The sequence below is a fragment of the Streptomyces inhibens genome (assembly GCF_022221585.1).
Classification (GTDB): Bacteria; Actinomycetota; Actinomycetes; order Streptomycetales; family Streptomycetaceae; genus Streptomyces; species Streptomyces inhibens.
In genome coordinates this window covers 1,088,543-1,146,213 of record NZ_CP084681.1, presented here as the reverse complement: position 1 = coordinate 1,146,213, position 57,671 = coordinate 1,088,543, and the positions used below count along the sequence as shown (strand labels likewise).

Below are 57,671 nucleotides of genomic sequence, written 5' to 3'. Positions count from 1 at the left end.
GAATCCGCCAGCCTCCGCCGCGCCGCCCGAGCTGCCGGCAGGGCTGAGACCGCCCCGGCGACCAGCACCGCGACCGTCACGACCAGCAGCAGGATGCCCAGGCCGGGGCGTTGGGCGATGCCGGTTCCCCAGCCGCTGGTGTGGCCCTGGAGGTTGATGAGCCACTGGGAGGCGAGGACGCCGAGAGCCGTGCCGGTCAGGGCGGCGGTCAGGGTGATGAAGGCGGTGGCCGACACGATGACGGCGGTGATTTGGCGGGGGGTGAGGCCGACGGCCCTCAGGGCGAGCAGGTCGCGGCTGCGGTCGCGTACACCGGCGCTGACCGTTGTGGACAGTTCCGCGAGGCCGATGAGGATCAGTACGGCGATCAGGCCGACGCTGACGGCGCGGACCGCCGACAGCTGGTCGGCCGGGTTGGGGATCTCGCGTACTTCGAGACGGCCGGCGGACGCCTTGGTGAGGGTGTCGCGTACGGCGGTGGGGTCGGCGCCGTGGTGCAGGACCAGTTGATAGAAGTCCGGGCGGGGCGCGGAGAGCGTGGTGTCGTCGTCGCGCAGGGTGTCCAGGGCGGTGGAGATCACCCGGCCGCCGTCGGCCGTTTCTATGCTGCGGCCGACGATGTGCAGGACGTGCGGGTGGCCGGCGACGGTCATCCGGACCCAGTCGCCGACGTGGGCGTCCAGGAGGTCCAGCAGTCCTTGTCCGGCGATCGCTTCGTCGGGGCCGTGCGCGGGGCGTCCCTCCACGATGGAGAAGGGGTAGGGGTGCGCTTCCGTGCCGAGGCCGCGCAGGGTGATCGTTCCGGTCTGGCCCGGTACGAGCGCCTGCACCTCGGCGCCCGGGTAGGCGGTCAACTGCGGCTGGGCGGTGAGGAGTTGGCGTAGGGCGGGGTCGCCCAGGGTGTCGGAGCGCGCGGTGAGGGCGGCGGGCAGGCCGGCGTTCTCGGGGTGGGTGGTGAAGCGGTCCAGGGTGGCCCAGGCTCCCAGCGCGATGGTGATGAGCAGCAGCGGAACGGCGAGTCGTGCCACGGCCGCCGAGGAGCGCAGCGGGTGGTGGAAGGCGGCTCGCCAGCCGAGGACCAGGGCCGGTGGGATGCGGAGGCCGAGCGCCCGGCGGGTCGTGCCGGACAGCCGGCGGCCGGTGGCCACGGCGGCGCGCGCGACGGGCACCGGCGGTACGCGTCCGGCGCGCCAGGCGGCCAGACAGGTCGCCGAGCCGATGAAGACCACCACGCCGCCGGAGATGGCCAGGGGCAGCCAGGCATGCTCGGGGAGCTGATGCCACAGCGTCATCGCTTCCCCGATGCGGCCGGGGATCAGGGTGCCCAGCGTCTGGGTGAGCAGCGCCCCGAGCGCGACACCCAACAGCGCGAAGCCGAGGTGCAGGGCGAGGAACATCCGGACCACCTGGCTGGGCGTGAAGCCGATGGCCTTGAGGATGGAGATGTCCCGTAGGTGACCGCGGATGCGGGTGCTGATGGCGCCGCCGACCGCGAGGGCCGCGGCGAGCAGCGCACCGAGTCCGAAGACGCCGAGCAGCCGGGCGAGGAGCTGGTTGTCGCCCTCGGCCTCGGCCTTGGCCTGCCGCCAGGTGGAGACATCGCTGATCTGATCGGCGCCGAGCTGGGTTACCGCCCGCTGTACGACGTAGTCGGTGTCCGCGGGATCGGTGAGCTGGAGGCCGATGGTCCGGCCGCGCTGGTCGCGGCCCGCGTCCGAGGCGGCGAGCGTCGCGGGCAGCACCCAGGCCACGCCGGGGGTCTCGCCGGCCCGGAACGTGACCTCGGCGGTGTCTGCGACGCCCACCACCCGCAGCGGTGCCGCGAACCCGCTCAGCACGAGGGAGTCTCCCGGCTTGGCCCACATCGCACGGGCCACCGAGCTGTCCAGCACGATGCCCTTGGCGGCGCCGGCGTCGGTGCTCGCGTCGAGCCAGCGGCCCGCGGTGATCTGGGGGGCGGCGGTGGCGGGGCGGTGCGGTGTGCCGCGCAGCTCCAGCGTCGCCTTGGAGCCGCCGGGCTGGAGGCCTGCGGTGGCGCGGACCGTACGGAAGGGACCGGAGGCGGCCCGTACCTCGTCCAGCTCGGCCAGCGATCCTGCCGGGGCGCCGTCCTGGGTGTGAATCCATACGTGGGCGCCGGAGGACTGGGTGAAGGCTCGCTGCCAGGGGTCGGTCGCGTAGGCGAACAGGGCGGTCGCCAACAGCAGTGAAATGGTGATCCCGGCCGTCGCCAGCACGATCAGTACGGCCGCCGACCGGTGTGCTCTGAGGTGCGCGGATGCCCAGCGCGCCGCTGCTCGCACGCCGGTCAGCCCTTGAGCTTGAGCACGTCGGCGACACCGGCCTCGGGGCGGCTGCGGCCGCCGCCGAGGTGCGCGTCGTCGACCACCTGGCCGTCGAAGAAGCTGATCACGCGGTCCGCGGCGCTGGCCATCCGGGCGTCATGGGTGACCAGCAGGATGGTCTGGCCGCGCTGGTGGAAGCGGGCGAGCAGCCGCAGCACCTCTCTGGTGCCCTTGCTGTCCAGGCTGCCGGCGGGTTCGTCGGCGAGCAGCAGGCTGGGGGAGTTGACCAGGGCGCGGGCCAGGGCGACGCGCTGCTGCTCGCCGCCGGAGAGCTCGCCCGGCGTGGCGTTCTCCTTGCCCGCCAGGCCCAGCTCTTCGAGCAGCTCGGCGCGGTCGGTGCGGGCCTGCCGGGGCGATCTTCCCGCCAGCAGCGCGGGCAGCTCGACGTTGTCGGCGACGCTGAGGTTGGAGACCAGGTTGAAGAACTGGAAGACGATGCCGATGTGGTTGCGGCGCAGCACCGCCCAGCGCGCCTCGCTGAAGGAGTCGACCTGGCGTCCGTCGATCCAGAGGGAACCGCTGTCGGGACGGTCGAGGCCGCCGAGGAGGTGCAGCAGGGTGGATTTGCCGGCGCCCGAGGGTCCGGTGACGGCGACGAATTCACCACGCTCGATGCGCAGGTCGACGCCGCGGACCGCGTGGACGGGGGCGCCGCCTTCCGGCCGGTGGGTCTTGACCAGGCCGGCTGCCCGCAATATCGGTCCGGACGGCTCGTCCCGGTTCATTCCAACTCCTCTTGACAGCGCTCCAACCAATCGAGATCCGCCTGCAGATGCAGCATCGCGCCCTCGATCAGCAGTTGCGCGACCCGGTTGCCGCGGTCCTCGACCGCCGCGAGCTTCGACAGGTCACGCATGGTGTTGAGGTAGTGACGGCGCTGTTTGTTGATCAGGGTGATCTGGTTTGCGGTCCCGGTGTGGGGGGCGAGGGCGAGCTTCATGAAGAACTCGTCCCGCACCCGTGGTTCGCCGGTGGACTCCTCGAACCACGCGTCCACCGTCTCGCGTCCCGCTTCGGTGATCCGGTAGATGCGCTTGTTCGGGCGGTCCGACTGCTCGACGTCCTCTCCCGCGATCAGGCCCGCTTTTTCCAGCCTGCCCAGGGTGACGTAGATCTGGCCGACGTTCGGCTGAGGGTATGCCGCGCCCAGGAGGTTCTCAAGGGCCTGCTTGAGTTCATAACCGTGTGCGGGGCCGCTGACCAAAAGCGCCAGAAGTGGCAACCGCACGCTCTCCCCCTCCCTCCCCGCCCTGCTTGCCGGTTATCTGAACCCGTCCGAGTGTGAGCCGGGTCGCCAACGCATCTTCCTGCAGCATCTAGTATCCCGCATATCTAACAGGTATACATGGGGCGGGCTGTCGGTCCAGTGTCCCGTCGACGCCTGTAAGAGGAGGAGCCCATGCGGTGGAAACGTGCCGCGGGAAGGGCTCTGCTCATCTGCTCGCTGCTGTTCGCGGGCAGTGCGGGCGCACAGGCCGGGGAGCCGGCCGCCGGTTCGGACGGTCGGGGCCCGATCACTTTGGTGACGGGCGGGGACCTCACCGGCTATCTGCGCGGTGTCCTCGACGGCTGGAACGACCGGCACCCGCGGGAGAAGGTGACACTGGTCGAGCTGCCGGACGCGGCCGACGAGGTGCGGGCCCAGATGGTGACCGAGCTGCGCTCCCACAGTGACCGTTTCGATGTGCTGAACATCGATGTGGCATGGACCTCGGAGTTCGCGGCCGCGGGGTGGATCACCCCCGTGGACGGCCGGCAGTTCCCGCTGGATCACTTCCTGCCGCCCGTGGTGGACACCGCCACGTTCCGGGGCAGGCTCTACGCCGTCCCTTATGTCACGAATGCCGGACTGCTCTACTACCGCAAGGACGTGCTCGACCGGGAGGGTGTGCGGCCGCCGCGCACCTGGGCCGAGTTGGCGCGGCTGGCCAAGACCGTCGCGCCCAAATACGGGCTGGACGGTTACGCGGGCCAGTTCCTGCCGTACGAGGGGCTGACCGCCAACGTCGTGGAGGCCGTGCAGTCGGCGGGCGGCACGGTGCTCGCCGGTGAGGGCACCCGCGTCACGGTGGACTCGCCCGCGGCCCGCCGGGGTCTGTCCTTCCTCCTCGACGGGGTGCGCGAGGGATGGATCCCGCAGCGTGCGCTGACGTACAAGGAGGAGGAGTCCCGCAAGGCCTTCCAGAGCGGCCGGCTGCTGTTCCTGCGCAACTGGCCGTATGCGTACGCGTTGGCCAACGCGAAGTCCTCGAAGGTGGCGGGCAAATTCGGCGCGGTACCCCTGCCGGGTCCCGACGGGCCGGGCTCCAGCGCGCTGGGCGGCTCGAACCTCGCGGTCAACGCGCATTCGCAGCACCCGAAGACGGCCGCCGAGTTGATCTCGTATCTGACGACGGAGTCGGTCCAGCGCCGGGTGCTCACCGAGGGGGCGCTGCCGCCGGTGTGGGCGGATCTGTACACGGATCCGAAGCTGGTGCGGCGTTTCCCCTACCTTCCGACGCTGAAGCGGAGCGTACTGGCGGCCAGGCCGCGGCTCAAGAGCCCGCAGTACGACCAGGTGAGCCTGGCGGTGCAGGCGGTCATGCATGACGCGCTCGTCCATCGGCGGAGCACCGATGCGACCGTCGCGCGGCTGACGCGGGAGCTGCGGGCCATCGTCGGCCGCGGCTGAGCGATCGGCCGACCGGACGTAGCCGTCAGCGGTCCCTGCTTCACCCTCACCACCCCTCTTCTACTTACTTGTTAAGTACAGGCGGCCATCAAAATTACCCACAAACTGGGGCATCTTGCCGCTACTTTCGACCATTTCGTTGACACCCAAATGACATCCCTACTTAACATGCATGCATAACAGCGACCCCGCAGGCCGCACGGCATGCCCATGTAAGAACGGGATCACGGCAGATGCTCATAGCCACGGCAGGGAACGGCCACTCGGCCGACTCCGCGCCTTCCCCCTCCCTCCCCGGCCCGGCTTCCGCCGCGCTCTCGCCGGCCGCCGAGAGTGCGTCCCACGCCACGGCACAGCGCTGGTGGCGCGACGCGGTGATCTACCAGGTCTACGTCCGCAGCTTCCTCGACAGCACCGGCGACGGCATCGGCGATCTCGCCGGCGTCCGCACCGGACTGCCGTACCTCAAGAAGCTCGGGGTGGACGGCATCTGGCTCAGCCCCTTCTACCCCTCCCCGCAGCACGACCACGGCTACGACGTCGCGAACTACCGCGATGTGGACCCGGTATACGGCGACCTCGCCGAATTCGACCTCCTGGTCGCCGACGCCCACCGGCTCGGCCTGAAGGTGCTCCTGGACATCGTCCCCAACCACTGCTCCAGCGAGCACCCGTGGTTCCGCGCCGCCCTGGAGGAGGAGCCGGGCGGGCCGTCACGGTCGCTCTTCCACTTCGCCGACGGGCGCGGGCCCGGCGGGGAACTGCCGCCCAACAACTGGCGGGCCATGTTCGGCGGCCCCGCCTGGTCCCGTATCAAGGAAGCCGGCTCCGCCTCCGAGGACTCAGAACAGAGCGGAGGCGGAGCGGAGCGCAGCGGTACGGACGGGCAGTGGTACCTCCACATGTTCACGCCCGAGCAGCCCGACCTGAACTGGCGCAACCCCGCCGTGGGCGCCGACTTCGAAAAGGTGCTGCGGTTCTGGCTGGACCGCGGTGTGGACGGCTTCCGTATCGATGTGGCCGCGGGGCTCTTCAAGCACCCCGAGCTCCCCGATTCCCCCGACCCGTCGGCCGACGAGCGGACCCGCGACTCGGTCAACCCGCTGGCCTGGAACCAGCCCGAGGTGCACCAGGTGTGGCGCGACTGGCGGGCGCTGTGCGAGGAGTACACGGCCCGGGACGGCCACGACCGGCTGCTGGTCGGCGAAGTCTCCGTACGGACCCCGAGCGAGCAGGCCGCCTACGTCCGGCCCGACGAGCTGCACCAGGCGTTCTTCTTCCACCTGCTGACGGCGCGCTGGGACATCGACATCTTCCGCAAGGTCATCTCCGAGGCGCTGACCGACATCGCGGGCACCGGCTCCACGGTCACCTGGGTGCTCAACAACCACGACCAGGTCAGGACCGTCACCCGGTATGCGACCGAACCCGGCGACAGCGCCGGGGGCACCTCCCGGCCGGAGTCCGGGGGAGAACTGGGCCCTGAGCGCGCCCGCGCCGCCGCCCTGCTGATGCTGGCGCTCCCCGGCGCGGCGTATGTCTACCAGGGCGAGGAACTGGGCCTGCCCGAGGTCGTCGACCTGCCGGACGAGGTCCTCACCGACCCGATCTTCCACCGTACGGGCAGCCGGGAGCACATCCGCGACGGCTGCCGGGTGCCGCTGCCCTGGTCCGGGCACGCCTCCCCGTTCGGCTTCACCACCGGTACCGACGCGGCGCAGCCCTGGCTGCCCCAGCCCGAGTGGTTCGCCGAACACGCCACGGACCGGGCGCTGGCCGACACCCGCTCGTTCTGGCACCTGTACCGCGACGGGCTGCAGCTGCGCCGCAGCCTGCCGCAGCTCGGCGAAGGCACCCTGCGCTGGCTGGAGTCGCCGCCGCAGGTGCTGGCGTTCGTCCGCGGCGACGGTCTGGTCTGCGCCGTCAACTTCGGCACCGACCCGGTGCCGGCCCCGGTACCCGGCACCCCCCTGCTGGCGAGCGGCGACTGCCCCGCGGGCACGCTCCCGGGATCCACCGCCGCCTGGTGGATGCACGCCGACCCCCGATAGCCCCACCCCTCGACCGCTCCACCTCCACCGCTCCACCTCGACAGCCCGACCTCGCGGGTCCGACCGAAGGGAATCCCCCCATGAGACACACCGCGGTACGACACACCCGAACCGCCATGGCCGGCGCGGCCGTGCTCGGCCTCGCGCTCACCGCCACCGCATGCGGCGGCGGAGTTTCCGCCGGGGGCGGTAAGCAGGAGCTCAACGGCCAGACGATCACCGTGGCCGGCGTCTGGACCGGCGTGGAACAGCAGAACTTCAAGAAGGTCCTGGACGCCTTCTCCGAGAAGACCGGCGCGAAGGTCACCTTCGCCTCCACCGGCGACAATGTCTCCACCGTCGTGGGCAGCCAGATCGAAGGCGGCAACGCGCCCGATGTGGTGATGGTCCCGCAGGTCGGCGTGCTCCAGCAGTTCGCCAAGAAGGGCTGGCTGGCACCCCTGTCGGCGGAGATCGGCGCCGAGGCCAAGAAGAACTTCGCGCAGGTGTGGAAGGACTACGGCACGGTCGACAAGACCTACTACGGCCTGTACTTCAAGGCCTCCCACAAGTCGACGGTCTGGTACAGCCCCGAGGCCTTCGAGCAGGCCGGCGTCAAGCCCGCGAAGTCCTACCAGGAGTTGCTGAAGTCGGGCCGCGCGCTGTCCGACTCGGGCGTGCCCGCCTTCTCCGTCGCGGGCGAGGCCGGCTGGCCGCTCACCGACTGGTTCGAGAACATCTACCTCTCCCAGGCCGGACAGGAGAACTACGACAAGCTCGCCGCCCACAAGATCCCGTGGACGCACCCCACCGTGGTCAAGGCGCTGACCACGCTCGGCAAGCTGTTCGGCGACAAGAACCTGGTGGCCGGCGGCGGTTCGGGCGCGCTGCGCACCGACTTCCCCGAGTCCGTCCAGCAGGTCTTCGGCCCGGAGCCGGGGGCGGCCATGGTCTACGAGGGGGACTTCGTCAGCGCCCTGGTCACCGACGAGCTGCACAAGCAGGTCGGCAAGGACGCCAAGTTCTTCCCGTTCCCCGCGGTCGACGGCGGCAAGGCGCCGGTGGTCAGCGGTGGTGACGCCGCCGTGGTCCTCAAGGCCGGGAAGAACAAGAAGGCGGCCATGGACCTGGTGAAGTACCTGGCCACGCCCGAGGCGTCGGCCATCTGGGCCAAGGCCGGCGGCTACATCTCGCCCAACAAGAAGGTGCCGGCGGGCTCGTACCACGACGAGGTGACCCGCAAGGCCGCCCAGTCGCTGACCGACGCCGGGAACTCCGTGCGCTTCGACATGTCCGACCAGGCCCCGGCGGCCTTCGGCGGCACCCAGGGAGCCGGCGAATGGAAGCTGCTGCAGGACTTCCTGCGCGACCCCTCCGACGCCGCGGCAACGGCTCACAAGCTTGAGGCCGCCGCCGCCAAGGCGTACGGAAACTAAGGACCAAGGGGCTCGATCCATGCCTGTCACCACTCCTGCGGAGGCGCCCGCCACGACGCGCGGCGCCCCGCCCCTCCCACCGCGTGGCAATCCCGGCAGGCCCGCCGCCCCCGTGCGGCGCGCCGTCCGGCGCCGCCGGCGCATCGCCGCGGTCTTCCTGCTGCCGGCACTGTTGCTGCTGGGCGCCCTCGTCGCGTACCCCATCGTGTTCTCGGTCATCCGCAGCATGTACGACGCCTCGGGCGACACCTTCGTCGGCGCCGACAACTACACCGAGATGTTCCAGGACCCGGCCACTCTCCGGGCCATCCGCAACAGCGCGATCTGGGTCGTCTTCGCCCCCGCGCTGCTGACCGGACTCGGCCTGGTCCTGGCCGTACTGACCGAGAAGATCCGCTGGAAGACGGCGTTCAAACTGCTGATGTTCATGCCGATGGCGATCTCCTTCCTCGCCGCCGGCATCATCTTCCGCCTCGCCTACGAGCAGGATCCGCAGCGCGGTGTGCTCAACGCGGTGGCGGTGAGCGTCCACGACAACGTCCAGGGGGAGACCACCTCCTTCCCGACCGCCAAGGCGCGCCTCGGGGACAAGCAGCTGACCAAGGGCCACGACGGCTCCTACCGCACCACCCACCGCACCAGCCCCGGAAACACCGTCAACCTCGGCCTGGTCGGCGTCCCGCCCAAGGAAATGCCCCCGGCGGCACGACCCGCCGCATCCGCCGCCAAGGCCCCGGCCGCCGACGGCGAGTTGCGGGGAGTGGTCTATCTCGACTTCACCCCCGGCGGTGGCGGCAAGCCCGGCACGGTCGACCGCGGTGAGCGCGGACTGCCGAAGCTCTCCGTCCAGGCGGTCGACTCCCACGGCAAGGTGGCGGCCAAGGCCACCACCGGACCGGACGGCTCCTACCGTCTGACCGGTCTGGCCCCCGGGTCCTACGCCGTCCAGCTCCCCGCGAACGACTTCGCCGCCCCCTACCAGGGCATCTCCTGGCTCGGCCCGGCCCTCATCACCCCCGCCATCATCGGCGCCTATATGTGGATCTGGACCGGCTTCGCGCTCGTCCTGATCGGTGCCGGACTCTCCTCGATGCCGCGGGATGTCATGGAGGCCGCCCGGATGGACGGCGCGAACGAATGGCAGGTCTTCCGCAGGATCACCGTTCCGCTGCTCAGCCCCGTTTTGGGCGTCGTGTTCGTGACGATGGTGATCAACGTGATGAAGGTCTTCGACCTCGTCTACATCATCGCCCCCGGACCGGTACAGCAGGACGCCAATGTGCTGGCCCTGCAGATGTGGCTGGTCTCCTTCGGCGGCGGCAACAACCAGGGACTCGGCAGCGCCCTCGGCGTACTGCTGCTCCTCCTGGTGGTCCCGGCCATGGCCCTCAACATCCGACGTTTCCGCAGGAGCCAGTCATGACCACCGTCCGCGCAACCACCGGGCCCCGCAGGAGGATGACGGCACGGCCGGCGAAATGGCTCAGCCGCGGCGTGATCCAGGTGTTCCTGCTCGTCATCGGCCTGGTGTGGCTCACCCCCGCCGCCGGCCTCTTCCTCTCCTCCCTCCGTACGGAGGAGGCGAACGCGAGCAGCGGCTGGTGGACCGCCCTCACCGCGCCCGGTCAGCTGTCACTCGACAACTACACGGCGCTGCTGAAGGACTCGGGCATCACCCAGGCGTTCTGGAACACCGTACTGATCTCGGTGCCCACCACCGTCGCCGTCGTGGTGATCGCCGCCCTGGCCGGATACGCCTTCGCCTGGCTGGAGTTCCCCGGCCGGGACTGGATCTTCCTGCTGGTGGTCGCCATGCTCGTGGTGCCGGTCCAGATCGGACTGCTGCCGGTGGCCAAACTGTTCGGCGCGCTCGGCCTGTTCGGCTCCATCCCCGGCGTGGTGCTCTTCCACACCGCCTACGGTCTGCCCTTCGCCATCTTCCTCCTCCGCAACTACTTCGCGGAGATCCCCAAGGAAATGCTGGAGGCCGCGCGGATGGACGGCGGCGGGGAGTGGCGGATCTTCTCCCAACTCGTCCTGCCACTGGGCCGCCCCGCCATCGCCAGCCTCGCCATCTTCCAGTTCCTGTGGGTCTGGAACGACATGCTGGTCGCCCTCCTCTTCGCCGACAACGAGTCACAGCCGCTGACGGTGGCCCTCCAGTCGCAGATGAGGCAGTTCGGCAGCAACATCGGGGTACTGGCGCCCGGCGCGTTCCTTTCCCTGATCGTGCCGCTGGTCGTGTTCTTCGCGTTCCAACGGCATTTCGTGCAGGGCATCATGGCCGGCTCGGTCAAGTAGGCCGCGGTCTGCCGCCGGGGCGGAGTGCGAAGGGACCGATGCACCTCGCACTCTGCCCGGCCCGGCAGCCGGACCGGGCCCGGTCCGTCACCGATGTGCCCCGCCTGCACTCGTGCAGCTCCTCCAAAGGTTCTGCGTGACAGTTGTCCTTCAACAGCGCGCCCCGATTCCCTCCGTTTCCCTCCTCCGGGCAAAGGCCGCGGTAGATACTCAGGTTCGTCCGATATCGTCTCCAGCCGCGGTGAGTTGAGTCGCCCTTTGTCGCCGGAAACGCGGAAGGAATCCCCCATGAATGGCATCCCCGTCTGCGGTCCTGAAGGCCCCATCCGCGCCACGGCCGCCCCGCCGGAATCGCCGCCTGCCGTGCGGGCCGTGCTCTTCGACTTCTCCGGCACCTTGTTCCAGATCGCAACATATGCGGGCAGAATTCGTGCCGCGTTGGAACGGCCGGTGGACGACGGTGCCATGGACCGGCTGCTGGACGGGCTCGAAGCCGGACTGTCGGACCCGGAAGTGATCGAGGCCCAGCGTGCTCGGGATGTGTCCGCCAAGGCTCATCGACACGCCTTCACCACCTGGTATGCGTCGGTCCCGGAGCTGGCACCGGTGGCCGATGTGCTCTACGGCCAGCTGCAGGCTCCTGAGCAGTGGGTGCCGTATGCGGACACCGGGTCCACCCTGGCTCAACTGACGTGCGGTGGCGTAGCGCTGGGGGTGGTCAGTGATGTGGGCTGGGATCTGCGCGCCACCTTCGCCCACCACGGACTGGACCGCTATTTCTCCTCCTGGGTGCACTCCTTCGAGCACCACACCGAGAAGCCGGACCCGTTGCTGTTCCAGCATGCCTGCCGCGAACTGGGCGTCGACCCCGCCGAGACACTGATGGTGGGCGACAATCCGGCCAAGGACGGCGGAGCCGTCGGCGCAGGCCTGCGCTCCTATATCCTGCCGGCCGGCGCCGCGCCTGGACACATCCGAGGGCTCGATGCCGTCCTGCGCCTGACGGGGCTCGCCGGGCCGTGAGGCGTCCAGGCCCGGTCAGTCGCGGGCGATGCCCAAGTCCGTCCGCATGGCGGTGTGCAGATGCTCCAGCTCGCGCAGGAAGCACGCATGGGCTTCTCTGTACTCGCTCGACTCCTTGGACGACCCGGCAACTGTCAGGTCGCGCAAGGTGCGCAGCGCCCTGAAGGCCGCATCGGAAGCCCTGACGGTTTCGGCCGGTGCGGTGATCGTCAGCTGCTGACGCAGCGGGTAGCACGGAGCGAAGGCGTCGTGTGAGTCCCGGCCTCTGGAAGAGGGTTCGGACCCGCGGCTGCTCGTGTGGTTGCCGAAGGTGTGCCGGGCCTGGCTGAGGGCGGCCAAGTACTCGCCGTACAGGTCGCGCAGCACGGCGGAGACCTTGTCCTCCCGTTCGCGCTTTCCGCGACCGCGTTCCACCAACAGCGTCGAGCCTGTCGCGATGACAGCGCCCAGTACGGTCGCAACCAGCGTTGTCCACTCCATGGCGAGAGGCTAAAGGGACAGCGGGGCAGGACCAAGGCGGTCGGCTCCGGCGCTCGCCGGACGGCCGACGCGTACGGAGGTGTGGAGCCCGGCCCCGTCGTAAACAAGTGGACGGACTTCGCCCCGGAGGGTGTGATGGAGCCCGTTGTACTGCCGACACGTTCCGGTGCCGAGGATGTCGGTGTCGAACACGCTCCGGGGCCGAAGTCGCTCCGGGGGACGAAGTCGCTCCGGATGGGGGAAGAGGGTCCATGACCAGCGCGAAGATGCACGCCGACGAGGTCGATATCGACGCGTCCCTGGTCGGCCGGCTGATCGCCGCGCAGTTCCCGCAGTGGGCAGATCTCCCCGTCACCAAGGTCCGCTCCGCCGGCACCGACAACGCGATGTACCGGCTGGGCGACGACATGGCCGTGCGCCTGCCGCTCACCCCTGGCGCCGCCCGCGGGGTCGACAAGGAGCAGCGGTGGCTGCCGCGGCTCGCTCCGCTGCTGCCGCTCGCCGTACCGATGCCGCTCGGCAAGGGCGTTCCCGGCGAGGGGTACGACTTGCCGTGGTCGGTCTACCGCTGGCTCGACGGCGAGAACGTCTTCGACGAGCCCCTCACCGATCTGCGCGCGGCGGCCGTTGAGCTGGGCCGCTTCGTCGTGGCCCTGCGGCAGGTCGACGCCGCGGCCGGACCGCCGTCCTTTCGCGGCGGGCCGCTGCGTACCCGCGATGACGATGTCCGCGTCGCGATCCGGGACTTGGACGCGGACGGCACGCTGGACGGCGAAGCCGCGACGGCGGCGTGGGAAGCGGCGTTGCGGCTTCCGGCGTGGCACGGCGCGCCCGTCTGGGTCCACAGCGACCTCCTGCCGGGAAACCTGCTGGCCCGGGACGGCCGGCTCAGCGCTGTCATCGACTTCGGAGCGCTGGGCGTCGGCGACCCTGCCTGCGACATGATGGCCGCCTGGACGCTGCTGTCCGCCGAGTCCCGCGATCTGTTCCGCGCGGAGGCCGGCGCCGACGACGCGACATGGGCCCGGGGGCGCGGCTGGGCACTGTGCTTCGGGCTCACCGCACTGCACTACTACCGCGTCACCAACCCCGTCCTCGCCGACGTCGGCCGACGCGCGGTGCACGAAGCCCTTGCCGATTGCCGGGGTACCACCACCTGAACCCGGGGCCCGGCCCGGCCGATCCGCAAGAAGGCTGTTGTCAGCGGTGAGTGGTAGAACGCGCCAATGGCCACGACTCCTTCCTGCGATCTCGTTGCCTGGTCGGCCGATTCGACTGCATTGCTGCTCACCGCGTTGCGGGCCGCGGGGCCGGAGCAGGGGTGCTGGGCCTGGTGGGGCGCCTCCGAGGCCCCGCTGACCGCCGGTGCGGTCGCCCGTCACCAGGTGAAGGAGGCCGCGGTACATGCCTACGACGCGCAGCAGACCGTAGGGCTTCGGGAGCCCGTACCGGCGGCCGTTGCCGTGGACGGTGTGGCCGAGTTCCTCACTGTCTCCTACGGCACCTCGGGCCCGTGGCCGCACCGCCCCGCCCGCGTGGGCTGGTATGCGGCCGAAGGCTCCTCCTGGCTGCTCGACCTGACCCCGTCGGGTGCGGTCATCGCCCGCGACGCGGAAGAGAGCCCGGCCGCCGCCGTGCACGGGAGCGCCGGCGAGCTGCTCCTGGCCCTCTTCGGGCGTATACCGCTCCATCGCCTCCGGATCGAGGGCAGTCGGGCTCTGGTCGAAGCGCTGCTCGCCTGGCCATCCCTGGATTGAGCCGCCCAACTGCCTTGCTACGTATGAAAGTTAAGGCAGTTGGGTCGTGTATCAGTACGTCAGTCGCTGAAGTCCCGGAGTACGCCGTCGGCGTCGGTCAGGTCGGCGAACTCGAAGAAGTACATGTTCCCGATGGACAGGTTGGCCTCCACCGAGTAGAGGGCGGAAGCGGTGACGCGGAACGTGCGTCCGTGGTCGTCCCGCAGGCCGATCGCCAGGACCGGCCATTCCGGGGAGGCCAGGGTGGTCTCGTCCACGACGAACAGGCAGCGCTGTTTGCCGGCCGCCTCCTCGGTGAGAAGTTCCAGCAACTGGGCCGCCGTCAGGTTGGCGAAGGCGGGGTTGTCGATGAACTCGACATCGGCGGTGTAGCCCTCTTCTTTGGGGGCGGTGATTGCCGCGCCGGCGGCTTCCCATGCCCGCTGGTTGCGGAAGTCGGTGCGTATGACGGGTGGGGCGTCGGTGGTGGGGAGCATGAGCTGGGGCATGGCGCGCTGCCGTCCTTGTGGGGTGTGGTCGGCCGGATACTCTACTGCCCTTCTACGAAGGGGAGTTGGGGAGGTCCGGGCCCACGGCGGCGCCCCGGGCGGGGGCTCGGCGCGGTTACCGCGAGGACGCGTCACCCGCATAGCGACCGAAGAAGTGCGAGAACCTCTCCAGCGGATCGCCGTCCAGGCTCCACGGCCAGGGCGTTGCCAAACCTTTGGTGGTGCGGAGTACGGTCGCGGCCTCGGCCATCCGCGCGGATTTGAGCAGTGCGTAGGCCAGTACGTTGAGATCGGCCAGCGCTGCCGCATGGTGGAGGAAACCTGGGCTCGGCCAGTAGTGGGCTGCCTGGTCGAGGGCCTTGGCAGCGTCGGGGCGGCGCCAGATTTCGCCCGCGCTGAGGGCGCTCAGGCCGCCGGTGACCACAGCCCGCTGGTGGTTGTGGAGGTGGGCGGTGAGCTCCAGGCCGGCGGCGGGGGCATCGAGCGGCATATCGGAGCGCATGCCGTCGAGCAGGTCGAGTATCAGGGAGCTGGAGCCGCACTCGTCCGGCGACAGATAGCCCAGGGCCTGGAGGTGGGCCTCGCGGTTCCACGGGTCGCGCGCCTTGATCTCGCGCCAGATGGGCGACAGATCCCGGGAGGGGCGTCGCTCCATGCGGAGCGTGGCGAGGTACAGGGTCCACGGGGTGGGGTCGGCGGGGAGCAGGCCGGCGGCGAGTTGGCAGGTCTCGCGGGTGCCTGCCAGGTCGATGGGAGAGCCCTGCCCGGCCTGGATCAGTTCCGACCAGGCGTGGAGGAGGAGCGCGCCGGGGTCCTGCGGGCTGTTCTGGCGCCAGATACCGGGCAGCGCCCGCCCCGCGGCCGCGGCGAGTACCCCCACGCGGTGGGCCCTGCGGTCCCAGTCGTGGCCGGCGTCGTCGATCACGTTCGCCACCAGGGCGAGGACGGAGGTGTCGAGCTGGCCGCGGGACCAGCAGGTCTCCAGGCGCCGCCGGGCCTGGCCCAGGGCGATGTCGTCGAGCTCGGGGAGCAGGCGGGGAAGGCTGCCTTTGCGGCGTCTGAAGGCGGGCATGGCTTCGGAGGCCTTCCGGGGTGAAGTTCGGTGGGACGGGGCCGTGCAGGGCCGTGCGGGCGGCGGTGTCTCTGGGACACCGCCGCCCGCACGTTGGGACTGTACGCTCGCGCGCTCGGTCAGCGGGAGCTGACGGCTGCCTTCTTGTCGGAGTTGCTGCCGAGGCGGTCGCGGACGAGGGAGACCGCGACCACGATCACGGCGAGGAGCACCGACAGCAGGACCTGGATCCGGCCGCCGCCTTCGCTGTCGTCGGTGAGCATGTAGACCAGCACGAACGAGATCATCGCGATGGTGGCCCAGGTGAGGTACGGGAAGAGCCACATGCGGACGACCAGCTTCTCCGGGTTCTCGCGGAGGATGATGCCGCGCATCTTCAGCTGCGAGAAGCAGATGACCAGCCAGACGAAGAGCGCGACCGCGCCGGACGAGTTCAGCAGGAACTGGAAGACGGTGTCCGGCCACAGGTAGTTGAAGCCGACGGCGACGAAGCCGAAGACGACGGAGGCCAGGATCGCGGCCTGCGGGACGCCCCGCGTGTTCGTCTTGGCGAAGGCCCTCGGCGCGTCGCCGCGCTGGCCGAGGGAGAAGGCCATACGGGAGGCGGTGTAGAGACCGGAGTTGAGGCAGGAGAGCACCGCGGTCAGCACGATGACGTTCATGATCTGGCCGGCGTGCGGGATACCGATGGAGTCCAGGGCCGCGACGTACGAGCCCTTCTTGGCGATCGAGGGGTCGTTCCACGGCAGCAGGGAGACGACCACGAGGATCGAGCCGAGGTAGAAGATGCCGACTCGCCAGATGACGCTCTTGGTGGCCTTGGTGACCGCGCGCTCGGGGTCCTCGGACTCACCGGCAGCGAGGGTGACGATCTCACTGCCCATGAAGGAGAAGACGACCATCAGGACGCCGGTGAGGATCGCGCTGGGCCCGTTCGGCAGGAAGCCGCCATGTGCGGTGAGGTTGCTGAAACCGGTTGCCGCGTTGTCGGAGCCGGGCAGCACACCGAAGATCGCCAGGCCGCCGAGGACGATGAAGGCCGCGATGGCGACGACCTTGATGCCCGCGAACCAGAACTCGAACTCACCGAACGACGCGACCGAGGCGAGGTTGGTGGCGGTGAGGACGACCATCACGATCAGCGCCCAGGCCCACTGCGGGACGGCCGGGACCCAGCTGGTGAGGATCGCGGCGCCTGCTGTCGCCTCCACCGCGAGCACTACGACCCAGAAGAACCAGTACAGCCAGCCGATGGAGAAGCCGGCCCAGCGGCCGAGCGCCCGGTCCGCGTAGGCGGAGAACGAGCCGGAGGTCGGGTTGGCGGCCGCCATCTCGCCGAGCATCCGCATCACGAAGACGACCAGCGCGCCGACCAGGGCGTACGACAGCAGGATGCCGGGGCCGGCCGCGGTGATGCCGGAGGCGGAGCCCACGAACAGACCGGCGCCGATGACCCCACCGACGGCGATCATGGACAGATGGCGGTTCTTGAGGCCGGACTGCAGCCCTGACTGCCGCGGAGCCTGACCGCTCCCGGGGGGAGCGGGAGGAGCGGCCACGGGGCTGGGGGGAGGTGTAGTCATCTCGACATCCGTTGCGGTTTAGAGGGGTCATGCACGGGGTGACTGCTGGGATCGCCTCGGTGGTGGACGCACGACAGGGCCGGGTACTGGCAGTTTGGCGATCATGGCCCTGACGAATTTCGAAGCGGCGACACAGGGGACGCAGCCTTCGGATGCCTGCGCGGGTGGGGGAGCGCTTATCGCGCCTCCGCGCTCGTGCTCGCCCTCCTTGTGGGAGGTGAGTCGCATCACGCCCGGATTGGATTTGCGTAAGCGTATGTGGCGGTACGAGGCGGCGTATTTGTGAGGTCCGACAAATTCGCCCTCAATAGCTGTACGAGCGGCCAATGCACATGCCCGGAAAATGGGCTCGCGCCCGGGGAGGGCGGGTGACCGGGTGCGGAAAACCGGGTGGACGATCGGGCGATGAGCGGGCCGTGATCGGCTGGGGATCCCGCTGACCGCGCCCGTTCCGGTCCGCTTCGGAGCGGCTGCTGGTATGGGCGGACAACGTGACCCGGGAACCCTTGGCGTCCCGGACAGATGTCCCTGACGGCCCGCGCTCTAGCGTGAGTTCGGCCATTCCACAGGCCGACGAGCAAGGGGACTCCATGGCCACCCTGCCCTCCGCACCGAACGTACCGACCGGGCCGAACATACCGACCGGATCGAACGTACCGACCGGGCCGAATGTACCGCCCCGGCTCACAGATCCGCACCGACCCCCTACGCCACCAGCGGTGTGCGACGGGAGGGCAACGGGGGACGGAATGCCGCGTGAAGGCGAGGACGCATCCGCGGAGGCCGGGCCGGCGACGGATTCCGCAGGGATCGTGGTGATCGGCGGCACGACGCTGGCACGCCGGGTCTGCGCCTCGCTGGCGGAGAGCGGGCATCCGGTCGACCATCTCGCCGCACCGGACGATCAGGAGCTTCGGCGGGCGCTCGCCGTGCGGCCGGCCGGCGTCGCCGTCCTGGTGGGCGACGACCTGTCCGCGCTGCGCTATGCGCTCGCGGTACGGCATGTCTGCGACACCGTACGGATCGTGGTCACGGTGTTCGACCGCACCGTGGCGCAGCAGCTCCAGTCGCTGCTGCGGCGTTGTGTGACGGTCTCACCCGCCGAACTGCTGGCGCCGACGCTGGCCGGCCTGTGTGTGGACCCTGATGCGCTGGCCGTGTGGAACGACGGGCGGGGTGCGGTGGCGGTCCGCCGGGAGGCGGAGTCCCACGAGGAACGGCTGTCCCGAGGGGAGCGGTTGCCCCAAGGGGAGGGGCTGTCCCAAGGGGAGGGGCTGTCCCAAGGGAAGGGGCTGTCCCAAGGGGAACGGCTGGTGGAGACGGCGTGGCGGGCGAGCGCGGCGGCGCGCCGGCGGGCGGTGTTCGGGCGGCTGCGCGGACAGTTGCAGCCCCATGACGCGGACGCCCGTCTGCTGCTCATCGGGCTGCTGGGCATCGTGGCCGTACTGGCCCTGGACTGGCTGTGGTTGGTCAGCGTTTTCCACAAGCCGGTCAGCACCGCGTTCCTGGAAGCCGCCCGGGTCGTCGCCGGGGTCGGGCCGGCCGTGCCGCACGACGGCCACCCCGGGTACGAGGTGGTGTCCGGGGTGGCGATGCTGGTGACGGTGGGCTTCACCGCTCTGCTGACCGCGGGCATCGTCGACCGGCTGATCGGCCCGCGGCTGGTGGGTGTCCTGGGGCCGCGGGTGCTGCCCCGCTCCGGTCATGTGATCGTGGTCGGGCTGGGCCAGGTCGGACTGCGGCTGTGCCAGACGCTGCGGCAGCTGGGGGTCCCGGTCGTCGGGGTCGAGCGGGAACCGGCCGCCCCGAATCTCCGGCTCGCGCGGTCGATGGGGATACCTGTGGTGCTGGCGCACGGTGAGGACCGGGCGGTGCTCGCTCGGCTGGGGCTGGGGCGCGCCCGGGCGCTCGCCGCGGTCGGCTCCCACGAGCTGGACAATATCGCCGTCGCGGTCGCCGCCCATGGAGTGGCACCGGACATCCGGGTGGTGCTGCGGGCCGGCGAGGACGAGGCGATCGCCGAAACCCGGTCGCTGCTGCCGCTCGGGCTGACGCGCGACATCACCAGGACGAGCGCGGCGTATGTGACCGCTCACCTGACCGCCGGTCCGGCCGGCGCGGGCGCGTTGCCGCGTCGCGTCGTGGCCGATGCCGACCGCGACTATGTCGACCTGCCCGGACGCGGCCTGGTGGGGTGGCCCGTCCCGGCCGGGGACGATTGTGGCCATGTTGCCGGTGGGCTGGGCGAGCCCCGGGGGTGCGGGGGGTGCGGTGCGACCGCCGGGGACGCCGTACGGCCGTAGCCCGCGACGCCGTAGGGAGTGGAGACAGACCGTGACGGGGTACGGGAGCGAGGCCGCGACGCCGTACGGGACAAGGCCTCCCGCTCCGCCCCACTCCTCCCGGGCATCTCCCTCCCGCCCACGTCCTCACGCCGCCAGGCCTTCGGTACCCCCCTCGGACGGCATGCTCTGCTCGGTCCAGATGATCTTGCCGGTCGGTGTGTAGCGGGTGCCCCAGCGCCGGGTGAGCTGCGCGACGATGAACAGCCCGCGGCCGCCCTCGTCGGTGGTCCGGGCGTGGCGCAGGCGCGGTGAGGTGCTGCTGGCGTCGGAGACCTCGCAGATCAGGGCGCCCTGCCGGATCAGACGCAGGGTGATCGGTCCGGTGCCGTGGCGGATGGCGTTGGTGACCAGTTCGCTGACGATCAGCTCGGTGGTGAACAGCAGATCGTCCATGTCCCACTCCGAGAGCTGCCGGCCGGCGAGGGTACGGGCGCTGCCCACGACGGCCGGGTCGGAGCGCAGGTCCCAGGAGGCGACCTGGTGGGCGCTCAGGGCGCGGGTCCGGGCGAGGAGCAGGGCGGCGTCGTCGGACGGCGGGCCGGACAGCAGCGCCTTGACGACATTTCCGCCGATGTCCTTCAGCGCCGGTTCGGGCACCGCGAGGGCGCGGCTCAGCCGGGACAGGCCGATGCCGATGTCCCGGTCGCGGGTCTCGATGAGTCCGTTGGTGTAGAGCGCGATCAGGCTGCCCTCGGCCAGCTCCAGTTCGACGGATTCGAAAGGCAGGGCCCCGAGGCCGAGCGGGGGCCCGGCGGGCAGGTCGGGGAAGTCGACGGAGCCGTCGGGGCCGACGATGGCGGGCGGCAGGTGACTGGCGCGCGCCATGCTGCACCGTCTGCTGACCGGGTCGTACACCGCGTACAGACAGGTGGCTCCCATGAACGTGGCGGCCACGCTCGCGTTCTCGGTGTCCGCGGCCGGGTCGGTGCCGTACGTCTTGACCAGGCCGATGACCAGGTCGTCCAGGCGGGCCAGCAGTTCATCGGGCGGCAGATCGAGGTTGGCCAGGGTGCGTACGGCCGTGCGCAGCCGCCCCATGGTGGCCGCGGCGTTGATGCCGTGTCCGACCACATCCCCGACGACCAGGGCGACCCGCGCCCCGGACAGCGGGATCACATCGAACCAGTCGCCGCCCACCCCGCTCGGGGCGTCCGCCGGGAAGTACCACGAGGCCACTTCCAGGGCGGATCCGCCGGTCAGCTCGTGCGGCAGCAGGTTCTGCTGCATCATCCGGGCCGCGGTGCGCTCGCGGGTGAAGCGGCGCGCGTTGTCGACACACACCGCGGCCCGGGCGACCAGCTCCTCGGCGAGCCGTACATCGTCCGCCACGAACGGCCCGAGACGGCGGGACCGGAAGAACGTCGCCGCGCCCAGGGTGACGCCACGGGCCTGCACCGGCGCCACCATCACCGAGCGGAACCCGAACTCGCGGATGACGGCGGCCCGTACCGGGTCCTCGGTGACCCAGGCGCTGGTGGCGAAGTCCAGGGCCGGTTCCACCAGGGATTCGCCCGTGAGCAGACAGCGGGCGATGGGCGACGAGGGGGAGCGCTGTACGGCTTCGCCCACGGCCAGGCCCGCCTCCGGGCAGCCTTCATGGACCGACTGCTGCCCGCTGCGACGCATGGTGGGTGTGCTGTCGACCGGTCCGGGAACCGGCTCCCCGCCTCTGAGGACGGAGTCCAGCAGATCGACGGCGACGAAGTCGGCGAGCGCCGGCACCGCGACATCGGCCAGTTCCTGTGCGGTCCGGCTGACATCCAGCGTGCTGCCGATACGGGCGCTGGCGTCGTTCAGCAGGGCCAGGCGCTCCTGGGCCCGCCAGCGCTCGGTGACGTCGATGACCATGTACCAGAGGCCGATGCGCCCGCCCTGGGGGTCCGCCAGGCCGAAGAAGGAGGCCGAGTAGGCGCGCTCCTGGTGGGGGTCCGCGTAGGTGGGGCTGCGGAATTCGTAGTCCATCACCGGCGATCCGGTCCGCAGGACCCGCTGCATCCGCTCCTCGAACGCCTCCGCCTCCAGCTGCGGCAGTACGTCCCTGACCTGCCTGCCCAGCCGTCGCTCCAGAGGGATCAGGCGCTCCAGTACGTCGTTCACCCAGACGTACCGCAGATCGTTGTCCAGCACGGCCATGCCGACCGGCGCATGCGCCAGAAACGGTTCGAGCATCAGCTGGTTCACGCCGCCGCCGGGCAGCCGCCACTCCTCAAGTGCGAGCACCGACCAGCGCTCCTGGCCGGCTCCGTCGAGAACCGGCGTGACCTGCACGGCCAGCTGCAGCTCCCGGCCGTCCCGGTGGCGCGCCGCCACCGATCCGCCCCAGCCGTCGCCCGCCCGGCACCACTGGGCGACGGCGGCCACCCGCGCCCTGTCACCCGGCAGCGCCAGCAGGTCCGCCGCGGGACGGTTCAGGATCTCCTCGGCCGGATAGCCGAGCAGCCGCTCGGCCGCCCGGGTCCATGCGGTGATCCGCCCCCGTGCGTCCAGTTCGGCCGTGGCGGCCTTCGCAATGTCGCATACGTGGCCCGACCCCTCTGGCAGGTCGTTCTCCGAGGTCATCATCGCCAGCCCGTCACCTCAATGGTGCATCTCGCCCAGTTTAGGAGAATTACGAACAAAGGGCGGGATGCGTGGGGCGGGCGCAGGAGCTTCGGCTCCACGGACGGGCCGAAAGCGGGCGCGAGTGGTTCGCGCGGCCGCCGCGGCTCAGGTGGCGGGCGGCAGTCGCAGCTGGAGCATGGCCAGCAATCGCTGATCGGGACGGCTCAGATCGAGACCGGTCAACTCCTCGGCCCGGCGGATCCGGTAGCGCAGCGTATTGGGGTGCACATGCAGCTCGGTGGCGGCGGCCCGTACGTCGCCGAAGGCATTCAGATAGGCGAGGACGGACTCGGCCAACTGCCCCTGGCTGCGGCTGTCGTGCGTGACCAGGGCGGTCAGCCGGGGGTCGCGCATGTCCGGGTGCGCGGACAGCAGCGCCAGCACCTCGCTGACGAGCACCTCCGCCTGGATGTCCGGCAGCGCGGCGACCGTGGTGGCGACGCCGACGCTCACCATGGCGTCGAGGATCCGGTCCGCCTCCCGGCGCGACTCGGGGACCTCGCCGAGCCCCGGCACGATGCAGCCGATGGAACCGCGTAGCGACAGCCCCAGGTGGCGCCGCGCGGCGTCGGTGATCTCCTGCCCCCAGGCGCGCAGCGTGCCGATGTCGATACTGCGCGGCAGCTGTGGCAGCAGCACGTAGATACGCGAATCGACCTGGGTGACCAGGGCGCTGCGGTGCCGGGCCGCGGTGTTCACCGAGATCAGGTTGCTGACCTCGGCGCGGGTCAGCTCCGGGGGAGTGGCATCGGCGGCCCCGTACGAGAAGCCCAGGACGGCGGCCGGGCGGGCCGCGTCCAGCGCCAGGTGGCTCGCCAGCGGCTGAGGTCCGGTGCTGCCCTCCAGGAGGCCGGCCGCCAGCGTGCGGGTCAGCGTCAGATCCGCGGAGAGCTCCCGGCGACGCCGTACCAAGTGGAGCGCGGCGACCCGGGCGGCGCCGAGCAGCGCCTGGTCCGAGCGCTCGGTCAGCGGCGACGATCCCTCCTGCACCCAGACGGTGCCCAGTTGCCGGTCCCCGGACCGGATGGCCACCGCGAGCCGGCGGCGGATTCCCAGCTCGGGGTGGCTGTCGATGTTGATCACGTCGTCGGAGGTGCGCAGCCGCTGGAACACGCCCCACTCGCGCAGCCTTGCCAGATACGGTTCCGGGCCCTGCCAGCCCAGGATCGACAGCCGCCGCAGATCGTCGACCTCGTCATGGTCGGCGGAGCGGGAGTAGGCCAGTACCCGGTTGGCGGTGTCCTCGATGCTGACGATGCCGCCGGTGAGAATGGCGGTGGTCTGGGCGAGCGAGAAGAGATCACCCTCCTCGACCCCCTCGCCGGGGCGCCCCGGCGGCGCACTCTCCAGGGCCGCCCGGGCCAGCGCGTCCACCTGCTCCCAGCGCGCTTCGCTCCGTACGGAGAGCAGGGCGACGCCCGCCTCGACGGCGGTCTCGCTGAGCGCCGCGGCCTGCGCCGGAGTGTCCAGTTTGACCGCGACGGCGGCGGCCCCGTCGCGCCCGCCGGCCCGTAGCGCGGGGAACGCGGCGCGACCGCGGGCGCCTATGGCGAGCACCAGCGCACCGGGGTGGGCCATCGGCGGATCCTCGGGGTCCAGCAGCGCGACGCTGCGGATCTCCACGTCCAGCCCGCCGGGCGCCGCCTGGAGCTCCACCAGGGGCTCGCCCAGCGACATCAGCAGCTGGCGCAGGCTGATGCCGGTGCTGGGGGGTGCTGCCGCGGCGGCTGGATCCATGATCGGCGCCTCTGCTGGGGTCGGGTGGCCTGGCTCATAGGGGTGCCGGCCCTCTCGCAGGCACTTCCGAGCACGTCATGCCGAGCGTCCGATCGGCCCACGACTGAGCGGCCGCGCGCGTATGAGCCACGCCAACAGTACTGATGCTAACGGCCGGGGCAACCTTGATCGCCCCGGGCTGTGAGGTGCCGCGACCGGGGTGGCGGCTCGCGGACAGCGAGGGGGCGGTGGTCGGCCCGTATCTCGGTCGTGGAACCGTTCCTCTCCTCGATCGTCTACAGTGATGTAGACCTTCTGGCACTGTAGACGTCCGGGCGCGCGGGGTGCATGCCGGCCCTTACGGGATCCCGGCCCTTACGGGAGGGGAAATCCCACCGCCCCCGGTCCATCTGGGATCATCGCCGACGGCGTCGACGGCGTCGACGGCCGGCTCGCCGCTGTCGCAGGCCCGGTCGCTGGACCGAACGCCCACCGCACCGCGGCGCACCCGCGCCCACCGTCCGCACCATCCCGAGAAATGGATCCCATGAGCGCGATCAGCATCGGCCAAGCCGTCATCCTCGGAGCCGTCGAGGGGGTGACGGAGTTCCTTCCCGTCTCCTCCACCGGTCACCTCAAGATCGCTGAAGGCCTGATGGGGATCCCCGTCGACGAAAAGTCCGTGGTCGGCTTCTCCGCCGTCATCCAGGTCGGAGCGATCGCCGCGGCGCTCGTCTACTTCTTCAAGGACATCGTGCGGATCATGGGAGCGTGGTTCCGCGGACTGGGCAACCGCGAGGAGCGCTACCACCACGACTACAAGTTCGCCTGGTGGGTGATCTACGCCACCATCCCGATCGTCGTCGTCGGCCTGGCCGCCAAGCCCTTGATCGAAGGCCCGCTCGCCTCCCTGTGGGTGGTGGCCGGCTCACTGATCGTCGGCAGCGGTGTGATGTGGGCGGCGGACCAGATGGGCCGCCACAAGCGCGGTGAGGACGACACCTCGCTCAAGGACGCCATGTGGGTCGGGTGCTCGCAGATCCTCGCCCTCCTCTTCCCCGGCTTCTCCCGCTCCGGCGCGACCATGTCCACCGCCCTCATCCTCGACCTGGAGCGCGTCGCGGCCACCCGTCTGTCCTTCTTCCTCGGCATCCCGGCCCTCACCGGCGCGGGCATCTACGAGCTGAAGGACGCGATCGGCTCCGGCGCCTCCGCCGTCCCGCTCGTCATCGGCACCGTCGTCTCCTTCGCGGTCGCCTATGCCTCGATCGCCTGGCTGCTGAAGTTCGTCGCCAAGCACTCCTTCAACTCCTTCGTCATCTACCGCATCCTCGTCGGCGCCCTCCTGTTCGGCCTGCTGGGCATGGGCGTCCTCAGCTGACGACCACAGAAGGGGCCCCGACGGGCCGCCGACGGTCGGCCGTCGGCCCGCCGGGGCCCTGACCGTGCAGGTCTCCTGCAGCCGGTGCCGTCCGGCGGGGCACGGAGCTGTGACGGCCCCCATCGCGTACTGCGGCGACTCGACGCCGCCGTGGCCGAGGACGAGACCCGCCGGCCGGCGACCTGTCTGCCGTCCTGGGTGGATTCGGCGCGCGGTATCGCCGCGTTCGCCGGCGCGGGCCATCTCCCGCCGGCGGTCGTCGGCAAGGAGGGCACCACCGATCTGGTGCAGGTGCCGGTCGGCCCGCCCTTGGGCACGGGGGTGGGCGGATATGAACTCGTCACGCGCTCCCTCACCCCCGAGGAGACGTTGCTGATGTTCACGGACGGCCTCGTCGAGCGGCGTGGGGAAAACATCGATGTCTCGGTTGAACGGACGCGGGGCGCGGTCCGTATATACGGGTAAGCCGCGGGATTTTCCCCGATTCCCGGGCCCGGCCCCGGCTTTCCTGTGGCCCCGGGCCGTACGGCCGCTCCGCCCACGCACCCCCCTGGCGCGGCGGAGCGGCCGTCCTCCGTACCTCTCCTTCCGGCACCGGCCGGGCCCACGCGCCCGACGCGTGGGAACCAATTGCCGGTGCCGGCCGACTGACTGGACCAGGTCCTGGAAGTTGGCCGGAGTTGCCGGGAGGGTGTTGTGCGGGCGAGCGGTGGCGGGGATATAGCGGACGGCGGTGCGCGGGCGTCCGGCGCGGGCGGGTGGGCGCTGACGGCGTTGCTGACGTCGGCGATGGCGTTCTCGATGCTTCAGCTGTTCGTGATCGGGGCGTTCGGGCCGCGGCTCGTCGGCGAAGGGACGATCTCCGGCACCGTGCTGGGGCTGACCACCACCGCGGGCTTCGGGGCGGCGGCGCTGCTGTCGCCGATGGCGGGGCGGCTGGTGGACCGGGTGGGGCCGCGGCGCTGCCTGGTGGCGCTGTTGCTGCTCACCGCCGCGTCGCTGACGTTGATAGGTCTCGCCCCGGGGACGGTGCTGCTGCTGGCCGCGGTGGCGCTCGGCGGGCTGCCGCAGGCGCTCGCCAACCCGGCGACCAACAAGGTCATCCTGGCTGCCGTTCCCGCGGAGCGGCGCGCCGGAGTCACCGGCCTCAAGCAGTCGGGGGTGCAATTCGGGGCCTTCGCCGCGGGGTTGCCGCTGTCGCTGCTCGCGGCCGGTGTCGGCTGGCGGGGCGCTGTCTGGGCGGCGGCCGGTGCCTCGGCGCTGGCGGCCCTGTGGGCGGCCCGCACCCTGCCGCCCGATCCGCCGCGCGCCTCCTCCGGTCCGCGTGCCGCTGCGCCCACGCCCGCGCGTGGTGTGACCCGGCGGCTGGCCGTCTTCTCGCTGTTGCTGGGCTGCGGTATCGCGTCCGTCAACACCTATCTCGCGTTGTTCGGTGCGCAGCGGCTGGGGCTGTCGCCGACCGCGGCCGCGGCGCTGGTGGCCGTACTCGGCGTGGCCGGTATCGGCGGGCGGGTGGGCTGGTCCCGCAGGGCGGGGAGGCCGGGGCGGGCCGAGGCCCTGCCGGCGCTGCTGGCGGCCGGCGCGGTGGGCTCGGCGGTGCTTCTCGCCGCGTCGGTCCGCGTACATCCGCTGGCGTGGGTGGCGGTGGTGGCGGTCGGGTCGTTCGCGGTGTCGGCGAACGCGGTCTCCATGGTGGTGGTGCTGCGGAACGCCGCGCCGGGGCGCGCCGGGCAGGATTCGGCTCTGGTGTCGGCGGGGTTCTTCGCCGGTTTCGCGGTGGGGCCGCCGTTGTTCGGCGCGCTGGTCGCCGCGACGGGGTACGGCGCGGGCTGGTGCGCGGTGGCGGTGGAGTTCGCGGTGGCGGCGCTGATAGCCGTACCGCTGATGCCGCGGTGGGCCCGAGCGGCCGAAGCGGCCGAAGCGGCCGGAGCGGCCGGAGCGGCCGGAGCGGCCGGAGCGGCCGGAGCGGCCGGAGCGGCCGGAGCGGCCGGAGCGCAAGATGCCTGAGGCGTCCGGATGCGCGGGGTGGGCCGCGCCTGCGCTGGCCGCGGTGCTGGCCCGGGTCCGGGAGAGCACGGACGAGACCGGGGCGCGCTTTCCGCTGTACGCCGACCCCGCGACCGGCTCATGGAAGTCCACCACGCGCGGATCGTGGACGGGCGGATTCTGGGCCGGGCTGCTGTGGCTGCGTGCCCTTGCCACCGGCGATCCCGGGGACCGGTCGGCGGCCGCGGACTGCACCCGGAGGCTGGCGTACTGGGTCGAACAGGACACCGCCACCAGGGGATTGATCTTCTGGTACGGCACGGCGCTCGCTGCCGGGCCCGGTCAGGACAGCGCTGCCGCCGCGTTGCGGGACGAGGCGGCGCGGGCGTGCCTGGCCGCGTACGACCCGCAGCGGGGGCTGGTGCCCTGGGGCGATGCGTTCGGCGGGCCGCGGCTGCTGGCGCGCGCGGACGGGGTGCCGGGCCTGGTTCCGCTGCTCGCGGGTCCGGTGAACGGCGGCGCAGCCGCGGCATACGGGCATCTGACGCGGCATCTGACGCTCTGTCAGTCCGAGGAGCCGCCGCGCCCGGCGTGGCAGGCGGGGACCGGCGATACGTGGACGCCACACGCCGCGCCGCCGCTCGGATGGAGCCGTACGGTGCCATGGCTGCTGCTGGGGGCGGCGGACGGACTGCACTGCCTGGCGGAGGACGGCGGGCTGTGGGAGGCGGTGGAACGGCTGGCCGCACCGCGGCTCGCGCCCGGCGTACCGCTCGTACCGCGGGCGCGGGAAGGGCATCCGCCGTCTCCGCCGGTTTCGTCAATTCCGTCAGCCCCATCGGATCCGCTGAACCCGCTGAACCCAGTGAACCCACTGGACACCTCCGCAGCCGCCATCGAAGCCGTCGCCCTTCTCAAACTCGCCGCCCTGGCAAGGACGACGGGCCGCGGAGCCATGGCGAGCCGCGCGGCGGACCGGGCGCACCGGATCCTGCGGCACCTGTCGGAGGCGCATCTGTCGCCCAGGGGCGGGCTGTTGAACGGCTGCTACGACGCCGAGCACGGCCTCGCCCCGCGCCATGAGCTGATCTGGGGCGACTACTTCCTGGCGTCGGGACTGGCGACGCTCACCGGCCTGACGGATCCGTTCGCGGCGTGACGTCGTAGTCGCGCAGCACCCGCCGGGCCACCGCCGCGACATGCAGCTCGTCCGGCCCGTCCAGCAGACGGGCCGCGCGGCCCGTACGGAACAGGCCGGGCAGCGCGGTGTCCGGCCCGAGCCCGGCCGCGCCGTGCACCTGGATGGCGGCGTCGGCGACCTGTTGCAGCATCCGGGCCGCCGCCACCTTGGCCATCCCGGTCTCCAGCCGGGCGTCCTCGCCCGCCGCCAGCCGCGCGACGGCCTCGTACACCAGGGGTCGCGTGGTGCGCAGGGCCAGCAGTGAGTCGAAGACCAGCTGCTGCACCAACTGCCGGCCGGCCAGCGGGCCGGACGACTGCTCCCGCGAGTTGGCGCGCCGGCACATCAGGTCGAAGGCCCGCTCGGCCTGTCCGAGCCAGCGCAAACAGCGCAACACCCTGCCGAGCCGCAGCCGTTCGCCGGCGATCCGCAGCGCCTCGCCCCGCTCTCCCACCATGTGGTCCGAGGGCACGGTCACGCCGTCGAGCTCGATCTCCCACTGGCCGCCGGCTCCCAGGACCGGCAGCTCGCGCAGCACCGTGAATCCGGGGGCGGTCGTGGGCACCAGGAACAGGGACAGGCCGTCGGTTCCGGTCCCGGCACCGTCGATACGGGCCATCACGGTGACCAGATCGGCCTCGCCGGCGCCCGTGATGAACCACTTGCGGCCGTGCAGCGTCCAGGACCCGTCGGGCCCGGCGACCGCACGGGCCGTGGTCGACACCGGGTCCGTGCCGGGCGTATCGGGCTCGGTCATCGCGTAGCAGGCGCGCAGCCCACCGGAGGTGAGGGCGGGCAGCCGCTGTTCCCGTACGGCGGGCCGGGCGTGCCGGCCGAGCATCAGCACATCGAGCAGGGGAGCGGAGCCGAGCGCGGCGGGGCCGTGATCGCTGGCCCCCTCCACCTCGGCCAGATGCGCATACCGCGCCAGGCCGATGCCCTGCCCGCCGTATTCCTCGGGTATCGGCAGCGCCCACAAGCCGGCCTGCTTCGCCTCGTCCTGCAGCCGGCGTAGTGCGGTGCGGGCCGGTGCACCGCCGGCGTCGAGCACCGGCTCACAGGGCATCACCCGCTCCCGTACGAACGCCGCGACGCGCCCGCGCAGCTCTGCCACCTCGGGCGGACAGCCGGGCTGCCCGAGCCCGGCGGCACCGGGCGCACGGCCCACTTCGGGTGCGCTCTCGGCGGCGTTCAAGGGGTGCATGGTGCTCCTTCGCGTTCACCGGGAACTCGGTGAACCGGCAGTCCGACTTACTGGCCGTGGAGTTGGTCGGCGGCAGTCGCCGGCCGGTTCCCGCAACCACGCAGGAGATGCGGCGGAGGTGCCGCCGCGAGAGAGGAGTGCCGTGGGACACCCCGCCGTCACCCGCGCGCGCCGGCCGTTGGCCGACCTGACCGTACGGGTCGCGGGCCCGTCTGCCCTCACGGCGCCGGCGATGAGCCATCTACGGGCGCTGGGCGCCACGTTGGAGACGACCGAGGAGCCGGGCGGCCCGGCACACTTCGCGGTCACCGGCCGCCATCCGGGCGAGATCACCGCGCGTACGTCATGGGCCGACGTACTGCCGGGTGCGGACGCCGCGGACGAGGCGACGGTGCAGGCCGCCACCGGCGTGATGCAGGTGCACGGCAGGCGCCAGGGCGAGCCGCGCGGTCTGGCCGTCGACTACGCGGCGACCTGCGCCTCGGTGCTGACCGTCCAGGGCCTGCTCGCCGCCCTGATCGGCCGGGCCCGGGGGAGTGCGCACGGCGCGCACCTCACCACCGGCGCCGACCGGGCCGCGCTGCTCACCGTCTCGCAGTACCTCGCGGCGGCGAACGCGCCGGAGACCGAAGCGGTGGACCTCTCCCCGGGCGGGCCGCCCTTCACGGCCCGCTGCGGCACCCTTTTCGAACTGGAGGCGCTGGACCCCGCGCCCTGGGCACGGTTCTGGCGGGAACTCGGAGCGCCGGAAGAGTCGATACGTGCCGGCTGGCGTCCTTTCCAGTTCCGTTACGCCACGGCTTGCGCCCCGATACCCGCCTCGCTGCACCGCACGGCGGGTACCGCCTCGTGGGCACGGGTCCGGCAGGCCGCGGAGCTCTCGGGAGCCGAGGTGTGCCGGGTGCGGTCGCTGTCCGACCGTGCGGCGGAGGAGGCGGCCGGAGCGCCGTGGACCCTGACCCCGTACGACGGGCCGGGCAGCGCTCCGGCCGCGGGCCCCGTCCCCGAGGGCGCGCTGCCGCTCTCCGGGCTGACCGTCCTGGAGGCGGGCCGCCGCATCCAGGCACCCTTGGCAGCCCATCTGCTCGGCATGCTCGGCGCGGATGTCCTACGCATCGAGCCACCGGGCGGCGACCCGCTGCGCGGTATGCCGCCCTGCTGCTCCGGCATCTCCGCCCGGTGGCTGGCCCTCAACAGAGGCAAGCGCGCCGTACAGATCGACATCAAGTCCCCGGCCGGCCGCGCCGAGTTGCGTGAGCTGGCCGCCGGAGCGGATGTCTTCCTGCACAACTGGGCACCGGGGAAGGCGGAAGAACTCGGGCTGGACAGCGACCGCCTGGCGGCCGTGAACCCGGGACTGGTCTACGCGTACACCAGCGGCTGGGCAGGGCGGCTGGCCGATGCCCCGATGGGCACCGACTTCATGGTGCAGGCCCGCACGGGTGTCGGTGCGGCCGTACACCCCGCCGACGAGGCGCCGGTGCCCTCCCTGATGACCCTGCTCGATGTGCTCGGCGGGCTGCTCGGAGCCGAGGCGATCCTCGGCGGACTGCTGCTGAGAGAGCGCGGCGGCCGGGGCGTACGAGTGGAATCGTCGCTGCTCGGCGCCGCCGACACGCTCACCGGGCCGGCGCTGCGGCGGGCCGCGGCCGGAGCGGAACCGCGCCGCCCGGCCGGATTCCGCCGCCCCTTGGCGACCGCCGACGGATGGCTCACGCCGAGCGACGACTCCGCGCCCGCCGCACAGGAGCGGTCGGCCCGGCTACGGGAGCGGACCACGGACCAGGCGGTCGCCGAGCTGCGCGCACAGGGGCTTTCCGCCACCGCTGTCACCACCGACCTGCCCGCACTGCCGCAGGACCGCCGACTGAACGGCGCCTTCGCCCGCGACCCGCACGGCGCTCTCATCATTCCCTCGCCCTGGAGGTTCCAATGACGCCTCGGTTCCCCGACTTGGTGCCCGCCACGCTGCGCCGCACCTGGGCCGCCGCGGGGCACTGCCCCGACCTCGACCTGTACGCGCTGTTCCGGGCGCAACGGATCGCGGCGCCACACCGCGCCGCCGTGATCGACGCCCGGGGCGAGCTCAGCTACGCGGAGCTGGACAGACAGGCCCGATGTCTGGCCGCCGGCCTCGCCGAGGCCGGTGTCTGCCCGGGGGATGTGGTCGGTGTGCAACTCGCCAACGGCAGGGAGGGAGTGGCCGCCGACCTCGCTCTGGCCGCGCTCGGCGCCGTAGCGCTGCCCTTTCCGGTCGGCCGTGGCGGGCGCGAGGCCCTGTCGCTGCTCGGCCGCTCCGGAGCCCGGGCGGTGATCGCGGCCACCACACACCGCGGCATCGACCACGCCGCGGAGCTGGCGAAGCTGGCCGACGAGCTGCCGTCCCTGCGTGCGGTGATCGCCGCCGGCCCCGGCCCCGTCCCCGCCGGCTGTCCGTCCTGGGCCGATCTGCTGACCACCGGGGAGGACGCCTTCACCCCGCACCGCTGTGACCCCGACACGGTGGCCCGGATCCTGGTCTCCTCCGGCTCCGAGGCCGAGCCGAAGATGGTGGCGTACTCGCACAATGCGCTGGCCGGCGGCCGCGGCAACTTTCTGGGCTCGCTGCTCGCCGGCGACACCCACCCGCGCTGTCTGTTCCTCGTCCCGCTCGCCTCCGCGTTCGGCAGCAACGGCACCGCCGTCACCCTCGCCCGGCACGGTGGAACGCTGGTACTGCTCGACCGGTTCGCACCCGAGGCCGCCCTCGACGCGATCCAGGCCCATCGGCCGACCCATGTCCTCGGCGTCCCCACCATGATCCGGATGATGCTGGAGCGCCGGCCGTCCGCGGGCGGCCCGGCCGTGACGCCGACGGCGCTGATACTCGGCGGCTCCGCACTCGACGCCGCCACCCGCCAGGAGGCGGAGCGGGCGTTCGGCTGTCCGGTGGTCAACCTCTACGGATCGGCCGACGGCGTCAACTGCCACACCGGATACGGCGAGGAGGCCGCGCCGAAGGACGGTCCGGGAGTCAGGGTGGGACGCCCCGACCCCGCCGTCTGCGAGATCACCATCGCTCCGCTGCCGGGCGGTGCCCCGGGCGAGGCCGGTGAGATCCTCGCCCGCGGCCCCATGACACCCCTGTGCTACGTCGGCGCGCCCGAGCTGAACATGCGCTACCGCACGGCGGACGGCTGGGTGCGCACCGGCGATCTGGGTCTGCTCGACGCCGACGGCACCCTCCGCGTGGTCGGCCGGCTCAAGGACATCGTGATACGCGGCGGGGCCAACATCAGCCCCGCCGAGGTCGAGGGCGAGCTCTCCGCCCACCCGGACATCCGCGACGTGATCTGCGTCGGGGTGCCCGATCCGCTGATGGGCGAACGGCTCGCGGCCTGCGTGGTGGCACGGGCCGGCCGGGAGATCTCGCTGGCGGGCCTGACCGCCCATCTCGATGCGCGCGGGGTGGAACGCCGTAAGCATCCGGAACGGCTGCTGCGGCTGACCGGAGATCTGCCGCTCACACCCGCCGGCAAACCCGACCGGGCCGCACTGCGTGCCCGGCTCGCGAGTGCCGAGGCCGTCCGCAGCGCCCCGGCCGGCCGGGCGCAGGCGGGCTGATACGACGGTGGAGGGGCCGCCCGACGGGCAGCCCCTCCACCACACACTCCGCGGTCACCGGACCGCGCCGCCGCTCAGGACGCCGAGAAGGCCTTCTCCATCTGTGCGGCGGCCTTGCGGTAGACCGCCTGCAGATCGAGGTCCTTGCCGGGGTAGTTGGCGATGTCCACCTGCTTGGCGCCGGATCCGGGCAGCACGGTCCCGGTCGACATGTTCTCGTTGTCGAGGACGAACTGCGGCTTCTTCGCGGTCAGTTCGGACAGCTGCCCAGCGGTCACCGCTTCCGGACCGTACGTTCCCACCAGCCGAGCCCCCGCCAGCTCGGCGGCCCAGGTGGTGAACATCTGCGCCGTCACCGCGGGAGCCTTCCCGCCGGGCCAGGTGGCCTTCACCTGCTTGGCGAGGGTGTCCCACTCCTTGGTCAGCGACGCGTTCCACCGGGCGGCCGCCTTCTGGGTGCCGAACGCCTTCCCCAGCCGGGTCACATTCGCGGACGTCTTCGCGGGCGCGTTGTCGAGTTCGAGCTCGATCATCTCGGCCTTGGATCCCGCCGCCTCCTTGATGCGTCCGGCGAAGGGTTCGAAGGGCGAGTAGAGGACGAAGTCGGCGTCGGCCACCGCGGTCAGATCGGTCGGCTTGAGGTCGTAGTCCGGCGCATGCCGGATCGACGGCGGGACGATCGAGGTGACGTTCTTGGCCCCGGCCGCCTTGGCCAGTGCCGCCTCCCAGCTGGTGGTGGCGACCACCACCGGGCCGGCCGAGGCCGATCCGGACTTGCCCCCCGGCTTGTCCGCCGAGGTCTTCCCGGAGTCGCCGCATCCGGCGATCAGCAGTAGTCCCGCGGTCAGTGCGGCGAGGGGACGGACGAGGACGCGGACACGCGCCATGAGGAGGTTCTCCGTTCGGGTACGAGATGAGCCACGAGGGCGACGGCCCCCGCGACGAGAACAAGGACCGGGCCGGGTGGCAGGTCCCAGGCGAGAGCGGCGAGAAAACCGACCACGTTCACCACGAGGCCGATGCCGCTCGCCCACAACGTGATCGACAGCAGGGAGCGTCCGATGCGGCGGGCGGCGAGGGCCGGCAGCAGGGTGAGGGCGTCCACCAGCAGGGCTCCGGTCAGCCGGATCGCCCCGGCCACCGCGACGGCCACCAGGACCAGCAGCAGCACGGTCAGCCGCTGGACCGCCACGCCGGAACACCACGCCAGTTCCCGGTCGTGCAGCAGCAGCGCCAGATCGCGACGGCGCCAGACGAACAGCGCGGGCACCAGCACGGCCAGCACCGCCAGTACGGCGAGGTCGGCCGGCCGCACCGCCAGAATCGAGCCCCACAGCAGCGCGAAGGCACCGTTCGCATTCACCCCGGACAGCGCCAGCATCAGCAGCGCGGCAGCGATGGCCAGACTCATCAGCAGGCCCATCGCCCCCGACAGACCGTCGGGGGTACGGGCCAGCGGCGCGACCCCGGCGCCCGCCAGCGCACAGGCCAGCAGCGCACACAACACCGGGTCCACACCCAGCAGTTGACCCAGCGCGATACCCAGCAACGCGACATGCATCATCGCGAACCGCACCGGCATGATGTCCAGACCGACGATCACCACGCCCACCACGGGCAGCCCCAGGGCCGACAGCAGCAGACCGGCCCCGGCGCGCTGCACAGGGACCAGCTGCAGCAACTGACCCACCTGGTCGAGCGCGTTCACCGCACCTCCCGCAGCCGTCCGGCGGCCATCTCCAGCGTCCGGTCGCAGCGCGCCGCCATCGCCCGGTCGTGCGTCACCACGACAACCGTCACCGGCAGGCTCGTCAGGACCTCGGCGGCTTCTTCCTGCCCCTCGAAGTCCAGCGCCGCCGTCGGCTCGTCGGCGAGCAGCACCCCCGCCCCGGCGGCCACACAGCCCACCGCCCGCGCCAGGTGCATCCGTTGCAACTGCCCGCCCGACAGCGAGCTCAGCGGACGGTCCGCCAGCTCGCCCACCCTCAGCCGTCCGGCCGCCTCCCCGGCCGCCGTCGGCGCGCCACTGCTCGCCAGCAACTCCCGTGCCAGCAAAGGGAAACGCCCCGCGGCCGGCCGCTGCGGAATCCATGCGCACGCCCGCCGGCGCCAGGCCCATTCCGCCGCGGTACGGCTGCCCCGCCCGCCGACCAGGATCTGCCCGTCGACCTGCCGGTGCAGCCCGAGCACCGCACGCAGCAGCGTCGTCTTGCCCGACCCGTTCGTCCCGGTCAGCGCGATCCGTTCACCGGCGCCCACGCTCAGATCGACCCCGGCCACCGCCTCCAGACGGCCGTGCCGGCACACCACGTCGCGAAAATGTAGGTCGAGCCCACCTGACCTGCTCATCCGCCCGGCCGCCGGGGGCCGGGCCCGCTCGTTGCTCTGCTCCACGGTCGAGTAGTCGGATCGACGGGCCGTTGAGTTCCCGGCAGGATCCATCGGGTCGGGCGAGGGGCGTGCGTCCAGGTCAACAGCATGATGGGTACGATTTCCAGCCGCTGCCGGCCTATGCCGGTCCACGCAACGTACGCCGGCCCGTGCCGGCGTTTTACGGGGGTTTTCACTTGTTCGGAATCGTCAGGCCCTGCACCCACCGCCTGTCCCAAGGGCTCAAGGCGGAGTGGATGGCCCATTTGTGCGGTCTCTGTCTCGCGCTGCGCGGCGATCACGGGCAGTTCGCCCGGGTCGTCACGAACTACGACGGCCTGATCGTCTCCGTCCTGACGGATGCTCAATCCGCCCATGCGGCGGACGGCCGCCGCACCGCCGGGCCCTGCCCGCTGCGCGGGATGCGGACCGCTTCGGTGGCGAAGGGGGAAGGCGCACGGCTCGCGGCATCGGTGTCCCTGGTGCTCGCCTCGGCGAAGATACGTGACCATGTCGCCGACCGGAACGGACTGCTGCGCCGCCGGCCCATGGCGGCCGCCGCGCGCAAGGTCGCCGCGGGCTGGGACCGGGCCGGGGCGCGCACCGGCGCCACGCTCGGCTTCGACACCGCCGTGCTCGTCGACGCGGTCGACCGGCAGGTGGGCATCGAGCAGCTGGCCGGCCCCGGCACACCGCTGACGGTCATCACCGAACCGACCGAGACGGCCACCGCCGCGGCCTTCGCCCACACCGCGGTGCTGGCGGGCCGCCCGGGCAACGCCGTACCCCTGGCCGAGGCCGGCCGGTTCTTCGGACGGCTGGCCCACCTCCTGGACGCCGTGGAGGACCGCGCGTCGGACGCCGCCGAGGGCGCCTGGAACCCGCTCACCGCCACCGGCGCCACCACCGCACAGGCACGCCGGCTGTGCGACGACGCACTGCACGGCATCCGACTCGCGCTGCGCGATGTGGAGTTCACCGACTCCGCCCTGGTGCATGTGCTGCTGGTGCACGAACTGCGGCGGTCGGTGGACCGCGCCTTCGGTACGGCCACCTGCGCCCACCAGGGGTACGGGGCGCCGGGGCCGTACGACGGCCAGGGCGGCAACCCGTACGGGAACGGATACGGCCAGCCTCCTCAGTACGGCGGCCCGTACGCGCATGGTCAGCAGCCGCTGAACAGCCCGCAGCACCCGTACGGCGGCGGCCCCGTACCGCCCGGCGGTCCGGGCGGCGGCCACGGTGGCGGCTCGGGCGGCGGGGGCGGCGGAATGCCGCACTTCCCCCCTCAGCCGAAGAAGCCCCGCGGTTTCCTCGCCGGCTGCGCGGTCGCCATCGGGCTGTGCTGCACCTGCAAGCTCTGCTGCGCGGAGGAGTACGAGGGGCCGTGGTCGCGCAAGAAGCGCGAGGGGTGCTGCCGGGACTGCGACTGCTGCGACAGTTGTGATTGCTGCGACTGCTGTAGCTGCTGCGACTGCTGATCGCCGGCCGGGGCGGGTGCGGACGCCGCGCCGGCCGCGACCGGCGAACTCGGACTGTCGAACTCAGCTGCCGAACTTGGAGTGCCGAACTGAGGTGTGTCGTACGGCTCTTGGGGCACGGGAGGGGGCCTTGACCGGTCCAGGTGCGCTGGCTAGCTTATTTGGAGCCAAACGGTTGGGGGTGCGGGCATGCCCCGTCGTCGGCGACCGGCACTGACCTGAGGAGCCCCCATGGATCTGCGCCACTGGCTCGAAGCGGCCGTGACGTCCCACGAGGACTGGGCCGGCGGCTTCGGCCAGTTCTCCCCGCATCCGTCACTGAGGGTCGATGACGCACGGTTCGCCGCCGCGTTCGAGACGTTCGCCGAGCGCCTCAAGGACAACTACCCGTTCTTCCACCCCCGTTACGCCGGACAGATGCTCAAGCCGCCGCACCCCGCGGCCGTCGTCGGATACCTCACCGCGATGCTGATCAACCCCAACAACCACGCACTGGACGGCGGCCCGGCCACGGCGCAGATGGAGCGCGAGGCCGTCCAGCAGCTCGCCACGATGTTCGGCTACGACACACACCTGGGGCACCTCACCACCAGCGGCACCATCGCCAACCTCGAGGCGCTCTTCGTGGCACGTGAGCTCCACCCCCGCGACGGCATCGCCTTCAGCACCGAGGCCCACTACACCCACGGCCGCATGTGCCGGGTCCTCGGCGTGGAAGGCCACCCGGTTCCGGTGGACGACGACGGCCGGATGGAGCTCGACGCGCTGGAGAATCTGCTGCGGACGGAGCGCATCGGCACCGTCGTACTCACCGCCGGCACGACCGCGCTCGGCGCCGTCGAACCCCTCCACGAGGCGCTGGCGCTGCGCGAGCGGTACGGCGTCCGCATCCATGTCGACGCCGCCTACGGAGGGTTCTTCACCCTCCTCGCCGGCGCGGACGGCCCCGAGGGCCTGCCCAAGGCCCCGTGGCGGGCGATATCCGAGTGCGACTCGATCGTGGTCGATCCGCACAAGCACGGGCTCCAGCCCTACGGATGCGGCGCGGTCCTCTTCCGCGATCCGTCCGTCGGCCGCTTCTATCTGCACGACTCGCCGTACACCTACTTCACCTCCGAGGAGCTGCACCTCGGGGAGATCAGCCTGGAATGCTCCCGGGCGGGCGCGGCCGCAGCCGCCCTGTGGCTCACCTTCCAGCTGCTGCCACCCACCCCGGACGGCCTGGGACAGGCCCTCGCCGCCGGACGCCGTGCCGCGATCCACTGGGCCCAACTGATCGAGGAATCGGAGCACCTGGAGCTCTACCAGGCCCCGGAACTCGACATCGTCAGCTACTTCCCGGTGACCGAACCGCGCACCCTGTCCCGTCTCGACGAGGCCTCCGGCCGGATCCTGCAAGCCGGTATGGCCGACACCGACGACCCGGTGTTCCTGAGCACCCTCCGCATCGGGGCCGACCGGCTGACCACCCGCCACCCGAAGCTCACCGCCGACACCGACGGCGCCCGGGTCCTGCGCAGCGTCCTCATGAAGCCCGAATCCGAGGGGTATGTGGAGCACTTGCACCGCCGCCTGGAGCAGCTGGCTCGCGCTTGAAGGAAGAACCGGGGCGGCCATGGCACCGTGCCGTGGCCGCCCCGTTCGGTCAGGCGCCCGGCGGGACCCGCGACGGGCGGCCGGATCCGCGGGTGAGCTGGTAGCCCGCGATGCCCGCGAGGGCGGCGAGGATGCCGCCCGCCGCCGTCCAGAGCCAGCGGTCGGACCACCGGCCGGAGGACCAGCCGCCGTCCGGCTCGTGCGCGGCCGCCGTCTTTCCGGGGGGCGTGCTCGCGTCGGCCTGGGGTGTTGCGGTGGAGGCGCCGGGCACCAGGGGAGCGGCGAGAGCGCCGTCCACGGCGTGGGCGCCACCCGTGTCGGCCGTCGAGGCCCTGACCTCGGCGCGCACCGGCAGGCCCAGGTCTTCCTGCGGCAGATCGACGACGGTCAGGCGTATGTAGTAGCTGCCCGGCAGCGGGTCGTTCGCCCAGGGTTCCGCCCAGGAGCGGACCGTACGCAGGGTGCAGGACAGCTCGACCGAACCGGCGTCCTTGGCCGCCGCCTTGGTCTGGGCGCCGTACGTGCACGCCTGGCGGCGGCGCAGCCCGTCATAGACGTCGAGTTGCCAGGTGGCCGAGCCGTGCCGGGCGGACTCCGGCAGCGTCACCTTGGCCTTGACCGTGGCGCGCTGTCCCGCGTCCACGGGCAGCACCCAGTAGAGGTAGTCGCCGGTGGAGGCGCCGGCGGTGGCCGGCTGGTCCGGTTTGATGGCGGTCGCGGTACGGAAAGAGGTACCGGCCTCGGTCGGGCCGGCCGCATCCGCACTCGCGCTCGGGCTCGGTGTATCGGTGTCGGCGAGGGCCGTTCCCGTCATGGCGAAGAGGCCGGCGCCCGCCAGGACAGCGGTCATCAGTGTGCGTACGATGCGCATCAGTTGGTCCTCCAGACGGTCACGCGCCAACGGGAGATCCAGCCCCACACGAGACCGGCGAGCAGCCCGGTGAGCACCAGCGCGCCCAGCAGCCACCAGCCGTGTCCGAGGCCGAAGGAGGCCGCGTCGGAGGCGTCGTCGGGCCCGTCCACCAGGTCGATGGTCAGCTCGACGGGCAGGCCCGGGTCGGTCTTGACCGAGGCGGGTGCCGAGAAGGAGTTGCTGACCTGTAGGCAGACGGTCTCCGCCGTGGGCTTGCCGTCCCCGTCGGCGTCTTCGAGCGGCGCTTTGGGATAGCGCAGCCCGGAAGAGATCACATCCGTACGGCCGTCGCCGGCCTCGGAGCCGCGGACGATCTCCCGGCCGTGCACGGTCGAGGCCCGCAGCAGGACGCCGTAGTCGTTGTTGACCGCGCGGTCGGCCGCGATACTCACCGAGGCGCGCAGCTCCTGGCCGGCCGGTACCTCCACCCGGTACCAGCGGTGCTCGGCGAACTTCTCACGGTCGCTGTAGAGACCGGGCTTGAGCGTTGGAGCCTTGGCGCACTGCTGGGCGCCCTCGGTCGCCACCGGAGTGACGACGGGATCGGCGGCCCGGTCCACCAACTGGTGTACGCGATCGCGGAGTTCCTTGGTGTGCTGCACGGAGGTGTAGGTGCCGCCGGTGGCCTCGGCGATACAGCTCAGCTGGCTACGGGTCTTGGCGTCGGGCAGCAGCCCGAGGGTGTCGATGGTGAGATGGATGCCTCGGGCGGCGATGTCCCGGGCCACCTGGCAGGGGTCGAGCGGGGCGCAGGTGTCCTCGCCGTCCGTGATGAGGACGATCCGGCGGGTCGCGTTGCCGCCCTTGAGGTCGTCGGCCGCGCCGAGCAGGGCGGGGCCGATGGGAGTCCAGCCGGTCGGGGTGAGCGTGGCCACCGCGGTCTTCGCCTCGGTGCGGTCGAGCGGACCGACCGGGTAGAGCTGCCGGGTGTCCTTGCAGCCGACCTTGCGGTCCTCGCCCCGGTAGTTGGCGCCAAGGGTACGTATGCCGAGCTGGACGTCGTCCGGTACGGCGTCCAGCACCTCGTTGAAGGCCTGTTTCGCCGCGGCCATCCGGCTCTGCCCGTCGATGTCCCGTGCCCGCATCGAGCCGCTGACATCGAGCGTCAACTCGACCTTGGGGGAAGACTTCGCATCCGGTTCATCGGCGGCGACGGCGGGTGTGGGAAGAAGCGCGACGGTCATCGCGGCGAGCAGCCCGCACACCCCGGCCGCCAGCCGTTTTCTTGTGATCATCGCCGGATCGTATTGAGAAAACCTCCGCGCTCCAAAACGCTCCTCGGTACGCGCATCGAGCGGGGTGACGTGGGGTGACGGGTCGCCTCCCGCACTGCCGCCGTCACCCGGTGACAACCGCCGTGGTGCGAAGTGGTTGCCCTGTCTACAACGGTCTTCTTGGGTAGCGTTGTTTAGAGACATGAGCATGGCCGTCTGAGATAGGAGCGGTAGCCATGAGCAAGGGAATGACGCTCGAATTCAGGACCTACCGCGCCGTGGCCGACGCACGCCGGGCCGAGACTCTGGCCAACACGACGTCGCCCTTCACCATCGAGGTGCGTTTCCTCGGTGGCCTCACGGACAGCCAACAGGACGTGTTCGCCGCGGCCGCCGAGCGCTGGACCGACGTCATCGTGGGCGATCTGGAAACCGCGGTCGTCGGAAACGATGTCGTCGACGATGTGCTGATCGAGGCCGAAGGCGTTCCGATCGACGAGGCATTCGGCATTCTGGGAATGGCCGGGCCCACCGATATCCGAGGCGATTCGGCGGCCTCGGGGGCAGGTCTCCCCGCCAAGGGCATCATGCGGTTCGACACGGCGGATCTGGCCCGTATGGAGGACGACGGCACGATCAACGACGTCATCGCGCACGAGATGGGCCATGTGCTGGGCATCGGTTCCATCTGGAGCGAACTCGGACTTCTCAAGCATTTCCCCGGCACCAATCCGACCTTCGTCGGACCCGGCGCCATGCGGGAGTTCGGCACGCTCGTCGGATCCGAGGGAGCGGAGCCGGTGCCGGTCGCCAATGTCGGCGGAGAAGGAAGCGCCGGGAGCCATTGGCGCGAAGCGGTGTTCGGGATGGAATTGATGTCTCCGCAGATCGGTGAAGCGGGTAACCCCATGAGCCGGTTGACGGTGGCAAGCCTCGGAGACCTCGGGTACGAGGTCGATATGGACGCGGCCGAACCCTATGAACTCCCCGACTTCCTCAAGGCGGCACGGGCCGGCAACGGCATGCCGCACACCGCTCCGAACGGGCGGGGCATGATGCTGCCGACATTGCCGACCCGGGTGCGGCCCGGAAGGCCGTAGCCCCGTCGGTACGTCGGTAGGTCGTATTGCGGAGTCCCATGGCCCCGGTGTCAGGTCAGCCTCGGTGCATGTCTGCCCCGGTGTCAGGTCGCGGTGAGAATCAGCGCGGCCTGATCGTCGGGTGTGGAGTCACCCGCGAAAGCGGTGACCGCGGCCGTGACCGCATCGATGAGGTCGGCGGATGTGGGGGACGACGTGGGGGCGGCGAGGGTCCGGGGGGCGACAAGGGCAGCGGCCAAGCGGTCGTCGTCGAAGAACTCGCCGTCGGCGGAGCGGGCCTCGGTGATGCCGTCGGTGACCAGCACCAGACTGTCGCCCGGATACAGATGGACGCGGCACGGGGCGTCGTTGAACTCGCGGTCGATGCCCAGGAGCCCGCCCGGGTGGGCGAGTTCTTCGACCGTGCCGCCGCCGCGGCGCACGAGCGGGGGTACATGGCCGGCGCGCATCAGGTCCACGGTGAGGTGGGATGCGGTGCGCCGTAGTTCGCCGTAGACGAGCGAGACGAAGTAGTCCGCGCCGACGAAGTAGTCCTGGCCGGGGGTGCTCTCGGTCAGTGCGTCGTTGATGGCGGCGACGACGGCCGCCGGATCGTTCAGGAGACGGGCGGCGGCGCGCGCGGTGTGGCGGACCATACCGGTGGTGGTGGCGGCCCGCGCCCCGCGCCCGCACACATCGCCGATCATGAGCGCCCAGCGGTCGTCGGCGAGCGGGAAGACGTCATAGAAGTCGCCCCCGACGTCGAGCCCTTCGCCGGCGGGGTGGTAGGACGCGGCCAGATCGACGCCGGGAATCCTGGGTAGTTCGGGAGGCAGCAGACCGGCCTGCAGATCGCGGGCGAGCCGGACGCGGTCGGTGAACTGGTGGGCGTTGTCCGCGCTGGAAGCGGCCCGGCGGGCGAGCTCCTCGGCGAGGGCGATGACATGGTCGTCCAGGGGCCGGTCGGTGGCCAGGAGGGTCAGTACGCCGAAGGTGCGGCCGCGGGTGGTCAGCGGCACGCACACATAACCGGTGGCGCCGGGCCGCGGGCCGCTGCCGCCGGGAGCGGCGTCGGTGTCGTACGTCTCGGTGGTGCCGGCGGCCAGGACACGAGCAACCGCCCGGTCGACCTTGTCACGTGTCCCGGGGGTGGTGAGGAGGTCCTCCGCGGCCCGGTCGGCTGCGGCCACGGCGATCCGCCGGGTCCGGCCGTCCTCGACGACATGGACGAGGCACAGGGGCGCCAAGGTGGGCACGGTCAGTCGGGCCATGCATTGCAGGCAGTCGAAGTAGTGCGGCTCGCGCGTGATGGCGGTGCTGGCGTCCAGCACGAAGGCCAAGTCCTCACGGGCGGCCTTCTCCCGCTCCCGCGCGGCGTGGCCTTCCTCCACGGCGCGGTGGCGTTCGATGGCCAGGGCGGCGGTGCGGGTGAACGCGGCGCTGAGTGCCAGGTCCTTGTCCTCGGGTGCCTTGGGCGTGCGGTGGTACATCGCGAAGGTGCCCAGCAGCTGACCGTCCGTGTCCAGGATCGGCGTGGACCAGCACGCCGCGACCCCGGCCTGCCGCGCCAGGTCCCGGTAGCCGTCCCACCGGGGGTCGGTGGCGATATCGGTGACGATCACCGGCGCGCGCAGATAGGCGGCCGTTCCGCACGAGCCCACACCGTCACCGATGGCGACCCCGTCGATCGCCTCGTTGTAGAAGGCGGGCAGGCTCGCGCCGGTGCCGTGCCGCAGGTGGAGGCCGTCGGGGTCGGCGAGCAGCACCGAGACGATGGTTTCCGGGGCCAGCTCCTCGATGGCCCGGGCCATGCCGCTCAGGATCTCGGGCAGCGGGGCGTCCCGCGCGATCTGCTCCAGCAGAATGCGCTGCTCGGCGGCGAGGAGCTGGGCGTGGTGGTACGCGGTGGTCTCCGCCGCGATCACGATCACCCCGTCGACCTGGCCGACCGCGTTGCGCCGGGGCTCGTAGGTGAAGTCGAAGAACCCCTCCCGCTCGGCCCCCGACGCGCCGAGCACCAGCCGCCCGCCCCGGGCCCGGTACGCGGTGCCGGTCCGGTAGACCTCGTCCAGCCGGTCGAGAACGCCCTGCGGACCCAGCTCCGGTGCCAGCTCTCCGATCGGTACGCCGGTACGGCTGCGGTCGTCGCCGAACACCTCGAAGAACGCCGGATTCGCTGCCTCCAGCACATGTCCGGGACCGCTCAGCGCAGCGAAGATCACCGGAGCCTGATCGAACAGGTCCTCGTACTCCTCGCTCCGCAGGGCCACGGGCCTGGGGTGGGCGGTGGCCGAGCCGAGGCGGTCGGACTGTAGGGACATGACAGGCCGCCCTCTCTGGCATGCGTCGAACGCGCTGTCGAGTCCTCCCCCCACTCTGACACACCGTCCTACGGATTCCGAAGATGTTAAATGTTGAATTAAATGTGGGCGGCTGCCCGTTGGACGCCCCCTGCGCTCGCCGCGGCAACCGGGTGCGCGCCCACGCGTCGAAGACACGAACGCGGCGTGCCGACGCAGCACCACGGCGACGAGGTCCGGATTACGTACGCTGACCTGGCCGTCTCGTCGATGGCTGGATGCTTTCGCGCCACGACAGGAGCGCACGATGGCCCCCTCCGCCCCCGCGGACTCTTCCCTGGCCGCAGCACGCCATCGCCTGCGGGCATGGATGCTGGAGGGCCTGGCCGACATGGCCAAGCACCACCCCGGTCCGCACGCCGGGCCGCAGAGCGCCCACCGGGGGCAGCGGTGGTGGCGGGTGATGTGCCTGACGGGCGTGGACTACTTCTCCACCCTCGGCTATCAGCCGGGCATCGCCGCCCTGGCCGCCGGGCTGCTGTCGCCGATCGCCACCATCGTGCTGGTCATCGTGACGCTCGCCGGCGCGCTGCCCGTGTACCGCAGGGTGGCGAAGGAGAGCCCGCACGGCCAGGGTTCCATCGCGATGCTGGAGCGGCTGCTGTCCTTCTGGAAGGGCAAGCTGTTCGTACTGACCCTGCTGGGCTTCGCCGCCACCGACTTCCTCATCACCATCACCCTGTCGGCCGCCGACGCCGCCACCCACCTCGTGGAAAACCCGCACGTCAGCAGCGCCCTGCACAACCAGCAGCTGGTCATCACCCTGATCCTGGTCGCGCTGCTGGGCGCGGTGTTCCTCAAGGGGTTCCTGGAGGCGATCGGGGTGGCGGTCGCCCTGGTGGGCCTCTACCTGGCGCTCAACGTGGCCGTGGTCGTCGTCGGACTGTGGCACGTGGCCACCGCGCCGCATGTCGTGGCCGACTGGTCCCATGCGCTGACCACCGAGCACGGCAACGCGCTGGCGATGGTTGGAGTGGCGCTGCTGGTCTTCCCGAAGCTGGCGCTGGGCCTGTCCGGGTTCGAGACCGGCGTGGCGGTCATGCCGCACATCGAGGGCGACCCCGACGACACCGAAGCGCGCCCCACGGGGCGGATCCGGGGCGCGAAGAAGCTGCTCACCACCTCTGCCGTGATCATGAGCGTGTTCCTGATCGTCACCAGCTTCATCACGACCCTGCTCATCCCGGAGGACGCGTTCAAACCGGGCGGCACGGCCAACGGGCGCGCCCTCGCCTACCTGGCCCACGACTACCTGGGCTCCGCCTTCGGCACCGTCTACGACATCTCCACCATCGCCATCCTGTGGTTCGCCGGCGCCTCGGCCATGGCCGGCCTGCTGAATCTGATGCCGCAATACCTGCCGCGCTACGGCATGGCGCCCCACTGGGCGCGGGCGGTGCGCCCGATGGTGCTGGTCTTCACCCTGGTCGCCTTCCTGGTGACCTGGATCTTCAACGCCGATGTGGACGCCCAGGGCGGCGCCTACGCCACCGGCGTACTGGTCCTGATCAGCTCCGCGGCGATCGCGGTGACCATCGCCGCCCGGCGCGCCCGGGAACGCGGCTGGTCGATCGGCTTCGCCGTGATCTCCGTGGTGTTCCTCTACACGACCATCGCGAACGTCATCGAACGCCCCGACGGTGTGAAGATCGGCGCCTGCTTCATCGCCGGCATCATCCTGCTGTCGTTCCTCTCCCGCGTCGCCCGGGCTTTCGAGCTGCGCGTGACCAGCGTGGTGCTCGACGACATGGCCGAGCGGTTCATCCGCGACATCGCCCACCGCAAGGTCCGGCTCATCGCCAACGAGCCCGACCAGCGCGATCTGGCCGAGTACCGGGACAAGCTCCAGCAGATCTGCACGGACAACGACCTCCCGGCCGCGGACGACTTCATCTTCGTCGAGGTCACCGTCGGCGACCCCTCCGAATTCGAGAGCGAGCTACGGGTACGCGGCGAGGTGCTGCATGGCCGCTACCGTGTGCTCTGTCTGGAGAGCTCCACCATCTCCAACGCGCTGGCCGCCCTGCTGCTGCACGTGCGGGACGTCACCGGAGCGCAGCCGCACATCTACTTCGAGTGGACCGAAGGCAACCCCTTCGCCCAGTTCCTCCGGTTCTTCCTCTTCGGCCAGGGCGAGGTCGCCCCCGTCACCCGCGAGGTCCTCCGCGAAGCCGAACCCGACCGGGCCCGCCGGCCCAGGGTCCACGTCGGCTGACGGCTCAGTGGGTGAACGGCTGGACGGACTGCGCGTTGCGGAAGACGTTACGCGGGTCCCAGTACTCCTTCGTCTCCTGTAGCCGCCCGTAGTTGTCGCCGTAGTAGAGCAGGTGCGAGGGCTGGCCGGAGCGGTTCCACCCGGGGTCGTCGAGGTCGGTGTCGGGGTAGTTGATGTAGCACCCGTCGGTCACCGTCTTCGGCGTCGCACCGGCAGCGGTGCCGGCCGGCGACAGAATCGGCACACCGCCCGTGTCCTTGTAGACATCGCGGTAGAACTCGCGGATCCAGCGCAGATGCGGTGCCGCGATCGACGCGTCGACCTCGGCGTCGTGATGGTCGGCGACACCGTCCTTGTTGGAGTCCTTCTGCCAGCTCCAGTACGTCTGGTACTGCAGCTTCAGCACGGAACTGCGCTGGTAAACCGCGGTGTCGTCGCTCTCGGGGAGGTTTATCGCGCCCCCGTAGGAGTCGACCTGGAGCAGCGCCTGCGGATTCTCGTAACCGTCGCGCGTGAGGTGGCGGAAGATGGCGTTGAGCATCGGCTCGGTGAAACCGCGCGTCATGTACGCCGACTTGTATTTGCCGCACTGGTTGTCGCCCGAGCCATTGAGCGTCTGGGTGGCGGTGAGCCAGGGCAGCCGGGTCGGCACCTGTAGTCCGCCCATGGGCGCGTGCTCGCCCATGCGCCGGTCCAGCGGTGTCGGATCGATGCGCAGATCCTTGGTGATCCACTTGAGGAAGGCGGTGAGCCGCTCCACGCTGTCCGGCCTGGTGGCGTCGAGCTGGGTGATCAGACCGACCTTGCCGTTGGCGCGTTGGGTCAGCTTCAGCAGGGTGAACATGTCGCTGTAGTCGCCGCGGAGGGACTTCGGGAGCTCCTGTGTGTTCTCGTGCTCGAAGAACAGCCCGTAGTTCCGCACCAGCGACTTGAAGCGCTCCGGGTGCTTCTTGAGTTTCTCCCACGGCCAGGCCACGGCATGGAGCAGCACTTCGGACGGGGGCTTGGGCAGCCCCTTGAACCAGAAGCGGGTGACCACGCCGAAATTGCCGCCGCCGCCACCGGTGTGCGCCCACCACAGGTTCCGCAGCTCCCGCTCGGGTGAGTCACGGCGTGCGATCACGACCTCCGCATGCTGACCGTCGCGGACGACGACGACCTCCACCGCGTAGAGATAGTCCACGGTCAGTCCGTGCTGCCGGGACAGCAGTCCGTACCCGCCGCCGGTGACATGTCCGCCGGCGCCGACGGAGTAGCAGGATCCGCTGGGGAGCGCCACGCCGAACGGCGCGTAGAGGTGGGTGGCGACATGCCAGTTGTTCGCCCCGGCCTCCACGCAGTACGCGCCCATCTCCTGGTCCAGATAGGCCCGGTCCATCTGCCCGAGATCGAGGATCACGCCCACGTCGTCGCCGCAGACGAAGTTCTCGTAGCAGTGGCCGCCCGACCGGACCGTGATCCGCCGATGGAGACTCTCGTCGGAACGGTGGCCCGCGAGATATTTGTTGAGCGCGGCGACGACCTCGCTCGTCGAGCTGACCACCGACACATAGTCAGGTGTCGCGATGAAGCGCTGGTTGAAGCCTCTTCTCAGGGCCTCGTAGCGGGGGTCACCGGCCACCACCTCGGTGCCGCACTCGGTTCCGGCCCTGGTCAGGCTCACAGCCATCTGGCTCTCCCTGTGACGGAGCGGCAGCACTTGTACGGGGCCGCACCGTCAGGCTGTCGTGGCCGGAGGGAGCGCGACAGCCGCGGAGGCCCGTACGGGTGACGCTTGACGCGGACACCGTCAGGAGAGTGACGGCGGGGTGCGGAGCAGCCTCAGTCGTCTGCTCCGCACCCCGCCGGCAGCGGCCGCGGCCCCTCAGCCGCGGCAGTGAACCGGGCCCCTCAACCTCGGTCGTAGGCGTGGAATCCCCGACCCGTTTTGCGGCCGAGCAATCCCGCCTCCACCATGCGCTGCAGCAGTGGCGGAGGAGCGTAGTGCGGTTCCTTGAACTCTTCGTACAGGGAATCCGCGATGGCGGCCACCGTATCGAGGCCGATCAGGTCGGCCAGCCGGAGCGGCCCCATGGGGTGCGCGCAGCCCGCTTCCATGCCCGTGTCCACATCGGCCGCGGTGGCGAAGCCGGACTCGGCCATACGGATCGCGGACAGGAGATAGGGGATCAGCAGCGCGTTGACGATGAAGCCGGCCCGGTCCTGGGAGCGGATCACCCGCTTGCCCAGGGCATCGGTGGCGAACTTCTCGACGGCCGCCACGGTGCCGGGCGCGGTGTGGAGCGAGGCCACAACCTCCACCAGCGGCAGGACGGGAACCGGGTGGAAGAAGTGCAGACCCACGACGCGGTCGGCCCGGCGGGTGGCCATGCTGAGACGCATGATCGGGAGGGCGGAGGTGTTGGTGGCGAGAATGGCTTCCGGGTCCTCGACGATCTTGTCGAGGGCGCCAAAGACCTCTGCCTTGACCTCCTCGTTCTCGACCACGGCCTCCATGACGAGCTGCCGGTCGGCCAGGTCGTCCAGGCTGCCGGTGAAGACCAGCCGGGCCAGTGCGTCCTCGGCGGCCGGACGGTCCAGCTTCCCCCGCCGAACAGCGCGTTCCAAGGAGTGGGTGAGGCGTTCGCGGGCCGCGCGGGCGGCGGTCGCGTCCGCCTCGCAGACCACGGTGTCCAGCCCCGCACGGGCGCAGACCTCGGCGATCCCGGCCCCCATCTGCCCGCCGCCGACGACGCCGACGCGGCGGATGGGCGCGCTCATGACCGCACCGCCGGACGGCGTACGAGGGTACGGCGGTGCACGAGGTGACGGGCGTAAGCGTCCGTGGCGAAGAACGGCGGCAGGTCCCGCGACAGCGCCGTACGGTCGAAGAGATCGCGGGCCTGCGCCACGCATGCCGCGGGGTCTTCCCGGGTGAAGGCCGCGCACTCCGTGTCGAGCAGGCCGAGCACGGTGTCACGGGTGACCGCGCCGTGCCGCAGCCACTGCCATATCTGGACGCGGGCGAGCTCGGCGGTGGCGGCGTCCGCCACCGCCCCGTAGTGGGTCACCGTTCCCTGGCCGCGCAGCCAGGCGTCGAAGTAGCGCAGGGCGAGGGCGAGATGGGAGCGGATGCCCTCGTGGGTGGGCGGACCGCTGGTGCGGCGGATACAGAGCAGATGCGCGGCGGATACGTCGACGTCGTCCCGTGTGTGCTCGATCTGGTGCGGACGGCCGCCGAGCACGGCGTCGAAGGCCGCGCGGCAGTCGGGGACCAGGGCGGGATGGGCGATCTGGGAGCCGTCGAAACCGTCCTGGGCCTCGCGTTCCTTGTCGAGCCGCAGCCCGGCCAGGGCCGCCTCGCCGCTCGGCGCATCGCGGCCGGGGACATGGGTGGCCATGGCGCCGATCGCATGGGCGCCCCGCCGGTGGCAGGTGCGCACCAGCAACTCGGTGCAGGCACGCAGGAAGGGGGCCGTCATGGTGACCTTCGTGCGGTCGGGGAGGACGAAGTCCGGTCGGTGGGCGAAGTTCTTGATCAGGCTGGCGAGGTAGTTCCCGCGTCCGGTGTGCAAACCGGCGCTGTGGTCCCGCAGTTCGTAGAGGATCTCCTCCATTTCGAAGGCCGCGGTGATCGTCTCGATGACGACGGTGGCACGGATGGTGCCGCGCGGGATGCCCAGCAGGTCCTGGGCGAGGACGAAGACGTCGTTCCAGAGCCGGGCGTCGTAGCGGTTTTCGAGCTGGGGGAGCGAGAAGTAGGGGCCGTGGCCGGCGTCGATCTGCCGTGCGGCGCAGTGGAAGAAGAAGAGGCCGAAGTCCACCAGGGAGGCGGGGACGGGGCGGCCGTCGATGCGCAGGTGCTGTTCGGTGAGGTGCCAGCCCCGGGGGCGGACCATGAGGGCCGGGACGACAGCGTCGGGCCGCCGCTCGCCCCGGGGAGCGGTGAGGCCGAGCCGTCGGTCACTGATGTCGAGCAGGTTCAGCTGGCCGCCGATGATGTTGTCCCAGGTGGGCGAGGTGGCGTCGGCGAAGTCGGCGATCCACACCTGCGCGCCGGAGTTGAGGGCGTCGAGGGCCGTGCGGCGGTCGGGCGGGCCGGCGAACTCCACCCGGCGGTCGGTAAGGCCCGGCGCCGGCGGAGCGACCCGCCAGTCGGGGTCGGTACGTACGGCGGAGGTGGCGCGCGAGAAGTCGAGCGGGATGCCGGAGGCGAGCAGCGTGGCGCGGCGGCTTCGCTCGGTGATCAGGTCCAGGCGCCGGTCGGCGAAGGCGGCATCGAGGCGGCCGATGAAGTCCAGAGCCGCGGGGGTGAGGATCTCGTCATGGCGGTCGCCCGGTGTGCCGAGAACCTGGACGGCGCTGGTCAGTTCGGTGGGAGGCATGCGGGGGCTCCTCAGCGGAGTGGGGCGGTGCGGGCCGGACGGAGACGGACGTCCGGCCCGCACCTGGAGAGCGGCCGGGGCGACGCCCTCGTCGAACGGGTGGCCTGGCGGGACCGTGCCGGGCCGGAGCGGCTCTAGTGGAACTGCTCTTCCTCGGTGGAGCCGCTGAGCGCGGTGGTCGAGGAGGCCGGGTTGAGCGCCGTGGAGACCCGGTCGAAGTAGCCGGTGCCGACCTCGCGCTGGTGCTTGACGGCGGTGAAGCCGTGCTGCTGGGCGGCGAACTCCTTCTCCTGGAGATCGACATACGCGGTCATGCCGGACTCGGCGTAGCCGCGGGCCAGCTCGAACATCGCGTGGTTGAGGGAGTGGAACCCGGCCAGGGTGATGAACTGGAAGCGGTAGCCCATCGCGCCCAGCTCCCGCTGGAACTTGGCGATCTGGTCATCGTCCAGCGCGGCCTTCCAGTTGAAGGACGGCGAGCAGTTGTAGGCCAGCATCTGGTCCGGGTACCGCGCATGGATGGCCTCCGCGAACTCCCGGGCCTGCGCCAGGTCCGGAGTGCCCGTCTCCACCCACAGCAGATCCGCGTACGGGGCGTAGGCCAGGCCGCGGGCGATCACCGGGGCCATGCCGTTCTCGACCCGGTAGAAGCCCTCGGCGGTCCGCTCGCCGGTGCAGAAGCGGGCGTCGCGCTCGTCCACGTCGCTGGTGAGGAGGTTGGCGGCCAGCGCATCGGTACGGGCCACGATCACGGTCGGCACATCGGCGATATCGGCCGCGAGCCGGGCGGCGTTGAGGGTGCGGATGTGCTGTGCGGTGGGCACCAGGACCTTGCCGCCGAGGTGGCCGCACTTCTTCTCGGACGCCAGCTGGTCCTCGTAGTGAATGCCCGCGGCGCCGGCCGCGATCATCGCCTTGGTCAGCTCGAAGGCGTTGAGCGGACCGCCGAAACCGGCCTCGGCATCGGCGACGATCGGCGCCAGCCAGTCGATGCGCTCGTCCGTACCGGTCCCGCCGCCCTCCACGGTGGCGATCTGGTCGGCGCGCAGCAGCGCATTGTTGATCCGACGCACCACCTGGGGAACGGAGTTGGCGGGGTAGAGACTCTGGTCCGGGTAGGTGTGGCCGGCCTGGTTGGCGTCCGCCGCGACCTGCCAGCCGGAGAGGTAGATGGCCTGCAGACCGGCCTTGACCTGCTGCACCGCCTGACCACCCGTCAGCGCGCCGAGCGCATGGACATAGTCCTGGGTGTGGAGCTGCCGCCACAGCCGCTCGGCGCCGCGCCGGGCCAGGGTGTGCTCCTCGCGGACGCTGCCGGACAGCCGCACCACGTCCTCGGCGCCGTACGTGCGCTCAACTCCCTTCCAGCGCGGGTCCGTCGCCCACCGCTGTGCCAGTTCTTCGGCCGTCGTCGTGTCCGTCTGCGCCATGACCGTCTCCCGGGGTCGCCTGTATCGCCTGGTGCGTGTGAAGTGTGCGAAGGGCTAGGCACTGAGTGCCGCGCCTTCTGTGCCGCCGCCCGCCGGACCCCTCCCGGTGTGTGGAGAGGTGAGCAATGCGCCCGGGGCGCCGGACCGGAACGCCGAGATACCCGACGTCAGGGCTCGAAATCGGGCCCGGAGTTCCGCTCCGGCCGCCGGGGTCCGGCGGGCCGCACTCAGACTCTGGCAGTGGCACCGAGTGCCATCAACCATGGCGGCCTGCCAACTTCCGCGCATCTTCCGACGCCGTTTTGCCAACCTTGCCAACATCCCAAGTCCGGCTTCCTCCTGGTCGGATAGGCTTCAGCCGCATCGAAGGGACGTTCCGGTGAGCAAGACATACGCGGGGGCGCGGCTGCGACAGCTGCGCGAGGAGCGACGGCTCAGTCAGGCCGAACTGGCACGCATACTGGCGATTTCGCCCAGCTACCTCAACCAGATGGAACACGACTCCCGGCCGCTGACCGTGCCGGTACTGCTGCGCCTCACCGAGGCGTTCGGGGTGGACCCCGGCTTCTTCTCGGCACGCGACACCAGCAGACTCGTCGCCGACCTGCGCGAAACGCTCGCCGACGAGGTCGCTGCCGCCCGGGTGTCCCCCTCCGACCTCTCCGAACTGGCCTCCCGGCTACCGGCCGTGGCCGGCGTCCTGCTCGATCTGGGACGGCGCAACCAGACGCTGGCCGAGCGGCTGGCCGAGGCGACGGACGGCCGCGACCACGACCACCCGGCCGCTCCGCGCTCGCCGCACGAGGAGATCCGGGAGTTCTTCTACCGCCGCCAGAACTATCTGCACGACCTCGATCTCGCCGCCGAGAACCTCGCGGACGAGATGGACATCCGTCCCGGCGAAGTACTGCGCGCCCTCACCGCCCGGCTCGCCGAACGCCATGGCGTTCGGCTCGCGGCCGACTCCGACCGCTTGCACCACTACGACGCGACGGCCCGGGTGCTGCATCTGTCCAACCGTCTGCGCCCCGGCCAGCAGGCCTTCCGTATGGCCACGCAACTCGCCCTGCTGGAGTACGCCGAGGAGCTGTCCGCACTAGCCGCTGAGGACTACGAGAAGGGCTCGACCACCTGGTCGCTCGCCCGGATCGGCATCGCCAACTATGTGGCCGCCGCGCTGATCCTCCCGTACCGCGCCTTCCACGCCGCCGCCGAGGAAGTGCGCTACGACCTCGAACGCCTCACCGACCGCTTCGGCCTCGGCTACGAGACGGTCTGCCACCGCCTCAGCACCCTCCAGCGCCCACGCCTGCGGGGCGTGCCGTTCTCCTTCGTACGCGTCGACCGCGCGGGCAATATGTCCAAACGCCAGTCGGCCACCGGCTTCCACTTCTCCCGCGCGGGCGGCACCTGCCCGCTGTGGAACGTGTACGAGGCGTTCACGGCACCCGGGCGCATCCATGTCCAGATCGCCGCGATGCCGGACGGACAGCGCTACTTGTGGACCGCCCGCGCCCTCACCCGCCACCGCGGCGGCTGGGGCGAGCCGGGCAAGACCTTCGCCATCGGCCTCGGCTGCGAGATCCGGCACGCCTCCCGGCTCGTCTACTCCGACGGTCTCGACCTGGCCAATGCCTCCGCCGCCACCCCCATCGGCATGGGCTGCCGGATCTGCGAGCGCCTCGACTGCCCTCAGCGCGCGGTACCGCCCCTGGGGCGGCCGCTCGCCATCGACGAGAACAGCAGCACCTTCGTGCCGTACCCCGTCCGGGACCGCACGGAGCGCTGACCCGGGCGCGGGCAGGGAGCCACACGTCTCTCCGCGGCGAAGGGCGTGCCGGTCGGCCCGGCGTTACGTTGGAAGACCATGCGCCTCGGGCCCTGCGCAGATCGCGGAGTGTGGACATGACCAAGCGGAGTGTGGCCATGGCCAATGAGCCCCTCTCGGGCCGGATCGCCGTCGTGACCGGCGCTGCCCGCGGGCTGGGGGCGTGCATGGCACACGCGCTCGTACGCCGCGGGGCAACGGTCGCGCTGATCGGGCTCGAAGAGCCCGAACTTCAGCGGGTCGCGGCGTCCCTTCCCGGCCGCGCCCGTTACTGGTCCGCCGACATCACCGACGAGGGCGCAATGGCGGACGCCGCCGACAGCGTGCGGCAATGCCTGGGGCCGCCGTCCGTGCTGGTCGCCAACGCGGGGGTCGTTGCCGGCGGCCCGTTCCTGCACAGCGATCCGGCCGTCTGGCGCCGGGTGGTGGAGGTCAACCTGATCGGCAGCTGCCTCACGGTGCGCGCCTTCCTCCCCGGGCTCCTCGCCACACGCGGCTACTACCTGCAGATCGCCTCCCTCGCGGCGATCACGGCAGTGCCCATGATGTCCACGTACTGCGCTTCCAAGGCGGGCGTCGAGGCGTTCGCGCATGCGCTGCGCGCCGAAGTGGCGCACACCGGCGTCGATGTCGGCATCGCCTACCTCAGCTGGGCGGACACCGACATGATCCACGCCCCTGTGCTGAGGGAACTTCGCGCCGGCCTGCCGTGGCCCGCGGGAAAGATCTATCCGCCCCAACAGGTTGCCGACCGCCTGGTCCGCGGCATCGAGCGACGGGAGCCCGCCGTCTACGCCCAGCCATGGCTGCGCGCCGTGCAGGCGCTACGAGGCGGCGTGCCGGGCGTCATCATGCGCCGGTCCCACCACCAACTGCACCGCCTGGTGAGCCGCGGTGACATCGAGGCGACGGGGCTGGTGGGCGAAGGGGGGAGGGCTGACGAGGCGGCCGGATCCGCCGGGGCGCGCATGCCGGACGGCTGAGCGGGCGGGCACGCCGGGCGGCGGCGGGCAGCGCGTACGCGGTCGCCGCGAAACCTCGGGCGATTGGCCCTAACCTGGGGGAATGGGCGGTGACTTGGTCACGCTGTTCCTCTGCGGTGACGTCATGCTCGGCCGCGGCGTCGACCAGATCCTGCCGTGTCCCGGCGACCCGGCGCTGCGCGAGGGTTTCGTCCGGGACGCCCGCGACTATGTCGAGCTGGCGGAGGCGGCGAACGGCCCCATTCCCCGTCCGGTCGACTTCTCCTGGCCATGGGGGGAGGCGCTGCCGGTGCTCGATGAGGCTGCCCCCGCCGCCCGGGTGATCAACCTGGAGACCAGCATCACGTGCAACGACGCGTTCGCACCCGACAAGGCAGTGCACTACCGGATGCACCCCGCGAACCTCTCCTGTCTGGCCGCCGCCCACCCCGACGTCTGCGTACTGGCCAACAACCACGTTCTGGACTTCGGCCGCGGCGGACTGGAGGAAACGCTCGACACCCTGGCGGGCGCGGGGCTGCGGACCGCCGGGGCAGGAGCGGACGCCGACACCGCCAGACGCCCGGCGACCGTCCCTCTCGACGCCGGCCGCCGGCTCCTGGTCTTCTCCTTCGGCATGCCGTCCAGCGGGATCCCGCACACCTGGGCCGCGACCGCGGCCCGCAGTGGGGTCGACGTGGTGGCCAGGCCGTCGGAGGCCGCCGCGGCCGAGGTCATCGGCCGGGTACGGCAGGTCAAGCGGCCGGGCGATATCGCGGTGGCCTCGGTCCACTGGGGTCCCAACTGGGGCTACGGCGTGACCCACAGCGAGGGCGTCTTCGCCCGGATGCTCCTGGACGGCGGCGTGGACGTCGTACACGGGCACTCCTCGCACCACCCCCGCTCCCTGGAGGTGCACCGGGGAAAACTGGTGATCCACGGGTGCGGCGACTTCATCGATGACTACGAGGGCATCACCGGCTACGAACAGTATCGGGACGACCTGCGGCTGCTCTACCTCGTCTCGGTGGAACCGGACACCGGCAGGCTCCACGACGTACGGATCACCCCCTTGCAGGCCCGGCGGATGCGGCTGCGGCACGCCTCGTCCGAGGACACCCGCTGGCTGCGCGCGCTCCTCGACCGGATCGGCCACGGCTTCCGGTCATGCGCCGGCCCCGAGCCGGCGGACACGATCACGCTCCGGCCGTCCTGACGCAGCGGGCACGATCACCTCCAGGCCGCCCTGACGCGGCGGCTCCGACACCCCACAGGCCTGCGACAACACCCGTCCCGGGACATCCGCGAACTGGCCGGCCTACCTCGAAAGGCTCAACCAACCCTTCGCCGGCTCCGCCGCGCGTACCCGAACGGCCTCCCGCCGGACCTGCCATTCGAGCCAGGGAACCCGGCCGGTGTCCACCGGGCGCAGCCAACGAGATTCCCCCGGCAACCGCATCCCGGAGGCCACCGCGGCCGCGCGGCCCGCGGTGGCACATGGGGAGGCCGACCTCGCAGAGTGACCTGCGGGCGGCAACACTGGGAGGCAGCGGAAAGCACCGACGCACGGTGAGGCTGGAGGCGATGGGCGCATCCGACAGGGCGTACGGCGGCGACCGGCCCGTAGAGCCCGCGGTGCAGACGTGGGCCCGGGTGGTGGTCGACGCGCGAGGCGTGCTGACCGAATGGAGCGCCGCGGCCGAACGCCTGCTCGGATACGTGGCGAGCGATGTCGTGGGACGGCCCGCTGCCGTACTGATGGCCACGGCCGACGAGGCGGACGAAGCCGAAGGGCCCGCACCGGGCGACGGGGGCGACAAGGGCGAAGAGGGCGCGGCCATCCTGCTGCGCCACCGTGACGGCCGTACGGTCAGCTGCCGGCTGAGCGTCCACCCCGAGGACGGAGACGGCGCCGGACCGCGCTGGGCGGTCATGCTGGCTCCCGCCGGGACGCCGTCCGCCCGGGAGATCGACCGCGCATTTCTGGAGGCGCTGTTCACCCGATCGCCGGTGGGGCTGTTCGTCCTCGACCCGGAGCTCAGGCTGCTGAAGTTCAATGCCGCCGCGGAGGGGATGCAGGGCACGCCGGCCGAGACGGCGGTGGGCCGTCGCCCCACCGAGGTATGGCCCGACTTCGGTGCCGAGCCCATGGAGCGGGTGATGAAACAGGTCCTGGAGTCGGGGAAGCCGGTGACCGGCTTCGAGAAGCGCGGCCGGCCCCCGGGAGACCCCGGCCGGGAGCACATCTACTCGGCGTCCGCGTTCCGCCTCGAAGACGCCCATGGCCGCATCCTCGGGGTGGCCGATGCGGTGGTCGACGTCACCGACCGGCACCGCGCGCAGGAGCGACTGACCCTGCTCGCCGAGGCCGGGGCGCGTATCGGCACCACCCTGGACGTGGTGCGCACCGCTCAGGAACTGGCCGATCTGGCGGTGCCACGACTGGCCGACACCGCCGCCATCGAGGTGCTGGAGCCGACGCTCCTGGGCGGGGAGATCACCCCCGGGCCGGTCGCCGGCGACGCGGTGCTGCGCCGGGCGGCGTCGCGCTCCCGCCGGAAGGAAGTGCCGCCGGGCGTGTACGAGGTCGGCGAGGTCAGCACCTTTCCGTTCGCCGGGCCGTTCACCAGGGCCCTGCGCGACCTGCGGCCGCTGCT

The 57,671-nt window shown here is 71.3% G+C and carries 42 protein-coding genes and 1 pseudogene (2 of these 43 running past the window's edge); 23 read left to right on the top strand and 20 right to left on the bottom strand.

The window, feature by feature from the left end:
* The 3 genes in view from KI385_RS05430 to KI385_RS05420 are tightly spaced (at most 5 nt apart) and all read right to left on the bottom strand, a layout consistent with a single transcriptional unit that may run on beyond the window.
* Positions 1-2,303 carry the 5' portion of an FtsX-like permease family protein gene (locus KI385_RS05430; protein WP_238571080.1) on the bottom strand. It extends 19 nt beyond the left edge of the window, so 2,303 of the gene's 2,322 nt are visible here — the first part of the coding sequence; the start codon lies at positions 2,301-2,303; the stop codon falls past the left edge of the window.
* A gap of 5 nt (positions 2,304-2,308) precedes the next feature.
* Positions 2,309-3,070, bottom strand: a complete 762-nt coding sequence (locus tag KI385_RS05425; protein WP_238571079.1) for an ABC transporter ATP-binding protein — start codon at positions 3,068-3,070, stop codon at positions 2,309-2,311.
* Positions 3,067-3,573: a PadR family transcriptional regulator gene (locus KI385_RS05420; RefSeq protein ID WP_238571078.1), complete on the bottom strand. Its 507-nt coding sequence runs from the start codon at positions 3,571-3,573 to the stop codon at positions 3,067-3,069. The genes KI385_RS05425 and KI385_RS05420 overlap by 4 nt, the downstream gene beginning before the upstream one ends.
* Positions 3,574-3,744: 171 nt before the next feature.
* Here KI385_RS05420 and KI385_RS05415 point away from each other — a divergent pair, with 171 nt between their 5' ends.
* The 6 genes from KI385_RS05415 to KI385_RS05390 all read left to right on the top strand — a co-directional run bounded on the left by KI385_RS05415 (position 3,745) and on the right by KI385_RS05390 (position 11,806).
* The gene (locus KI385_RS05415; RefSeq protein WP_238571077.1) at positions 3,745-5,016 is read left to right on the top strand and encodes an ABC transporter substrate-binding protein; all 1,272 of its coding nucleotides are present in this window, start codon (positions 3,745-3,747) and stop codon (positions 5,014-5,016) included.
* Positions 5,017-5,249: 233 nt separating this feature from the next.
* Complete coding sequence (locus KI385_RS05410) at positions 5,250-7,067, top strand: glycoside hydrolase family 13 protein (protein ID WP_238571076.1); 1,818 nt, start codon at positions 5,250-5,252, stop codon at positions 7,065-7,067.
* 80 nt (positions 7,068-7,147) lie between these two features.
* Positions 7,148-8,482, top strand: a complete 1,335-nt coding sequence (locus KI385_RS05405; RefSeq protein ID WP_238571075.1) for an ABC transporter substrate-binding protein — start codon at positions 7,148-7,150, stop codon at positions 8,480-8,482.
* A gap of 19 nt (positions 8,483-8,501) precedes the next feature.
* Positions 8,502-9,905: an ABC transporter permease gene (locus tag KI385_RS05400; RefSeq protein ID WP_238571074.1), complete on the top strand. Its 1,404-nt coding sequence runs from the start codon at positions 8,502-8,504 to the stop codon at positions 9,903-9,905.
* A 35-nt stretch (positions 9,906-9,940) separates the two neighbouring features.
* Entirely contained in the window at positions 9,941-10,783 is an 843-nt protein-coding gene (locus KI385_RS05395; protein WP_128502612.1) for a carbohydrate ABC transporter permease, read from the top strand.
* A gap of 288 nt (positions 10,784-11,071) precedes the next feature.
* Complete coding sequence (locus KI385_RS05390; RefSeq protein WP_238571073.1) at positions 11,072-11,806, top strand: HAD family hydrolase; 735 nt, start codon at positions 11,072-11,074, stop codon at positions 11,804-11,806.
* 15 nt (positions 11,807-11,821) lie between these two features.
* Here the strand turns inward: KI385_RS05390 and KI385_RS05385 are convergent, their stop codons facing one another.
* On the bottom strand, positions 11,822-12,286 hold the full coding sequence (locus KI385_RS05385) for a hypothetical protein (protein WP_238571072.1): 465 nt from the start codon (positions 12,284-12,286) through the stop codon (positions 11,822-11,824).
* A 251-nt stretch (positions 12,287-12,537) separates the two neighbouring features.
* Between KI385_RS05385 and KI385_RS05380 the strand changes: the two genes are divergently transcribed.
* Both KI385_RS05380 and KI385_RS05375 read left to right on the top strand, forming a co-directional pair.
* Positions 12,538-13,446, top strand: a complete 909-nt coding sequence (locus KI385_RS05380; protein ID WP_238571071.1) for an aminoglycoside phosphotransferase family protein — start codon at positions 12,538-12,540, stop codon at positions 13,444-13,446.
* Positions 13,447-13,512: 66 nt separating this feature from the next.
* Complete coding sequence (locus tag KI385_RS05375) at positions 13,513-14,043, top strand: maleylpyruvate isomerase N-terminal domain-containing protein (RefSeq protein ID WP_238571070.1); 531 nt, start codon at positions 13,513-13,515, stop codon at positions 14,041-14,043.
* A gap of 59 nt (positions 14,044-14,102) precedes the next feature.
* On the opposite strand, the gene KI385_RS05370 is transcribed toward KI385_RS05375, so the two are convergent.
* The 3 genes from KI385_RS05370 to KI385_RS05360 form a co-directional block, all read right to left on the bottom strand.
* Positions 14,103-14,531, bottom strand: a complete 429-nt coding sequence (locus KI385_RS05370) for a DUF6924 domain-containing protein (RefSeq protein WP_238571069.1) — start codon at positions 14,529-14,531, stop codon at positions 14,103-14,105.
* A 115-nt stretch (positions 14,532-14,646) separates the two neighbouring features.
* Positions 14,647-15,603: a hypothetical protein gene (locus KI385_RS05365; RefSeq protein WP_238571068.1), complete on the bottom strand. Its 957-nt coding sequence runs from the start codon at positions 15,601-15,603 to the stop codon at positions 14,647-14,649.
* 119 nt (positions 15,604-15,722) lie between these two features.
* Positions 15,723-17,186, bottom strand: coding sequence for an amino acid permease (locus tag KI385_RS05360; RefSeq protein ID WP_238571067.1), 1,464 nt, complete (start codon positions 17,184-17,186; stop codon positions 15,723-15,725).
* A 749-nt stretch (positions 17,187-17,935) separates the two neighbouring features.
* Here KI385_RS05360 and KI385_RS05355 point away from each other — a divergent pair.
* The gene (locus KI385_RS05355; RefSeq protein WP_238571066.1) at positions 17,936-19,489 is read left to right on the top strand and encodes an NAD-binding protein; all 1,554 of its coding nucleotides are present in this window, start codon (positions 17,936-17,938) and stop codon (positions 19,487-19,489) included.
* Positions 19,490-19,615: 126 nt separating this feature from the next.
* Here the strand turns inward: KI385_RS05355 and KI385_RS05350 are convergent, their stop codons facing one another.
* Together KI385_RS05350 and KI385_RS05345 are read right to left on the bottom strand one after the other, a co-directional pair.
* The gene (locus tag KI385_RS05350; RefSeq protein ID WP_425356871.1) at positions 19,616-22,093 is read right to left on the bottom strand and encodes a SpoIIE family protein phosphatase; all 2,478 of its coding nucleotides are present in this window, start codon (positions 22,091-22,093) and stop codon (positions 19,616-19,618) included.
* A gap of 144 nt (positions 22,094-22,237) precedes the next feature.
* Positions 22,238-23,869, bottom strand: a complete 1,632-nt coding sequence (locus KI385_RS05345; protein WP_238571065.1) for a PucR family transcriptional regulator — start codon at positions 23,867-23,869, stop codon at positions 22,238-22,240.
* Positions 23,870-24,395: 526 nt separating this feature from the next.
* Between KI385_RS05345 and KI385_RS05340 the strand changes: the two genes are divergently transcribed.
* The 4 genes and pseudogenes from KI385_RS05340 to KI385_RS05325 all read left to right on the top strand — a co-directional run bounded on the left by KI385_RS05340 (position 24,396) and on the right by KI385_RS05325 (position 28,374).
* Positions 24,396-25,229: an undecaprenyl-diphosphate phosphatase gene (locus KI385_RS05340; RefSeq protein WP_238571064.1), complete on the top strand. Its 834-nt coding sequence runs from the start codon at positions 24,396-24,398 to the stop codon at positions 25,227-25,229.
* 75 nt (positions 25,230-25,304) lie between these two features.
* Positions 25,305-25,664: pseudogene (locus KI385_RS05335) on the top strand (PP2C family protein-serine/threonine phosphatase); the annotation flags it as partial.
* A 261-nt stretch (positions 25,665-25,925) separates the two neighbouring features.
* Positions 25,926-27,236 (top strand): MFS transporter, encoded by a 1,311-nt coding sequence (locus tag KI385_RS05330; RefSeq protein WP_238571063.1) that lies wholly within the window; start codon positions 25,926-25,928, stop codon positions 27,234-27,236.
* Positions 27,229-28,374, top strand: a complete 1,146-nt coding sequence (locus KI385_RS05325; protein WP_238571062.1) for a sugar ABC transporter permease — start codon at positions 27,229-27,231, stop codon at positions 28,372-28,374. Before KI385_RS05330 ends, KI385_RS05325 begins: the two co-directional genes overlap by 8 nt.
* Here the strand turns inward: KI385_RS05325 and KI385_RS05320 are convergent.
* Positions 28,343-29,599 (bottom strand): acyl-CoA dehydrogenase family protein, encoded by a 1,257-nt coding sequence (locus KI385_RS05320; RefSeq protein WP_238571061.1) that lies wholly within the window; start codon positions 29,597-29,599, stop codon positions 28,343-28,345. The genes KI385_RS05325 and KI385_RS05320 overlap by 32 nt on opposite strands.
* Before the next feature lie 142 nt (positions 29,600-29,741).
* Between KI385_RS05320 and KI385_RS05315 the strand changes: the two genes are divergently transcribed.
* Both KI385_RS05315 and KI385_RS05310 read left to right on the top strand, forming a co-directional pair.
* Positions 29,742-31,535, top strand: coding sequence for a CoA transferase (locus KI385_RS05315; protein ID WP_425356870.1), 1,794 nt, complete (start codon positions 29,742-29,744; stop codon positions 31,533-31,535).
* Positions 31,532-33,202, top strand: a complete 1,671-nt coding sequence (locus KI385_RS05310) for an AMP-binding protein (protein WP_238571060.1) — start codon at positions 31,532-31,534, stop codon at positions 33,200-33,202. The genes KI385_RS05315 and KI385_RS05310 overlap by 4 nt, the downstream gene beginning before the upstream one ends.
* Before the next feature lie 74 nt (positions 33,203-33,276).
* Here the strand turns inward: KI385_RS05310 and KI385_RS05305 are convergent, their stop codons facing one another.
* Genes KI385_RS05305 through KI385_RS05295 form a run of 3 tightly spaced genes read right to left on the bottom strand, consistent with a single transcriptional unit; the run spans position 33,277 to position 35,551 of the window.
* Positions 33,277-34,089 (bottom strand): TroA family protein, encoded by an 813-nt coding sequence (locus tag KI385_RS05305; protein ID WP_238571059.1) that lies wholly within the window; start codon positions 34,087-34,089, stop codon positions 33,277-33,279.
* Complete coding sequence (locus KI385_RS05300; RefSeq protein WP_238571058.1) at positions 34,047-34,910, bottom strand: metal ABC transporter permease; 864 nt, start codon at positions 34,908-34,910, stop codon at positions 34,047-34,049. Before KI385_RS05300 ends, KI385_RS05305 begins: the two co-directional genes overlap by 43 nt.
* The gene (locus KI385_RS05295) at positions 34,907-35,551 is read right to left on the bottom strand and encodes an ATP-binding cassette domain-containing protein (protein WP_238577571.1); all 645 of its coding nucleotides are present in this window, start codon (positions 35,549-35,551) and stop codon (positions 34,907-34,909) included. Before KI385_RS05295 ends, KI385_RS05300 begins: the two co-directional genes overlap by 4 nt.
* Before the next feature lie 218 nt (positions 35,552-35,769).
* Here KI385_RS05295 and KI385_RS05290 point away from each other — a divergent pair, with 218 nt between their 5' ends.
* Both KI385_RS05290 and KI385_RS05285 read left to right on the top strand, forming a co-directional pair.
* Positions 35,770-37,053 carry a DUF5685 family protein gene (locus tag KI385_RS05290; RefSeq protein ID WP_238571057.1) on the top strand — a complete coding sequence of 428 codons (1,284 nt, stop codon included), beginning with the start codon at positions 35,770-35,772 and terminating at the stop codon, positions 37,051-37,053.
* Positions 37,054-37,284: 231 nt separating this feature from the next.
* Positions 37,285-38,649 (top strand): pyridoxal phosphate-dependent decarboxylase family protein, encoded by a 1,365-nt coding sequence (locus KI385_RS05285; protein ID WP_238571056.1) that lies wholly within the window; start codon positions 37,285-37,287, stop codon positions 38,647-38,649.
* 49 nt (positions 38,650-38,698) lie between these two features.
* On the opposite strand, the gene KI385_RS05280 is transcribed toward KI385_RS05285, so the two are convergent.
* Complete coding sequence (locus tag KI385_RS05280; RefSeq protein ID WP_238571055.1) at positions 38,699-39,520, bottom strand: hypothetical protein; 822 nt, start codon at positions 39,518-39,520, stop codon at positions 38,699-38,701.
* Entirely contained in the window at positions 39,520-40,797 is a 1,278-nt protein-coding gene (locus tag KI385_RS05275) for a VWA domain-containing protein (RefSeq protein WP_238571054.1), read from the bottom strand. Before KI385_RS05275 ends, KI385_RS05280 begins: the two co-directional genes overlap by 1 nt.
* Before the next feature lie 215 nt (positions 40,798-41,012).
* Here KI385_RS05275 and KI385_RS05270 point away from each other — a divergent pair, with 215 nt between their 5' ends.
* Positions 41,013-41,876, top strand: a complete 864-nt coding sequence (locus tag KI385_RS05270) for a leishmanolysin-related zinc metalloendopeptidase (protein ID WP_238571053.1) — start codon at positions 41,013-41,015, stop codon at positions 41,874-41,876.
* 83 nt (positions 41,877-41,959) lie between these two features.
* Here the strand turns inward: KI385_RS05270 and KI385_RS05265 are convergent, their stop codons facing one another.
* Positions 41,960-44,176 carry a SpoIIE family protein phosphatase gene (locus KI385_RS05265; protein ID WP_238571052.1) on the bottom strand — a complete coding sequence of 739 codons (2,217 nt, stop codon included), beginning with the start codon at positions 44,174-44,176 and terminating at the stop codon, positions 41,960-41,962.
* Between the two features lie 286 nt (positions 44,177-44,462).
* Here KI385_RS05265 and KI385_RS05260 point away from each other — a divergent pair, with 286 nt between their 5' ends.
* The gene (locus tag KI385_RS05260) at positions 44,463-46,430 is read left to right on the top strand and encodes an APC family permease (RefSeq protein ID WP_238571051.1); all 1,968 of its coding nucleotides are present in this window, start codon (positions 44,463-44,465) and stop codon (positions 46,428-46,430) included.
* A gap of 4 nt (positions 46,431-46,434) precedes the next feature.
* On the opposite strand, the gene KI385_RS05255 is transcribed toward KI385_RS05260, so the two are convergent.
* From KI385_RS05255 to aceA, 4 genes are all read right to left on the bottom strand, one after another.
* Complete coding sequence (locus tag KI385_RS05255; protein ID WP_238571050.1) at positions 46,435-48,099, bottom strand: FAD-binding oxidoreductase; 1,665 nt, start codon at positions 48,097-48,099, stop codon at positions 46,435-46,437.
* 221 nt (positions 48,100-48,320) lie between these two features.
* Entirely contained in the window at positions 48,321-49,190 is an 870-nt protein-coding gene (locus KI385_RS05250) for a 3-hydroxybutyryl-CoA dehydrogenase (RefSeq protein ID WP_238571049.1), read from the bottom strand.
* Entirely contained in the window at positions 49,187-50,794 is a 1,608-nt protein-coding gene (locus KI385_RS05245) for a malate synthase (RefSeq protein WP_238571048.1), read from the bottom strand. Before KI385_RS05245 ends, KI385_RS05250 begins: the two co-directional genes overlap by 4 nt.
* Positions 50,795-50,928: 134 nt before the next feature.
* Positions 50,929-52,224, bottom strand: a complete 1,296-nt coding sequence (gene aceA / locus KI385_RS05240; RefSeq protein WP_238571047.1) for an isocitrate lyase — start codon at positions 52,222-52,224, stop codon at positions 50,929-50,931.
* A 379-nt stretch (positions 52,225-52,603) separates the two neighbouring features.
* Between aceA and KI385_RS05235 the strand changes: the two genes are divergently transcribed.
* The 4 genes from KI385_RS05235 to KI385_RS05220 all read left to right on the top strand — a co-directional run.
* On the top strand, positions 52,604-54,013 hold the full coding sequence (locus tag KI385_RS05235; RefSeq protein WP_238571046.1) for a short-chain fatty acyl-CoA regulator family protein: 1,410 nt from the start codon (positions 52,604-52,606) through the stop codon (positions 54,011-54,013).
* 116 nt (positions 54,014-54,129) lie between these two features.
* Complete coding sequence (locus KI385_RS05230; protein ID WP_238571045.1) at positions 54,130-55,035, top strand: SDR family oxidoreductase; 906 nt, start codon at positions 54,130-54,132, stop codon at positions 55,033-55,035.
* Between the two features lie 82 nt (positions 55,036-55,117).
* Positions 55,118-56,230 carry a CapA family protein gene (locus KI385_RS05225; protein ID WP_238571044.1) on the top strand — a complete coding sequence of 371 codons (1,113 nt, stop codon included), beginning with the start codon at positions 55,118-55,120 and terminating at the stop codon, positions 56,228-56,230.
* Between the two features lie 368 nt (positions 56,231-56,598).
* Positions 56,599-57,671: the 5' end (the start) of a SpoIIE family protein phosphatase gene (locus KI385_RS05220; RefSeq protein ID WP_238571043.1), read on the top strand. The gene runs 1,426 nt beyond the window's last position; the window shows 1,073 of its 2,499 coding nt (coding positions 1-1,073); its start codon is at positions 56,599-56,601; the stop codon falls past the right edge of the window.

Excerpts from the sequence above, each read along its gene's own strand:
- KI385_RS05425 (WP_238571079.1), bottom strand. The coding sequence starts at position 3,070 with ATGAACCGGGACGAGCCGTCCGGACCGATATTGCGGGCAGCCGGCCTG.
- KI385_RS05415 (WP_238571077.1), top strand. The coding sequence starts at position 3,745 with ATGCGGTGGAAACGTGCCGCGGGAAGGGCTCTGCTCATCTGCTCGCTG.
- KI385_RS05410 (WP_238571076.1), top strand. The coding sequence starts at position 5,250 with ATGCTCATAGCCACGGCAGGGAACGGCCACTCGGCCGACTCCGCGCCT.
- KI385_RS05405 (WP_238571075.1), top strand. The coding sequence starts at position 7,148 with ATGAGACACACCGCGGTACGACACACCCGAACCGCCATGGCCGGCGCG.
- KI385_RS05400 (WP_238571074.1), top strand. The coding sequence starts at position 8,502 with ATGCCTGTCACCACTCCTGCGGAGGCGCCCGCCACGACGCGCGGCGCC.
- KI385_RS05395 (WP_128502612.1), top strand. The coding sequence starts at position 9,941 with ATGACGGCACGGCCGGCGAAATGGCTCAGCCGCGGCGTGATCCAGGTG.
- KI385_RS05390 (WP_238571073.1), top strand. The coding sequence starts at position 11,072 with ATGAATGGCATCCCCGTCTGCGGTCCTGAAGGCCCCATCCGCGCCACG.
- KI385_RS05385 (WP_238571072.1), bottom strand. The coding sequence starts at position 12,286 with ATGGAGTGGACAACGCTGGTTGCGACCGTACTGGGCGCTGTCATCGCG.
- KI385_RS05380 (WP_238571071.1), top strand. The coding sequence starts at position 12,538 with ATGACCAGCGCGAAGATGCACGCCGACGAGGTCGATATCGACGCGTCC.
- KI385_RS05375 (WP_238571070.1), top strand. The coding sequence starts at position 13,513 with ATGGCCACGACTCCTTCCTGCGATCTCGTTGCCTGGTCGGCCGATTCG.
- KI385_RS05370 (WP_238571069.1), bottom strand. The coding sequence starts at position 14,531 with ATGCCCCAGCTCATGCTCCCCACCACCGACGCCCCACCCGTCATACGC.
- KI385_RS05365 (WP_238571068.1), bottom strand. The coding sequence starts at position 15,603 with ATGCCCGCCTTCAGACGCCGCAAAGGCAGCCTTCCCCGCCTGCTCCCC.
- KI385_RS05360 (WP_238571067.1), bottom strand. The coding sequence starts at position 17,186 with ATGACTACACCTCCCCCCAGCCCCGTGGCCGCTCCTCCCGCTCCCCCC.
- KI385_RS05355 (WP_238571066.1), top strand. The coding sequence starts at position 17,936 with ATGCCGCGTGAAGGCGAGGACGCATCCGCGGAGGCCGGGCCGGCGACG.
- KI385_RS05350 (WP_425356871.1), bottom strand. The coding sequence starts at position 22,093 with ATGATGACCTCGGAGAACGACCTGCCAGAGGGGTCGGGCCACGTATGC.
- KI385_RS05345 (WP_238571065.1), bottom strand. The coding sequence starts at position 23,869 with ATGGATCCAGCCGCCGCGGCAGCACCCCCCAGCACCGGCATCAGCCTG.
- KI385_RS05340 (WP_238571064.1), top strand. The coding sequence starts at position 24,396 with ATGAGCGCGATCAGCATCGGCCAAGCCGTCATCCTCGGAGCCGTCGAG.
- KI385_RS05325 (WP_238571062.1), top strand. The coding sequence starts at position 27,229 with ATGCCTGAGGCGTCCGGATGCGCGGGGTGGGCCGCGCCTGCGCTGGCC.
- KI385_RS05320 (WP_238571061.1), bottom strand. The coding sequence starts at position 29,599 with ATGCACCCCTTGAACGCCGCCGAGAGCGCACCCGAAGTGGGCCGTGCG.
- KI385_RS05310 (WP_238571060.1), top strand. The coding sequence starts at position 31,532 with ATGACGCCTCGGTTCCCCGACTTGGTGCCCGCCACGCTGCGCCGCACC.
- KI385_RS05305 (WP_238571059.1), bottom strand. The coding sequence starts at position 34,089 with ATGGCGCGTGTCCGCGTCCTCGTCCGTCCCCTCGCCGCACTGACCGCG.
- KI385_RS05295 (WP_238577571.1), bottom strand. The coding sequence starts at position 35,551 with ATGAGCAGGTCAGGTGGGCTCGACCTACATTTTCGCGACGTGGTGTGC.
- KI385_RS05285 (WP_238571056.1), top strand. The coding sequence starts at position 37,285 with ATGGATCTGCGCCACTGGCTCGAAGCGGCCGTGACGTCCCACGAGGAC.
- KI385_RS05280 (WP_238571055.1), bottom strand. The coding sequence starts at position 39,520 with ATGCGCATCGTACGCACACTGATGACCGCTGTCCTGGCGGGCGCCGGC.
- KI385_RS05275 (WP_238571054.1), bottom strand. The coding sequence starts at position 40,797 with ATGATCACAAGAAAACGGCTGGCGGCCGGGGTGTGCGGGCTGCTCGCC.
- KI385_RS05270 (WP_238571053.1), top strand. The coding sequence starts at position 41,013 with ATGAGCAAGGGAATGACGCTCGAATTCAGGACCTACCGCGCCGTGGCC.
- KI385_RS05265 (WP_238571052.1), bottom strand. The coding sequence starts at position 44,176 with ATGTCCCTACAGTCCGACCGCCTCGGCTCGGCCACCGCCCACCCCAGG.
- KI385_RS05260 (WP_238571051.1), top strand. The coding sequence starts at position 44,463 with ATGGCCCCCTCCGCCCCCGCGGACTCTTCCCTGGCCGCAGCACGCCAT.
- KI385_RS05255 (WP_238571050.1), bottom strand. The coding sequence starts at position 48,099 with ATGGCTGTGAGCCTGACCAGGGCCGGAACCGAGTGCGGCACCGAGGTG.
- KI385_RS05250 (WP_238571049.1), bottom strand. The coding sequence starts at position 49,190 with ATGAGCGCGCCCATCCGCCGCGTCGGCGTCGTCGGCGGCGGGCAGATG.
- KI385_RS05245 (WP_238571048.1), bottom strand. The coding sequence starts at position 50,794 with ATGCCTCCCACCGAACTGACCAGCGCCGTCCAGGTTCTCGGCACACCG.
- aceA (WP_238571047.1), bottom strand. The coding sequence starts at position 52,224 with ATGGCGCAGACGGACACGACGACGGCCGAAGAACTGGCACAGCGGTGG.
- KI385_RS05230 (WP_238571045.1), top strand. The coding sequence starts at position 54,130 with ATGACCAAGCGGAGTGTGGCCATGGCCAATGAGCCCCTCTCGGGCCGG.
- KI385_RS05225 (WP_238571044.1), top strand. The coding sequence starts at position 55,118 with ATGGGCGGTGACTTGGTCACGCTGTTCCTCTGCGGTGACGTCATGCTC.